Here is a 56,892-nt window from a genome sequence, read left to right as displayed (position 1 = left end):
CACGCTCCTTGTCGCCCCATATAGTGCGCTTCCCGTCCCGGGACTGCTCGACGGCCCGCTCGGCAGTCCCGGAAGTCTCCAACTCCTCGCCCTGTGCCTGCTCTACGGGGCCCTCGCCACCGGCTACGACCTCCTGCTCGGCCGTACCGGACTGCTCTCCTTCGGCCACGCGCTCTACTTCGCGACCGGCCTCTACGCCACCGACCTCGGCATGCTGGAGCTGCAGCTCCCCTTCGCCGCCGCCGCGGTGTTCGGGGTCGCGTGCACCGTGCTGCTCGCCCTGCTGCTGGGCTCGGTGAGCCTGCGCGTCACCGGCATCGGCTTCTCCATGGTCACCCTCGCCTTCGCCCAGGCCGGCTCGATCCTCGTCCAGCGCAACCCCGGTGGCATCACCGGGGGTGAGGAGGGCCGCTCCGCCCCGGCCGACCTGTTGCCCCCGGGCCTGCTCGGGATCGAGAACACCGCCAACCTCTACTGGATCGCCGTCGGCTACCTGGTGCTGACGGTCGCCGCGGTCTACTGGGCCGTCAACTCGCCGGCCGGGCGGGTCTGGGAGGGGATCAAGGAGAACGAGCGCCGGGTGGAGGTGCTCGGACTCCGGCCCTACGGCTACAAGTTGGTCGCCTTCGTGATGGCCGGCGGGCTCGCCGGGCTGGGCGGGGTGGTCTACCTGCTGCTGACCGGCGGCGCCACCCCGCAGGCTGCCAGCTCGGACGCCACGCTCGCGCTGCTGGTCATGGTGGTCCTCGGCGGCTCCGGCACTCGCTGGGGTCCGCTGCTCGGCGGTGTCCTCTACACCTGGGCGAGCCACCGGCTCGGGGACCTCGCGAACTCGACCGCCGTCGCGGACCTGCCCGCGGTGCTGCGCGTGCCGCTCTCCCAACCTCTTTTCCTGCTAGGGGCCTTGTTCGTCGCCGTGGTCTACCTGCTACCCGGCGGCCTGGCTAGACTGCCTGCCCGCATCCGCGCCGCCCGATCCGCCCGTTCGGTCCCAGCGCCGACCGGCGTCCGGACCGCCCGCCCCACCGGAGGTACTCCCGCGTGAGCCAGTCGCCCCTGAAGCCCGAGGAGTTGACCGTACCCGTGCTCGGCGGGGACCTGTCCGTCCTGCGCTGGCCCGCCGACCGGCCGGAGGCCCCGACGGTCGTGGCGGTGCACGGCATCACCGCCAACGGCCTCGCCTGGTACGAGGTCGCCCGCCGGCTCGCCGGACGGGTCACCCTGCTCGCGCCCGACCTGCGGGGCCGCGGCGCCAGTAGCTCGGTCGCCGGACCGTACGGGCTGGCCCGGCACGCCGACGACGTGGCCGCGCTGATATCCGCCCTCGGCGCGGGGCCCGTCACGGTCGTCGGCCATTCGATGGGGGCCTGGGTCACCGCCCTGGCCGCCGTCCGGCACCCCGAACTCGTCCGCCGGGCGCTGTTGGTGGACGGCGCGGTGAGCTTCCCGCTCCCGGAGGGCGTCCGCGAGGAGGACGCCCTGGCCGCAGTGCTCGGGCCCGCCCTGGCCAGGCTGTCGATGACCTTCCCGGACCGGGACGCCTACCGGGAGTTCTGGCGCCGGCACCCGGCCTTCGGCGACGACTGGTCGGAGGGGATCGACGCCTACACCCAGCGCGACCTCGTCGGCGTCGAGCCCGAACTGCGGTCCTCCTGCGTGCTGGAGGCCGTGCAGGCCGATGGGGCCCAGGCCCTGCTGGACCAGGAGGCGGCGGGCGCCGTGCACAGGCTGCCCTGCCCGGCCGAGCTGCTCTGGGCGGAACGCGGCCTGCTCAACGAGCCGCAGGGCCTGTACGACGATCAGCGGATCGGGCTGTCCGGGCTGGACCGGCAGAGGGTCCCGGCCTCGTTGGTGCCGGGCACCAACCACTACTCGATCCTCTGGGGAGAGGCCGGGGCCGACCGCATCGTCCGCAGCCTGCTCGCGGACGTCCCCGTCGCCGGGTAACCGATCCGACCCGGACGACCGCGGCCGGCGGGGTGCTCACACTCCGCCGGCCGTATCCGACGGTTGCGCCGTGGCGCGGAGCGTCAGCCCGCGGTGCCGAGGAAGCTCTCCCAGCCGTTGGCCGGTGCCTGGCCGACGTTGAGCGTGCGCAGCTTGCGCAGGGTGGACTGGTCCTGGACCTCCAGCCAGTCGACCAGCTGCCGGAAGGAGACCAGCCGGACCTCGGGCTTGCCCGCGATGGTCTTGAGCGCCTCCTCGACGGCGTCCATGTAGATGCCGCCGTTCCACTGCTCGAAGTGGTTGCCTATGAAGAACGGCGCGCGGTTGCTGTTGTAGGCCCGGTCGAAGCCGGCCAGGTAGGAGTTGGCGGCCTGGGTGCGCCAGTCGCCGTACTTGGACGGGTCGCCCTTGGTGCTGCCGGCGGACTGGTTGGCCAGGATGTTGTAGTCCATCGACAGGACCTGGAAGGTGTGCCCAGGGAACGGTATGGACTGCAGCGGGAAGTCCCAGACCTTGCCGTCCTGCACCTTCTGCGGCCATATCTGGAGGCCGCCCGAGGAGCTGGCGTCGTACTTCCAGCCCAGCTTGGCTATGGTCGGCAGCAGTGCCTTCTGCCCCTCCAGGCACGGGGTGCGGCCGCCTATGAGCTCCTTCTTGTAGTCGAAGGGGAGCGGGTCGACGTCGGTGAAGCCGGTGTTGGTCCGCCACTGGGTGACGAAGGATATCGCCTGGTCGATCTCGCTCTGCCAGTCGTCCGGGGTCCACATGTTGACCCCGTTCTTGTCCGGACGGCTGGAGCAGAAGTGCCCGTTGAAGTGGGTGCCGATCTCGTGTCCGGCCAGCCAGGCCTGGCTGACGAGCTTGAGCGTGCTCTTGACCGCGCCGTCCGACAGGTACGGGATGTCGGAGGCGCCGACCGAGTGCTTCGGCGGGTGGTACAGGTCGGCCTTGCTCTTGGGCAGGGCGTATATGCCGGAGAGGAAGAAGGTCATCGTGGCCTTGTACTGCTCCGCCAGCTTGAGGAAGCGGGGGAACTGGCCGTCGTCGGTGCCGCCCGCGCCGTCCCAGGAGAACACCACGAACTGCGGAGGCCGCTCGCCCGGCTTGAGCTTCTCGGGCTTGGGCTGGTTCGGCTGGGGACCGGTGTCCGCGTTGGAGCCGTCGCCGATCGGGGTGCCCTTGGGGATCACCGTCTGGGTCGGGTCCGCGGTGCCGCCCTGGGGGGTGGTCGCGTCGCCGGAGGAGGGGGAGGAGGAGTTCTGCCCCGAACCGGATCCGCCGCTGGAGCAGGCCGCGACCGCGCCGAGGGCTGCGGTCGCGGCGGTAGCACTGAGCACCGTCCTGCGCGAGATGCTGGTCATGGTCTCCCCTGGGTGCCGATACCGGTGGTGAGGGCGGCCCGAGGCCGCACCGGTCAAATCGGGCAATTGATGAATATTCCGCCGTTAGCATGTCATGTCGCCTTGGCGGCCACCAAGGTCGCCGGGCTCTGACGACAGTCAACACGTCAGGCGCGCCCGGCAGGGCTGCAAGGATTCGTCGTCTGTTGCGGTCTTGTGACGCTTTGCACCGTGCGCTGCCAGGGAAGTACGGTACCGCCGCCCTGCCCGGACCGGTCAGGGGTCGTCAGCGCCGGGTGCGGTTCGCCGCCCCATAAAGGGGAGAACTGTGCCTCTGGCGCGACCCGGTGACCGGAAGTCGCCCGCCGGGCGGCCAGAGTGGCTGGTGCGGCCCGAGCGGATGGAGGGGCGCGGGAGGACTAGAGCGAGGCCAACCGCCGGTTGCGGCGCACCACTCGCGCGATCGCGGTGCTGATGACGGTGGCCGCCGCGCAGGAGACCGCCAGGCTGAGCCAGGCCGTGTTGAACCAGTGGCTGTTCAGCCAGCCCAGCGTCACGATGTAGGCGGCCCAGACCAGTGCGGCCAGTGCCGACCAGTGCAGGAAGCGGTGCGGATGGGCGGGGGAGTGGCCTATGGCCAGGTCCAGGACGGTCCGCCCGGCCGGCACGAACCGCGCGATCACCACCATCGCGGCCGCCCCGCTGTGGGGGCGTTCCACCAGGGACTGCTGGACCCGGGTCACGCTGGCCGCCAGCTTCGGGCGCCGGGCGAGCCGGCGTTGCAGCAGCGGGGCGCCGCGCCGGGCGAGGTGGAGCAGTAGGAGGTCGCCCAGGAAGGAGGCCACCGCCACGCCCAGGCCCAGCAGCACCGGGGCGCCGTTGATCTGCGCGGTCTTGAGCACGGCCAGGATGACCAGCGTGCCGCTCGGTATGAAGGGGAGCAGGGCGTCGCCGAGTACGGCGAACAGGGCCAGGGCGCAGATCCATGAGGATCCGATCGTCGCCACGAAGTCCAAGGCCTTACTCCCTCCACGCCGCCCGGGGGAGCAGGAGGCTGCTGAGTCAACGCTAGCGCCTCGACTTTTCATGCCATGAAGCACCCCGGTATGCCGAGGATCACGGCAGGGGACCACAGATCACCGGGCTCGGCCACGGGCGGCGGCGAACCGGTGGGGACGGCGGTGGCGGGCGGCAGGTGACCGGCGGAGGGGCGCCGCACATGGAACGAGCCCCCGGGGCGGGGTGCCGCGCCGAGGGCTCGCGGGGATCGTCCGGTGCTGGTCCAGCCCGACGATCTTGCTTGCGGAGTGGGGTTCCCGTTGGGCGTCCCGCTCCTGATCGCCAGCCTGCCGGATGTCCGCCGTCGACCGCGAGGCCCGGGGCTGGCGACTTCCACCCCTGGCGTGAAGTCGCCATCCGTGTCCGTGTGCTGGCGCTCGGTCAACAGGTCAAGGGTTGGCCGTTCCGGGGCGAAGTGGTTGGAACGCTTCCGGCTCAAGGGAACAGCGGGTCCGGAGCCGTAGTTGATGCTGCTTGGCAGTAGCGATCGCAGGGCCGTCCGAGACCCGTGCGGTCGCTCACGACGGCAGGCCCAGAGGGCAGCCGGATCAAGGACAGCCAGGAGGAACACGGGATGACCACCGAGGACCAGCAGGGGCACGGAACCGAGCCGCGGATCGACCAGGCGATCCGGGGGACCGCCCGCGGTACGGCGCCCGCTCCGCTCTCGATCCTCGACCTGGCCAGCGTCGGCGTCGGGTACACGCCCGGTGAGGCCCTCGCGGCCACCACCGAGCTGGCCCGCCGGGCCGAGCAGTGGGGGTACCACCGCTTCTGGGTGGCCGAGCACCACGGCATGCCCGGGGTGGCCAGCTCGACCCCGGCCGTCCTCCTCGCCCACCTCGGGGCCAACACCACGACGCTGCGGCTCGGCTCGGGCGGGGTCATGCTCCCCAACCACGCCCCGCTGGCCATCGCCGAGCAGTTCGGCCTGCTGGAGGCCCTGCACCCCGGCCGGATCGACATCGGGCTCGGCCGCGCCCCCGGCACCGACCCGGCCACCGCCCGGGCGCTGCGCCGCGGCCTCGGCGAGGGTGCGGACGACTTCCCGCGGCAGCTCGCCGAGCTGACCCACTTCCTCGACGGGGACTTCCCCTCCGGCCACCCGTACGCGCGGCTGACCGCCGTCCCCCGGAGCGAGGGCCGCCCGCCGATCTGGCTGCTCGGCTCCTCCGGCTTCAGCGCCCAGCTGGCCGGGCGTCTGGGCCTCCCGTTCGCCTTCGCCCACCACTTCAGCAGCACCAACACCATCCCGGCGCTGGACCTCTACCGATCGTCCTTCCGCCCCTCCGCCGTGCTCAGCGAGCCCTACGCGCTGATCGGCGTGAGCGCCGTCGCCGCCGACGACGAGGCCTCCGCCCTCCGCCTCGCCCGCTCCGCCGCCCTCGGCATGCTCCGGCTCCGGAGCGGCCAGGTGGGCCCGATCCCCAGCCCGGAGCAGGCCGAGGAGTACCCGTACAGCCCGGCCGAGGCGGACTTCATGGACAGCCTGCTTGAGAACGTGGTGCTGGGTGAGCCGGGCCAGGTCGCGGACGGTCTGGAGGCCCTGCGCAAGCGGACCGGGGTGGACGAGCTGATGGTCACCTCGCACGTCCACGGCAACGAGGCCCGGATCCGCTCCTACGGTCTGATCGCCGAGGCCTACGGCCTGACGGCCAAGGCCTGACAGCCGCCGTCCGAGAGCCACCGTCGGACGGCCACGGCCACGGCCCGGCAGCGACGCCCCGGCGGCGTTGGCCCGACCGTGGCCGTCCTGCCGGAGCTCCTGCCCCGGCCCGGACGTTCCCGGCCTAGCGGCCGTCCGGGGCGGGGCGGCCCTCGCGGAGTATCGCGGCGACCAGTTCGGCCTCGCCCGGGCGGGCGAAGTACCAGCCCTGGGCGGTGTCGCAGCCGGTCAGCCGGAGCCGCTCGGCCTGGGCGGCGCTCTCGATGCCCTCGGCGGTGACGGTCAGGCCGAGGGTGTGGGCCAGCTGCACCATCGCGCCGACGATCTGCTCGTCGGCGTCGCTGCGGCGGGCGCGGAGCTCGGGGAGGCCCGGACGGTCCGTCGGGGCCGGGTCGCGGAAGCCCTCGATGAAGGTGCCGTCGAGCTTCAGGACGTGAACCGGCAGCCGGGAGAGGTAGGCCAGGTTGGAGTAGCCGGTGCCGAAGTCGTCGATGGCGATCCGCACGCCCATGTCGGCCAGCGCCTGCAGGGCCTGCAGCGGGCGCCCGCCCGGGCCGAGCAGGGCGCTCTCGGTGATCTCCAGTTGGAGCAGCCGGGCCGGCAGTCCGGTGAGTTCCAGGGCTCGGGCGACGTCGGCGACCACGTCGGAGTCCCAGATCTGGCGGGCCGCCAGGTTGACGCTCACGAAGGTCTCGGTGTCGGGGAACTCGGTGAGCCACTGCCTGGCCTGGCGACAGGACTCCTCCAGCACCCATTTGCCGAGCGGCACGATCGCGCCGGACTCCTCGGCGAGCGGGATGAAGCGGTCCGGGGAGAGCGTCCCGTAGCGGGGGTGGCGCCAGCGGACCAGGGCCTCGGCGCCGTGGACCGCCCCGTCGGCCAGGCCGACCAGCGGCTGGTACTCGATGGTGAACTCGCCGCGTTCCAGGGCAGGCCGCAGCGCGGTGGCGAGCAGCTGGCGGGTGAGCTGGTGGGCGCCGCGGTCCGGGTCGTAGAGGGTCCAGCGGGCGCGGCCGTCGGCCTTGGACCAGTAGAGCGTGGCGTCGGCGTCCTTCACCAGGTCGGCCGGGGTGGTCTCGTGCACCGACCGTTCGACGACGCCCACGCTGGCGGTGATCACCAATCGGTGCCCGGCGATGTCGAAGGGACGTTCCAGCACCTCCAGGATCCGCCCGGCCAGCGCGGTCAGCTGCTCGTTGCCCAGGCTGTCGGAGACCAGGACGGCGAACTCGTCGCCGCCCATCCGGGCGACCAGGTGGGCGTCGCGCTCGGAGAGCCCGTGCCGCAGTCGGGCGGCGACGGCGACCAGCAGCTGGTCGCCGATGTGGTGGCCGAGGGTCTCGTTGATCGCCGCGAAGCCGTCGAGGTCCAGATAGCAGACGCCGACCCGGCGCCCGTCCCCCTGAACCACGGGGACTGCCAAGTCCGCACCCGCGCCCACGCCCGCGCCCGCACCCACGTCCGCACCCGAGTCCGCATCAGCCCCGGGGCCCTCGGCCCCCGGCAGGCAGGCGGCGTCGAGCCGGTCGAAGAAGAAGGTCCGGTTGGGCAGCCGGGTCAGCGGGTCGTGCAGGGCCTGGAACTCCAGGCGGTCGCCGAGCAGACGCTGCTCGGTGATGTCCTCCACCAGCGCGAGGGTGTAGAGCGGCTGCCCGGTGGTGTCCCGGATCAGGGAGACGGTGACCTTGCTCCAGACCGTGTGGCCCTCGCGGTGCCTGAGCTGCTTCTCCACGCGGAACCGTTCCCGCCCACCGCGGACGAGTTCGGTGAAGAGCCGGTGCGGCAGGCCCTCCGGGTCGATGATCTCGTGCAGGTGGGTCTGGACCAGGTCGCCGACCCTGCGGCCGATGAGGCCGGCGAAGGCGGGGTTGACCTCGATGATCCGGTCCTCGGGGTCGATCAGGGCCATGCCGATGACCGCGTCGCAGAAGGCGGCCCGGAACCGGGACTCGCTGGCCCGCAGCGCCGCGGGCGGCCGGTCGGCGCCCCGGTGGCCGTCGGCGGTCAGTGGGGCCGAGCAGGTGGGGCAGAGCAGCACCCCGGGGTCCTCCAGCGTGCCGCAGGCCGTGGCCGTGGCCGGAGCGGCGGGGGCGGCGTCCGGGGTGAGGACCGGCGCGGCGAGGTGGCGGTGGTGTGACGATTCCTCTCGTCGCACGCCTGGGTGGTGTGCGTCGGCCCCCTCGTTCTGGCCCGGCACGGCATGCTCCCGTCCGCTGCTGACGCTTGACGATGGTCCGTCCGGCCCAGTCGGGATTCCGGTGGCCGGCTCCGCACTCTGTCGCGGTCCTCGGAGTCGGTCCGCTGCGGGGTGCCCACCGTGGGGCGATGTCGCGCGGGGACCCGGGTGGAGAACAGGGCGCTGCGGCCGATCATAGGCCGCGACGGCAACGCGCGGTGACCGCCGCCAGGGTGATTCGCCCCCTTTGTGATCATGCGTGGTGGAACGTTCGGACGCCCTTGGTGTACATCACATGAGGTGCGCGGGGAGCGTGTGAGCCGATGCCGCGCCCCCGGGCGCCGGTTGCGCGCCGGGGGCGGGGTCGGGAGCGGGGCCCGGGGGCACCCAGGAGGGCCTGGGAGGAGGGGTCAGGCCAGCTTGGCCGTGAGGGTGATGGTGGTGCCGGACAGGGCCTTGCTGACCGGGCAGTTGGCCTTGGCGTCCTCGGCGGCCTTGACGAAGCCGGCCTCGTCCAGGCCGGGCACCTCACCGGTGACGGTCAGGTGGATGCCGGTGATGCCGGTGCCGGGCTGGAAGGTGACATCGGCCTGGGTGTCCAGCGTGGTGGGCGGGGTGCCGGCGCCGGTCAGGCCGTGTGAGAGGGCCATCGAGAAGCAGGCGGAGTGGGCGGCCGCGATGAGCTCCTCCGGGCTGGTCTTGCCGTTGGGCTCCTCGGCGCGGGAGGGCCAGGAGACGGGGTACTCGCCGATCCCGGACGAGGCGAAGGTCACCTGCCCCTTGCCGTTGAGGAGGTTGCCCTCCCAGGCCGTGCGGGCGGTGCGGGTGGTTGCCACGATCGGTTCCTCCAACATGGGGGGCTGCTGAGTCGTCACTTCCGGTCATGCACGCACCAGCCTACGGGCAGCGCCGCCCCGGAGCCGGGTGGGTGGACGGCCCGGCGGGCTGTCCGGATGGTGGACGGATCCTTCGAAGGTGCGGGCCCGGTGCGGCGGCCCTGTTAGATTTGCCGGGGTCCGAGCCCGGCCGCCGTACGGTCGGGCGCCCCACCCAGACACCGGGAGCCGACCCGATGACGGACCAGCCCACGACCCCCGACGCCGGCCTGCCGGAGGGGATCGACGACGCGGTACGGGCTGAGCTGACCAGCCTGCGCGAGAGCATCGACAACATCGACGCCGCAGTGGTCCACATGCTGGCCGAGCGCTTCAAGGCGACCCAGCGGGTCGGCCGGCTCAAGGCCGAGCACAAGCTGCCCCCGGCCGACCCGACCCGGGAGCGGGACCAGATCAAGCGACTGCGGGAACTGGCCGCCGGGGCCAAGCTCGACCCGGTCTTCGCGGAGAAATTCCTGAACTTCATCATCGCCGAGGTCATCCGCCACCACGAGGCCATCGCCCGCGCCTGAACCGGGCCCCCTGACCGGGCCCCTTGACCGGGCCCCCTGACCGGGCCGGGCCCCTGAACCAGCTCCCGAACCGGCCCCGAACCAGTTCTGAACCGGCCCCGGGGCCGACCCGTGACCGGCCCCCGGCGGCAGCGCCGAGAGCCGGGCGGAGCGGGCGCTCCCCGCTCGGCGATGTCGGGGGCGGCTAAATGTCGGATTTCGTGCGGCTCCCCGGTTGGCGTAGCGTGCAGGTTTCCCCAGCCGGAGAGGTGGAGCAGCGACGATGGCGGTGAACCTGCCCGAAACGCCCAGCGGAGCCCCCAGCGATCCCGCCGTGCAGGACGCCGAGCACGCCGAGGACGCCACGCACGCCCGGGACGCGTACGCCCGGGACGCCCACGGCGGACCCGACGCACCCGGTGCACCCGGCGGCCGTGCCGAGGCACGCCGCCGCGCCTCCGGCTCGCGTGGCCGTCGGAACCGCCGGGCGGGGCGCAAGTCCCGGCCGTTGTGGATCGAGCTGCCCGCGATGGCGGCGGTCGGCCTGGTGATCGCGCTGCTGATCAAGACCTGCCTGTTCCAGGTGTTCTCCATCCCGTCCGGCTCGATGGAGAACACCCTGCGGATCGGCGACCGGGTCGGGGTGAACAAGCTCGCGCCGCTGACCGGCTGGAAGCCGGAGCCGGGGCAGCCGGTGGTCTTCAAGGACCCGGGAAACTGGCTGCCGCCGCAGCCGGTGGACTCGAACCCGTTCACCAACGCCGTCAGCTCGGCGCTGAGCTTCGTCGGGCTGGTGCCGCCGAAGGACGACAACTACCTGGTCAAGCGGGTCATAGCGACCGGTGGCCAGACCGTGCAGTGCAACGGCACCACGCTGACCGTCGACGGGAAGAAGGTCGACGAGCCGTACCTGCACCCCGGCGACGACTCCTGCGCGGGCCTGGACTTCGGCCCGGTGACGGTGCCCACGGGCTACGTCTGGGTGGAGGGCGACCACCGCAGCGACTCGGCCGACTCCCGCTACCACCAGCGCGGTCCGGGCGGCGGCGCCGTGCCGGTGGACGACGTGGTCGGTCCGGTGTCGGGCGTCGTGTGGCCGCTCAATCACCTCGACTGGTTCGGCTGGACCGGCCGCTGACCTCGCGCTCGGCGGCGGCCACCCGCTCCCGAGCCGCCTGAGCCTCCCGCGCCTCCCGAGCCTCCCGAGGCTCTCCGCCCCCCGAGGCCTCTGCCGCCCCCGGTACCGCCTCCACCGCCGCCGGCTTGCTCGACTGCGCCGCGAAGGCGCCCGCCAGCACCAGCAGGCCGCCCGTGATCTGCGGCAGCCCGAGGTGCTCGCCGAGCAGGACCCAGGCCAGCACGGTGGCGACGACGGCCTCCAGGTTGGCCACCACCCCGGCGACCGGCGGCGAGAGGTACCCGACGGAGACCACGCCGGTCAGGTAGGCGAGCACGGTGGCGATCAGCACCATCCAGGCGGCCGGGACGAGTGCGGGCAGGGTGTGCCCGTTCATCACCACCGAACCGCCGAGCTTGCCCCAGTCGGCCTGCCAGGGCCGGGTGAACGCGGTGAGCACGACGGCGCCGATGAGCAGCCCGTACGCGCTGACGGCCATCGGGTCGACCGGGCGCTCGCCGCGGCGGCCGGCGTCGGCGAGCACGAAGTAGCCGACCTGGCAGCAGGCTGCGCCGAGGCCGAACAGCACGCCCAGCGGGTCGAAGCTCAGGCCGTTCCAGACCTCCACCACGCAGGCCAGTCCGGCCACCGCCACGCCGGCGCCGATGGCCGCGCCCCGGGAGATCGGCTTGCGCTGCACGAACTTCACGTAGCCGATCAGCAGTGGCGGCCCGAGGTACTCGATGAGCAGGGCGACGCCGACCGGGATGCGGGAGATCGCCGCGAAGTAGCAGGCCTGGACGCCGGCCACGGCGAGCAGGCCGAAGCCGAGCAGCAGGCCGGGGCGGCGCAGGACGGCGTCCCGGTGCCGGTAGGCGATGGGAAGGAGGACGACGGCCGCGCCCGTGACCCGGAGCCACACCACGTGCAGTGGTGACAGCCCGGCCTCGATCAGCGGCTTGGCCGCGGTGCCGGAACCGCCGAAGGCGAACGCGGAGACCAGCGCGAGGCCGAGGCCGAGGGTTCTGCCCGGAGGGTGGGTGGGCGAGGCCGTTGATCGGTGCACGGCCGCATTCTGACAGTCGGAGCGGCGCTTGGGTAAGGCGCCATTCCGTCATTTGGTCCTGGTCGCAACTGTGCGCAACGGCGCAATCGCCCATCCAGGAACGCCGGCCCCAGGAACGCCGGCCCGGGAGCGCGGGATCCCGGGAACGCCGCCCCCAGGGATGCCGGCCCCGGGAACGCCGGCGCCCGGGAGCATCAGCCCCCGGGCGCGGTACCCACTCGGCGGAACGTCAGTTCCCGGAGCCGCTCCCGGCCCCGGCTCCCGCCCCCGCGAGCGAGTCCGACCCGCCGGTGGGCTGGGTGGTCGGCTGCGTGGTCGGGGGAGCGGTCGGCTGGGTGGGCGTGGTCGGCCGGTTGGTGGGCCGGGTCGGCCGGGTGGGCTGGGTGGTCGGCTGGGTGGTCGAGGGAGCGGTCGGCGCGGTGGTCGCCCCGCCGGAGCCGGAGCCGGAGCCGGAGCCAGACCCGGAACCGGACCCGGAACCGGACCCGGAGCCGGTGCCGCCCGACGGCGAGCTCGCGCCGGAGTTGTCGTTCGGCGGGGTGCCGGCGCCGGTGCTCGGCGTGGCGGAGCCGGTCGACGGGGTACTGCTCGGGCTGCTCGGGGCGCTCGGCACGTCGGCGGGACCGGAGGAGTCGCCGCCGTCCGCCGGGGTCGGGAAGTCGCTCACCGGCTGGCCCTTGAGCGCCGCCTTCATGTAGCTGGTCCAGATCTGCGCCGGGTACTGGCCGCCCGCCGCGCCGTCGATCCCGCCGACGCCGCTCAGGCTGACCTGGGAGCCGTTGCCCGGGTCCTGGCCGAACAGCGCGACCGAGGTGACCAGCTCGGGGGTGTAGCCGACGAACCAGACGGACTTCTGGTCGTCGGTGGTGCCGGTCTTGCCCGCCACCGGGCGGCCCAGCGCCTTCGCCCGCCAGCCGGTGCCGCCCTGGTCGCTCACCACGCCCTGGAGCATCGAGGTGACCTGGTTGGCGGTGTCCTCGCTGATCGCCTGGGTGGTCTTGTGCGCGGGCAGCGCGACGTTCTCGCCCTCGCGGTCCACCGACTGCACCAGCCACGGGGTGATCTGCTTGCCGCCGTTGTCCAGGGTGGCGTACACGCCGGCCATGTCGAGCACGCTCGGGGTGGCCGCGCCCAGCGGGATGGACGGCACCGGGTCCAGACCCGGGGTGTTGCCGGGTAGGCCCATCGCGACCGCGGTGTCCTTGACCTTCTGCAGCCCGGTGTCCTGCGCGAGCTGGGCGAAGGCCGAGTTGACCGACCAGTCGGTGGCCTGCTGGAGGGAGATCTGGCCGTAGCTCTTGTCGCCCTCGTTCGGCGGCGCGTACGGGGTGCCCTTGCCGCCGCGGACCTTGCGGCCGCTGGTGCCGTCGTAGACGGTGCGCGGGGTGATCGTCCGGCCGTCCTGGGTCTTGGCGTTGTTCTCGAAGGCGGCGGCCAGGGCGATCGCCTTGAAGGTCGAACCGGCCTGGTAGTCGCGCCGGGTCGCGTTGTCCACGTAGTGCTTCACGTAGTCGACGCCGCCGTACAGGGCGACGACCGCACCGGTCTTCGGGTCCACCGAGGCCGCGCCGGCCTGGGCGGCCGCGTCCTTCTTCCGCTTGTCCGGGTTCAGGGTGTCGTGCAGCTGCGCCTGGACGGAGTCCTGCAGGGCCTGCTGGCGGTTCGGGTCGATGGTCAGCTTGATCGTGTAGCCGCCCTTGGCCAGCTCGGTCTCGTTGATGATTCCGTTCGAGGTGAGGTACTGGGTGGCCGCGTTCACCAGGTAGCCGGACTGGCCGGACAGGCCCGGGTTGGGCTGCGGGTCCTTGACGTCGGGGAAGGTGGTCTTGGCGCGCTCGTCGGGGGAGAGCCAGCCCTCCTTGACCATGCCGTCGAGCACGTAGTTCCAGCGGTTGACGGCGTTCTGCTTGCCCGCCTCGGTCGCGGTGGCCACGTCGTAGGCGCTCGGGGCGTTCAGCAGGGTGGCCAGGTAGGCGCCCTGGGCGGCGTTGAGCGCGGAGGCGTCGATGCCGAAGTACGCCTGGGAGGCGGCCTGGATGCCGTACGCGCCGCGGCCGTAGTAGGAGGTGTTCAGGTAGCCGGAGAGGATGTCGTCCTTGCTCTCGGTGGCGTCCACCTTGATGGCGATGAAGAGTTCCTTCACCTTGCGGGTGATCGACTGCTTCTGGCTCAGGTACGTGTTCTTCACGTACTGCTGGGTGATCGTGGAGCCACCCTGGGTGGCCTCGCCCTTGGCGGTGTTGAGGGCGGCTCGCGCCAGGCCCTGCACGTTGACCGCGCCCTCGTTGTAGAAGTTGCGGTCCTCGGCGGCCAGCGCGGCGTGCTGGGCGGCGGGGGAGACCTTGTCCAGGCCGACGTTCTGCCGGTTGGTCTGGCCGGTGCGGGTGATCACCGAGCCGTCGGAGTAGAGCCAGGTGTTGCTCTGCGCGGTCGCGGCGGCGTGCGCGTCCGGGACCTTCACCAGCGCGATGCCCAGCGCGAACAGGCCTATGCCGAGCAGCAGCGCGGAGCCGAGTCCGACCAGGGTCATCCGCCAGGTGGGTATCAGCCGGCGCCAGCCGGTGCGCTTGGGGCGCCGCGGCTTCCTGCTCTTGCCGCCGGACGAGGAACCGGTCGTGCCGGGGGAGCGCTTGAGCCGTTTGACCGGCCGGAGGCTGATCGACGGCGTGCGGCGGCCGCCCTGGGCGTTTGTGGACAAAGCGCGGCCTTTCCTGCGGGCGGACCGGGCCAGCCTGCACGGACGGGGACAATGGCGGTTAGGGACCTTTGTCCCGATTCCGGTTTACTGCCCAGGACGCGCCGGACGGGCCTGATGGCTCCGTGGGAACGGCAATCGAGACCGACATCACACACAAAACGGACGTCGAGGGCCAAAAAATCGGGGAGCCCCTCGCTGTTGCGAGAGGCTCCCCAATGTCTGTGCGCCGCCAGGGACTCGAACCCCGGACCCGCTGATTAAGAGTCAGCTGCTCTAACCAACTGAGCTAGCGGCGCCTGCTGACCTGGAAAACAATACACGAGTCCGAGGTGTGCCCCGAACCACCTCCTCCCCGCCCGATGCTCCGGGCGCCCGTTTCCTCCCGGTTGGGGCGAAGTTCGCGGCCGGTTAGGGTGGAACGGTGCCCAGCCTCCAGCCCGGACACCCCCACCCCCGACGCCCCCGGCCGCGACGGCCCCGTGCGCGGACGGCGGTCGCGGCCCTGCTGCTGCTCAGCGCCGTGGCGTACACCGCCTGGGTGCTGGAGGTCGTGCTGAGCACCGGACTGGACCCGGTGCAGGCGTACATCAGCGAACTCGCCGCCGAGGACCAGCCGCTGGGCGGGCTCTTCCGGGCCACCGACCTGGCCGCCGGGCTCTGCGTGTTCGCCGCCGCCGTCGTGGCCCTGGCCACCGGACAGGCGAAGAGCCCCGGGAGCCCCGGCGGCAGGCGCTGGGCGCTGGTCGGCTGGTCCGCCCTGGCCCTGTTCGGCGCCGCGACCGCCGCCGACTCCCGGCTGCCGCTCAGCTGCACTCCCACCAGCGACGAGATGTGCGCCGCCCGTGAGACCGCCGGGCTCGTCCCGGCCACCCACACCGCGCACGCCGTCAGCAGCAGTCTCGCCATGCTCGGCGCGCTCACCGGGATGGCCGCGCTCACCGTGGCCGCCCGCCGTCACGGCTGGTGGCCGCCGGTGCGCCGGTTCGGGCCCTGGCTGCTCGGCGCCGAGCTGCTCGCCACCGCCTGGAGCCTCGCCGCGATCGCGGCCTTCCAGACCGGCCGCGGCACCTGGGCGCTCGGCGCGGGCCAGCGGCTCCAGGTGCTGCTGGTCGCGCTCTGGCTGGGCGTGCTGGCCCTCGGCGTCGCCCGCTCGGAGGCCGGTTCGGATGTCGGTTCAGGGACCGGTTCAGGAGCCGGTGCCGGGGGCGGTGCAGGGCCCCGCTCGAAGGCCCTCCCCGATGGACCGGACGATCCCGCCGGGGCGCCGTGGCGGGCCGGGCCGACCCTGGAACGGAGGCCGACATGACCGCCCCGAACCGACCGGGGACCCCGGACACCCCCGACGGACCCGAGGTCCGGGCGTGCTTCCTGCGGATCGACGGCGTGCCGCTGCACGTCCGCACCGAGGGCAGCGGGCCGGTCTGCCTCCTCACCGGAGGTCTGGGCAGCAGCTGGTTCGACTGGGACCTCGTGGTCCCGTTCCTCACCCCGTACCGCACCGTCGTCCGCTTCGACCGGCCCGGCTACGGGCTGAGCGCCGCCGAGCCCGCCACCGGGCGGCCCGCCCCGACGGTGGCCGGCGAGGCCGAGCGGATCCGGGCGGTACTGGACGGCCTCGGGCTGCGCGGGCCCTGCACCGTGGCCGGCCACTCGGTCGCGGGCTTCCACGTCGAGGGCTTCGCCCGGCTGCACCCCGAGCGGACCGCCGGGCTGGTCCTGGTCGACAGCAGCGTCGCACCGATGGCCCGCCCGTACCCGGCACCCGCCGTGCGCGACCTGGCGGCCCGGACGGTGGCGGGCGCCGCGAGGGCCCTCGCGGTGCCGTACCTGTTCGGCCCGACCGTGCGCCGGGTGACCGCCCGGCTGTCCACCGTCCGCCGGGAGGACCTCGCCCCGGCGCCGCTGGTCCGGCACTGCTACCGCACCGGGCGGGCGCTGCGCGCACTGCTCCGGGAGAACGGGCGCTTCCTCGACATGGCCGCCGAGCTGGACGAGCTGCGGCTCACCCGGCCGCTGCCCGAGGACCTGCCGGTCACCGTGCTGGCCGCCGACGACGGCTGCCGGACCGTTCGCACCGAGACCTGGCTGGCCGAGCAGCGGGAGCTCGCCGCGCTGCTCGGAGCCGACTACCGGACGACGGCCCCGGCCGGGCACCTGGTGATGTTCGACCGCCCGGACGCGGTCGCCTCCGCGATCCTCGACACCCGCTGAGGACCGGCCGGACCTGCTGGACCCGCCGGACCTGCTGAACACCCGCCGGACCCGCTGAGAACCCGCCGGACCCGCCGAGGCCTCCCGGCTCAGTTGCCGGACATCCGCTCGACGGCCTTCCGGACCGCCTGCGGAACGGGAAGCTCCCGGGCCAGACGGCCGGCGGCGCGTCTGATCGGTGCGCCGTCCCGGCCGGGGTAGAGGCGGCGTTCCAGTCCGGCCACGTCGATCAGTCCGGCCAGCTGCCGGTCCCGCTCGGCCGTCGGCCGTCCGGCCCCGCCGTCGCGGGCCAGCAGGGTGGCGGCCACCCGCGCGGCCGTCTGCCGCGCGAGGTCGGGCCGGGTCGGGAGGTGGCGCCGCACCGGCAGGCCGAGGAAGCGTTTCTCCTCGACGGTGTAGTACCCCTGTGCCACCAGCCGGTCGAGGTGGAACCGGTAGCCGGGCCGCTCAGGTATCCAGCGGACCGCCTCGAAGAGCCAGGGCCGGAAGCGGCTCTTGCCCTTCGACTCCAGCCGGGCCAGCACCCCGGCCGCGACCTCGTCCGTCGCGCCGAAGGGCTGGTAGCCGGTGATGCGCTGCTTCTCGACGGTGATCGCGCCGGTCAGGAGCAGTTCGGCGAGGACGGCGCCGGCGATCACCTGGTTGAGGTGGGAGGACGGGTTGAGGAACCGGCCGCGCGCCGGGTCGGCGCAGAGCAGCAGGAGTTCCTCGGGCAGGGGGCGGATGTCGGCGGAGGTCACGGGGAAGGTCTACCACCCCCGGAAACGCCTCAGGCCGCCCACCGGAGTGGACGGCCTGAGACCTTGCCATGTGCGCCGCCAGGGACTCGAACCCCGGACCCGCTGATTAAGAGTCAGCTGCTCTAACCAACTGAGCTAGCGGCGCTTGCTGACGTGGAAGACAGTACACGCCACCAGGCCGATCCACCGAATCGCATTCATGCCAGCACTCAATGTGATCAGTCCGACGAGTCCTCCGGATGGTGGCAGGCGGCCCGGTGGTCCGCGTCGGCCCGGTCGCCGTCGAGGGCCGGCCGCTCCTGCTCGCACCGCGCCCGGTCCGCCGCCTCCGTGAGCCGGGCGTACAGCGGGCAGCGGGTGCGGAAGGGACAGCCGGTGCGGCGCTCGGTGGGCGAGGGCGGGTCCCCGGCCAGCAGGATCCGGTCCCGGGCGCGCTCGGCGGCGGGGTCGGGCAGCGGGACGGCGGAGAGCAGCGCCCGGGTGTACGGGTGCCGGGGCCGGTCGAAGACCGCGGAGACCTCTCCCTGTTCGACCGTCCGACCCAGGTACATCACGCTGACCCGGTCGGCGAGGTGCCGGATCACCGAGAGGTCGTGCGAGACGAACAGGTACGAGAGCCCGAGCTCGGCCTTGAGCGACTGGAGCAGGTTGAGCACCCCGGCCTGGATGGAGACGTCCAGGGCGGAGACCGGTTCGTCCAGCACCAGGAGCTTCGGCCGGACGGCGAGCGCCCGGGCGATCGAGACCCGTTGGCGCTGCCCGCCGGAGAACTGGTGCGGGTAGCGGGCGGCGTGGTCCGGGTCCAGACCGACCTGGCGCAGCAGTTCGGGCACCCGGCGGGCGATCTCCTCGCGCGGTGCGCGCTGGGCGCGCAGGGGTTCGGCGATGATGTCGCCGATCGGCAGCCGGGGGTCGAGGCTGGCCATCGGGTCCTGGAAGACGATCTGGAGTTGGGCCCGGAGCCGCTGGGCCTCGGCCCGGGTGAGTCGGGCGGTGTCGTGGCCGAGCAGTTCGATCCGGCCGGTCTCGGGGGCGCCGAGCCTCAGCAGTTCGAACAGCGTGGTGGACTTGCCGGAGCCGGACTCCCCGACCAGGCCGAGGGTCTCGCCCTCCCTCAGGTCCAGGTCGACGCCGTCCACCGCGTAGACCTCGCCGACCCGGCGCTTGAACACTGTGCCCTTGAGCAGCGGAAACGTTTTGCCTAGTCCGCTCACCGCCAGCACCGGCGCCCGTGAGGAGTGGTCGGCCGGGCCGGCGGCCGGGGCGTCCGGCAGTTCCGGTACGGGGTACACCTCGCTCGGCGCGGGCCGTCGTTCGGCCAGCTCCGCCGACCGCACGCAGGCGGCCTGGTGCCCGCCGTCCCCGCCCAGCGCGGGTTCGGCCGTCGAGCAGCGCTCCTCCGCCAGCGGGCAGCGCGCGGCGAACGGGCAGCCGGGCGGCAGTTCGGCCATCGGCGCCGGGGTGCCGGGGATCGGTACGAGGGCGCCGCCGCGTCCGTCCAGCCGGGGCAGCGCGCCGATCAGTCCGAGCGTGTACGGGTGGCGCGGCGCCTCGAACAGGGCGTCCACCCCGGCGGTTTCGACCACCCGGCCCGCGTACATCACCGCGACCCGGTCGGCGGTGCCGGCGATCACCCCGAGGTCGTGGCTGACCAGGACCAGGGCCGCGCCGGTCTCCCGCTGCGCGGTGCGCAGCACGTCGAGCACCTGGGCCTGGATGGTGACGTCCAGCGCGGTGGTGGGCTCGTCGGCGAGCAGGATGTCGGGCTGGTTGGCGACCGCCATGGCGATCATCGCGCGCTGGCGCATGCCGCCGGAGAATTCGTGCGGGAAGCTGTCCAGGGCCCGGTCGGGTGCCGGGATGCCGACCAGGTCGAGGAGTTCGGCGGCCCGGCGGCGGGCGGTGGGCTTGTCGACCCGCTGGTGGACGCGGACCGCCTCGGCGATCTGGTCGCCGATCCGGTAGACCGGGGTGAAGGCGGAGAGCGGGTCCTGGAACACCATGGCGATCCGGCGGCCGCGGATCGCGGCGAGGTCCCGCCCGGGCAGTCCGACCAGCTCCCGGCCGTCGAGCCGCACCGAGCCGCTGACCCGGGCCGTCGCGGGCAGCAGTCCGAGCACGGACAGCGCGGTGACGGACTTCCCGGAGCCCGACTCGCCGACGATGCCGAGCGTCTCGCCGCGCCGCAGGGTGAGGTCCACCCCGCGTACGGCGGGCACCGGGCCGTGCGGTCCGGCGAAGTCCACCCGCAGATCCCGGACGGCGAGCAGCGGGGTCTCGACAGCGGTGGTGGTCACGGACGCCTCCTCTGCGGGCGGCTGGAACGACTGGAGTGGCTGGAACTAGAAGGAGTGGAGCGGCTGGAACGAGTGGCACTACCGGAGCGGCGGAAACGGCGGAAGCGCCGGGGAGCGCCCCCGGCGGTGGGGTCGAGGGCGTCGCGCAGCCCGTCCCCGATCAGGTTGACGGCGAGCACGAACAGCACCAGCAGCGCGGCGGCGAAGTAGAACATCCAGGGGAACACCGGGGCCTCGCTGGTCCCGGCGGCGAGCAGGGTGCCGAGCGAGACGTCCGGCGGCCGGACGCCGAAGCCGAAGTAGGAGAGCGCGGTCTCGCTCATCACCGCGCCGCCGACCGCGATGGTGGCGTCGACGATGAGGAAGGAGGCGACGTTCGGCAGGATGTGCCGGCTGATGATCCGCAGCGGCCGCACCCCCATGAACCGTGCGGCGCGCACGAATTCGCGCTCGCGCAGGGAGATGGTCATCGAGCGGACGACCCGGGCGGTGATCATCCAGTTGAACAGGGCGAGCAGCAGCACGAAGGCGATCCAGCCGCTGCTGCGCAGCCGGGGCGAGACCACGGTGATGATCAGGAAGCTGGGGAAGACCAGCATCAGGTCGACCAGGAACATCAGCGCCCGGTCGGCCCAGCCCCCGAAGTAGCCGGCGCAGGCGCCGACCAGCGAGGCCAGCACGGTGGAGAACAGTGCCACCAGCAGGCCGATGATCAGCGACTTCTGCAGCCCGCGGACGGTCTGCGCGAACACGTCCTGGCCGACTCCGTTGGTGCCGAACCAGTGCGCGGCGGAGGGGGGTTGGTGCAGGGCGGTGAAGTCGGGGGTGGCGTAGTCCCAGGGTGTGAGGTACGGGCCGCCGAAGGCGAGCGCGAACAGCAGCAGGATCAGGACGGCGCCGACGACGGCGCCGCGGGCGGCGAGCAGCCGGGCGAGGACGAGCCGGCCCCGGCCGGTGGCCCGGGGGCGCCCGGCGGGGGCGGGGGCCGGAGTGGTGGATCCGGCAGTGACGACGGTCATGTCAGGCCACCTCCGGTCAGGACCGCACGCGCGGGTCGAGGGCGGCGTGCAGGGTGTCGGCCAGGAAGCCGGAGGCGAGCACGACGACGGCGGTGAACAGGTTGATCGCCACCACCGAGTTGACGTCCTGTTCGTTGATCGACTGGATCAGCCACTCGCCCATGCCGTGCCAGCCGAAGATCGTCTCGGTGAAGATGGCACCGGTGAAGATGCCCAGGAAGCTGTAGGCGAACATGGTCGACATCGGGATCACGGCGGTGCGCAGCCCGTGCTTGAGCAGGGCCCGGCGGCGGGTGAGGCCCTTGGCCTCGGCGGTGCGCAGGTAGTCGGAGCCGAGCACGTCGAGCATGATGCCGCGCTGGTAGCGGCTGTAGGTGGCGAGGCCTCCGAGGGCGAGCGAGATGGTGGGCAGCAGCAGGTGCAGCGCCCAGTCGGCGAGGTGGGCGCCGATTCCGCCGGTGAGTCCGGGGGTCTCGTAGCCGGTGAACGGGATGACCTCGTGGCCGGCCGCGTCCTTGGCGGCGATCGCGCCGTTCTTGAGGAACAGCGCGACCAGGAAGACCGGGGTGGAGAGCAGGACGAAGGAGGCCACGGTGAGCAGCCGGTCGGAGAGCCGGTACTGGCGGACGGCGCTCCACGCCCCGGCGACGACGCCGAGGACGGTGCCGAGCAGGCTGCCGAGCAGCAGCAGCCGCAGCGAGACCCAGACCCGGCGGCCGAAGTCGTCGGTGACCGGGGTGTCGTGGATGGTCCGGCCGAGGTCGCCGTGCAGCAGACCGCCGGCCCAGTGGCCGAAGCGCTCGACGACCGGGGTGTGGTCGTTCAGGTTGAGCGCGGTGAGCTGCCGTTCGACCGATTCGGCGGACGGGCGGGGGAGCTTGGCGTCGAAGTAGGTGCGCGGCTGGAGGGCGCCCGCGGAGATCGCGTACGCCAGGAACACGGCGGCGATGAGCAGTGCCGCGTAGTAGCTCAGCCGTTTCGCCAGGTAGCGGAGCATCAGCGGCCGCCCGGGGTGAGGGTGGGGCCGACGCGTCTGGTGGGCATCGGATGGTGGCCTTCGGTCGGGCCCGGTCGGGGCGTCAGATGGCGGGAGCGGCAGATAAGTTGGGAAAACGCAGGTCAGAGTGAAGCACCGGGGTGCGGCGGTGGTGTTGCGGTGGCATTGCCGCGTGTGGCTTTTGGATCAGGTGTGCGTTCCTCCCCCTGGTGGCGAATCTGATCCGCTGTTACGTTCGGCTGGCTCGGTGCCGGATTGAGTGCCCACGCTCAAGCCGACTCATGCCTCTCGCGGCCCAACTCCCGTCACGATTCCCAGGGGGACCCTCATGGACGCTTCCACCACGGCCCGCCGTCTCGGCCGGGCGGCCGTGCTCGCCGCCGCCGTCGCACTGGCGGTCACCGCGTGCACCTCGGGCGGTGGCGGTTCGGCCGACAACGTGGCCAAGAGCGAGCCGCCGAGACAGGACTCCCAGGACATCAACGCCAAGCCGCTGGACCAGATCAAGGACGGCGGCGAGGTGCGCTTCCAGCTGGACCAGTGGATCACCCAGTGGAACCCGCTCCAGGTGGACGGCGGTACGTACACCGACACGGTGAACCTCATCCGCGCCCTGGAGCCGAGGCTGTTCGGCACGGACGCCTCCGGCACCTTCCAGCCGAACCCCGACTACCTGGTGGAGGCCAAGGTCACCTCGACCTCGCCGCAGGTCGTCACGTACAAGCTCAACCCCAAGGCCAAGTGGTCGGACGGCAAGCCGCTCAGCTACCTGGACTTCAAGGCGGACTGGCAGACCAGCAACGGCAAGGACCCCGTGTACAGCATCGCCGACCCGTCCGGCTACGAGCAGATCTCCGCCGTCGAACAGGGCGCCGACCCGACCGAGGTGAAGGTCACCTTCGCGCAGCCGTACGCGGACTGGCAGAACCTGTTCCGCCCGCTGATCCCGGCGGCCGCCATCTCCACCCCGGACGACTTCAACAAGGGCTGGGTGGAGAAGATCCCGATCACCGCGGGCCCGTTCAAGGTCGGTACGGCGGACAAGACCGCGCAGATCCTCACCCTGGTCCCGGACCCGGCCTGGTGGGGCACCCGGGCCAAGCTCGACAAGATCACCTTCCGGGTGATGGACAAGTCGGCGAGCGTCCAGGCGTACCTCAACAACGAGATCGACCTCGCCGCGGCCAGTACCGCCGCCGCGTACGGGCAGCTCAAGAACGCCAAGGACACCGTGATCCGGGCCGCCAGCCCGTGGGACGAGGTGCACATCTCCTTCGGCGGCACCGGCGCGCTGGCGGACCAGAAGGTCCGTCAGGCGCTCGGCAGGGCGCTCGACCGCTCGGCGCTGATCAAGATCGCCAACAACGGGGTGCCGGTGGAGTTCAAGCCGCTCGGCAACCACATCATCATGCCCAACCAGGCCGGCTACCAGGACAACTCCGGTGACTGGGCCAAGTTCGACCCGGCCGTGGCCAAGAAGCTGCTGGACGACGCGGGGTGGAAGGAGGCCGGCAGCGGGCAGCCGCGCACCAAGGACGGGAAGTCGCTGGAACTGCACTGGGTGCTCAGCGACGGCACCCCGCAGGCCCAGCTCGACCTCGCCACCGCGGCCGCGGCGATGTGGCAGGGGGTCGGGGTCAAGGTCGACCTGGACAAGGTGGCCGCCAACGACTTCTTCTCCAAGTACATCACCCCGGGCAAGTTCGACGTCGCGAGCTGGCGCAACACCGACTCCTTCCCGAACTCCAAGAGCCTGGCCAACTTCCGCCTGCCGGTGGGCGACAACTCCTTCCAGAACCCGTCGCGGCTGGGCAGCCAGGAGATCGACGACCTGCTGAAGAAGGCCTCCGGCACGGTCGACCCGGTGGAGGCCGCGAAGCTCTACAACCAGGCGGACGCCAGGATCTGGGAGCTCGGCCACACCGTCGAGCTCTACCAGCGGCCGGCCGTGGTGGCGACCCGCAAGGGGCTCGCCAACTACGGGGCCTTCGGCCTCGCGTCGGAGGACTACAGCAAGGTCGGCTGGGAGAAGTAGTAGCCCGGGCCGCCGAGGCGGCGGGGGTGGCCGCAGGGCGGGCGCTGGCGAGCAGCGCGGTGATCACGAGGCGGGTGGTGCGGACACGGGTTGGTCGGCTCGGCCGCCCCCGCTGTCCTGCCACCCGCCTTGACCTTCCGCGTTGCTCGCAGGCCGCCCGTGTCATGGGGCCCCGAAGGGCCCGCGCTCGCTTCCAACCGGGGACGAATCTAGCGGGGCGGTCCGGGAGGTCGCGGCAGAGCGCGCGGGGCACGCCCGGAAACCCGCCGTGCTGTCACCCACTTCGCGCACCGAAGCGTCAACTACGGCTGACGGTACGGAAAAAAAGAGGCACAAGTGGTCATCGAGACCCGGTCCGTACGGGTTCGTTCGGCTTCGTTCCGGTTCGTACGGGTTCGCCCGGCCCACCGGGGTTCAGACGCGCTCCAGCAGCACCGGTTCGTGCCGCGCCAGCCAGGCCAGGTAGGCCGGGTTGACCTTGGCCAGATCCAGGTAGGCGGCGCGCAGCTCGCCGTACAGCGCGTCCAGGGCGGGCGGGCTGAGCGCGCGGGGGCGCCAGGTGAACAGCAGCCGGACGGCCAACGGGTCCCCGTGCACCGGGCGGACCACCGTGCCGGGCCCGGGCAGCGAGGTCGGCTGGCAGGGGCGGACGGCCTCGCCGGAGGCGACCAGCTCGGCGGCGGTGGCGTTGTCCCGCACCTGCACCACCCGGGGGTTGAGCCCGGCCTCGCTGAACACCCGGCGCATCGCCGCGTACTCGTGGTCGGCGGTCGGATCGACCATCCAGGTGTCCTCGGCGAGGTCGGCCAGGTGTACGACCGGGCGGGCGGCGGCCGGGTGGCCGGCGGCGAGCGCGACGAACTGCGGCTCGCGGGCCATCAGCACCCGGTGCTCGGCGTCCGGCGGCACCCGTAACGGGAAGCCCTCGCTCTCGTACACGAAGGCCACGTCCAACTGATCGGCGGCGACCATGCGCAGCAGGGCGCTGGCGGAGATGTCGACGTGGATGGTGGTGTCGGTGTCCGGCAGCCGCTCGTGCACCCGGCGCAGCCAGGCCGCGACCGCCCGGCTGCCGACGCTGCCGATGCGCAGCCGCCGCTGCCGCCCGGGGCCGGCCGAATCGCGGGCCTCCTGGCGGGCGGCGGCGACCAGCGCGGCCATCTCGCTGATCACCGGCCGGGCCCGGGACAGCACCGAGTGGCCGAGCGCGGTGGGCCGACTCCCGGTCTGCTCGCGGGTGAACAGGGTGCCGCCGATGGCCCGTTCGATGCGGTGCAACTGGGTGGTGAGCGAGGGCTGGGTCATGCCGAGCTGGAGCGCGGCCTTGCGGAGGCTGCCGGTGTCGGCGATCGCGCACAGCACCCGGAGGTGTCTCACGTCGAGCTCCACGACGGGAGCATAGACGCCGCCGAGGCGCATCGCCAAGGACATGACATGAGATCAAGGGCAGGCCGACGGAACACTCGGCGGATCCCCACCGGTATGCGCCCGGGCTATTGCCGGTTGACATCATCCGTGACCGGCCCGGACGGGTCGAAGCTCAGGGGCGACACACCGCCCCCGATCCCGGTCGGGGCGGCCCCCACCGCGCGCCGGCCACCGCCGTGCCCGGCCCCCACCGGCCGGCGGGGAGGCGCACCGCGAACTCGGAGCCCCCACATGAAGCGATCAGTGCTGTCCGCGACCCTGGGCCTGGCCCTCGCCGCCGGCCTCGCGACCCTGCCCGCCACCGCCACCGCCGTCGCCGCGCCCGCCGCGCCCGCCGTTCAGACCCACGCCGTCCAGGGTCGAGTCGTCGCGGCGTACGCGGGTTCGGCCGCCGAGGCGGCGAACAACCAGGCGTTCTTCCAGGCCGTGATGGCCTCCGCGAAAGCGAAGCAGGCCGCCAGCCCGTGGCTGCAGACCGTCACCGTCACCTACGACACCACCAACGCGCCCTCCTTCACCAGCCAGATCGCCGGCGCCGCGCAGATCTGGAACGGGGCGGTGCACAACGTCCAGCTCCAGGAGACCAGCGGCACCGGCGACTTCTCGTACACCGAGGGCAGTGGCAGCGGTTCCTACGCCAGCACCGACGGGCACGGGCACGGCTACATCTTCCTCGACTACCAGCAGACCCAGCAGTACGACCCGCTGCGGATCACCGCCCACGAGACCGGGCACGTGCTCGGCCTGCCCGACGACTACTCCGGCCCGTGCAGCGAGCTGATGTCGGGCCACGGCCCCGGCCCGTCCTGCACCAACCCGTACCCCGACAGCAACGAGCGGGCGCAGGTCGACGTGCTCTGGGCGAACGGGCTGGCGTCCGCGAACTGACCCTTCCAGCAGGGGGATCGAGGCCGCGACGGGCCGCCCGGCCGGAAACGGGCGGCCCGCCGCATGGGTACTTCCCCGCCTCGGAGCCTAGCCCCAGGGGGAACGGAATGCCAGGGGCATGGACGAGTCAAGACGAGTAAAAGACGGCTCAAATCCGTGGGGTGGCAGGGGTATTGGGTCGACCTATCGCAGGTTGACATCATCCGCCCGCCCGTCGGGCTGCCTGAAGCTCTGGGGACACCACCCGGTCACCGGGCGTTCCCCCACGCCGGCCCCAACCCGGCTGCGGCGCCCGCGAGCCGGAGTCCCCAGAAGTCCTCAGGAGCCCCCACATGAAGCGATCCGTGCTGTCCGCCACCCTCGGCCTGGCCCTCGCGGCCGGCCTCGCCGTGCTGCCCACCACCGCGGCCGCCGCCGCGCCGGCCGCCCCGGCCGTGCAGGGCTACACCGCCTCGACGTACGCGGGTTCGGCCGCCGAGACGGCGGACAACCAGGCGTTCTTCCAGGCCGTGATGGCCTCCGCGAAGTCCAAGCAGGCCGCCAACCCCCTCCTGGCGACCGTCGTGGTCACCTATGACGCCAGCTCGGCCCCGTCCTTCCGCAACCAGATAGCCAGCGCCGCGCAGATCTGGAACAGCTCGGTCGGCAACGTCCAGCTGCGGGCGGGTTCGAACGCCGACTTCCGCTACTACGAGGGCAACGACAGCCGCGGCTCCTACGCCAGCACCGACGGGCACGGGAGCGGCTACATCTTCCTCGACTACCAGCAGAACCAGCAGTACAACTCGGTCCGGGTGACGGCCCACGAGACCGGGCACGTGCTCGGCCTGCCGGACCACTACTCCGGCCCGTGCAGCGAGCTGATGTCGGGCGGCGGCCCCGGCCCGTCCTGCACCAACCCGTACCCGAACAGCAACGAGCGCAGCCGGGTCAACTCGCTCTGGCTCTTCGGCTGACCCGTACCACCTGATCGACCCGTACCACCTGATCGTCCCGTACCACCCGGCCGACCCGGCCCCGGACCGACCGCGCCCCGCGGCCGGTCCGGGGCGCCGTCGTCCCCAGGTGTCGTCGTCCCAGGTGTCGTCGTCCGGGGCTTTGTCGGTGGTGCGTGCGAGCATGCGGATGAGGCCCGCCCGTCCCCGACCGTGAGGTTCCACCGCCATGTCGCGCTCCGTCCCCGACCAGCTCGCCGACCTCCCGTACGCCGACCTGCTGAGCCCCCACACCGGGCCGCTGCGCAGCGACGCCAGGTACGACACCACGCACTTCGACGGCGGCGAGCACACCGACGAGTCGGGCGCCGGGGCAGCCTTCCTGGAGTGCGCCTTCACCTCGGTCGCGCTCAGCGGGGTCAAGCTGCGCCAGGCCCGGTTCAACGAGGTCTGGGTGCAGGCCGGCCGCTGGGTGGCCTGCGACCTGAGCGACACCGAGTGGCAGGACAGCGCCTTCGTCGGCGGCGTGCTGGCCGGGGTCGCCGGGTACGGCTCGGCGCTGCGCCGGGTGGTGTTCCGCGGCTGCAAGCTGGAGGCGGTCAACCTGCGGTCGGCCGTGCTGCGGGACGTCGTGTTCGAGGACTGCCTGCTGCGCGACGTGGACTTCGGCGAGGCCAAGCTGACCGGGGTGTCCTTCCCCGGCTCCACGCTGGAGGAGGTGCGGCTGCGCGGGGCCGTGCTGAGCAGGACCGATCTGCGCGGGGCGAGCCGGCTCGGCCTGGTGGACGGCCACCAGGGGCTGCGCGGGGCCGTCATCAGTTCCACCCAACTGCTGGAGCTGGCGCCGCAGTTCGCCCACGCGCTGGGCATCGAGGTGAAGGACCGCTGACTTTCGGATCCCGTTCCGGTTCCTTCCCGGCGGATCCGTCGGACGTTCAGCCCGGCGTCGCTCGGTGACGCCCGGACGAACAGTCCGCCAACCCTCCCGTGCGCATCTGGTGGCCCGGTTCGCGAGCGGTGGAGACTGCTGCGCGATCGATGAGCCCCGACTTGTGTACACAACATCGCCAGCGAAGGGACGGACCGGGCTGATGGCCGAGTTGAGTCGTAGGAAGTTCGTCACGCTGTCCGGTGCCGCCGCGGCCGGTCTCGCCGTGGCCGGCACCGGCGCCGCGGGGGCCGCCCCGGGCGCCACGGGCGCCGCCACCGCGAGCACCACCGCGCTCTCCACGACCGGCACCGTCACGGACGTGCAGCACGTGGTGATCCTGATGCAGGAGAACCGCAGCTTCGACCACTACTTCGGCACGCTGAGCGGCGTGCGCGGCTTCGCCGACCGCAGCGCCATCCAGATCGCCGGCGGCTACAGCGTCTTCAACCAGCCCAACGGCCTGTTCGGCCGCCAGTACCCCTGGCAGTTCAGCCAGACCAAGCCGGCCGGCGGCGCCGACCCCGAGCGCCTGGCCCAGTGCAACGGGGATCTTTCCCACGGCTGGAGCGACCAGCACAGCGCGTGGAACGGCGGCAAGATGGACAACTGGGTCTCCGCCAAGGGCAACGTCCGCACGCTCGGCTTCCTGACCCGCCAGGACATCCCGTTCCACTACGCGCTCGCCGAGAACTGGACCATCTGCGACGCCTACCACTGCTCGGTGCTCAGCGCGACCGGCCCCAACCGCACCTACCACTGGTCCGGCCAGATCGACCCGGCCGGGACGGCGGGCGGCCCGGCCTACGACGGCGGTGACGAGAAGGGCCTGCGGTGGCAGACCTACGCCGAGGCGCTGGAAGGCGCCGGGGTGAGCTGGAAGGTCTACCAGAACGCCGCCGACAACTACGGCGACAACGCGTTGGCGTACTTCTCGCAGTTCGCCAACGCCCCGGCCGGCAGTGCCCTCGCGACCAAGGGGATGGGCTCGGTGCCCAAGGTCACCGGGAAGACCCCGGACGACATCGTCGCCGCGATCAAGGCCGACGTGCTGGCCGGCACCCTCCCGCAGGTCTCCTGGATCGTTCCCGACCAGGCCTCCTCCGAGCACCCGTACGCCACCCCGGCCGACGGCGCGCACTTCGTCCACAACGTGATCGACGCGCTGAACGCGGACCCGAACGTCTTCAACTCGTCCGTCCTGTTCATCAACTACGACGAGAACGACGGCTTCTTCGACCACGTCCCGCCACCGGTCGCCCCGGCCGGAACCCCGGGCGAGTTCGTCAACGGCACCAACATCGGCCTCGGCTTCCGCGTCCCGCTGATCGCCGTCTCGCCGTGGACCCGCGGCGGCTGGGTCAACTCCGAGACCTTCGACCACACTTCGGTGCTGCGCTTCCTGGAGGTCTGGACGGCCGCCCTCGGCACCCCCGCGCAGTGCGTGAACATCAGCGACTGGCGCCGCCGCGTCTGCGGCGACCTCACCAGCGTCTTCGACTTCGCCAACCCGGTCTACGGCCTCCCCGCGCTGCCCGACACCTCGCAGACCATCGGCCTGTCGGCGTGCGGCCCGCTGCCCAACCCGGCCCCGGTGAACAACCAGCTCCCGGTGCAGGAGACGGGTACCCGCCCCGCGCGTGCGCTGCCGTACCAACCGAACGCCAACCTGGACCACCTGGAGTTCGGCTCGGGCGGGGTGATGAAGGTCTGGATCAGCATGGCCAACGGGGCTTCCAAGTCCTCGCACTTCGCCGCCTACGCCAACGCCTACCGCAGCGGCGGTCCCTGGCAGTACACGGTGGACCCGGGCGGCAGCACCAGCGACTTCTTCAACTGCGGCACCAACTTCGGCGGCGGCCCGTACGACCTGTCGGTGGTCGGCCCCAACCGCTTCCTGCGCCGCTTCAAGGGCGACGCCACCAAGGCGGGCAAGAACGCCGCCGTCACCGCCTCGTACGCGGTCGAGCCGGGCACCGGCAAGCTGGCCGTCTACTTCAAGCTGGCCAACTCCGGCAGCACGCCGATCACCTTCACCATCGCCTCCAACAACTACCGCACGGACGGCCCCTGGACGTACCAGGTGCCGGCGGGCGGCAGCGTGAGCGACTTCTTCAACGCGGTGGCCTACACCAACGGCTGGTACGACTTCACCGTCACGGTGGACGTCGACGGCAGCTGGTCGCAGCGGTTCACCGGGCACCTGGAGACGGGCGCGCCCAGCGTCAGCGGCTGAGAACGAGGGCCCCGGCCCGTTGCGCCGCTCTCCTCGGCCAGGGCCTACACGAACGGGCCCCGGGGGAACCACGGATCGTGGACCTCCCGGGGCCCGTGCGGCGTCAGCAGGGTGAGGGTGACCGGGGAGGCCGCGTACTCGGCCAGCTGCACCGAGCCGTACCGGGTCTCCAGCTCGGCCTGCACCGGCACCGGCAGCTTGCTCAGCGCCCGCCGCAGCTGCAGCGCGTCCCGCCGGCTGACCGGGTGCGGGGCGCGCAGCACCAGCCGCAGCGGGCTGAGCGGCCCGGCCACCGGGACGCCGGTGCCCAGCTCGTAGCCGACCGCGCCGATCGGTCCCCAGGACAGCCGGTGGTCCGCCACCAGCCGGCCGACCTCCGGCAGCAGGGCCAGGGCCGGGATCCCGGCGACCCGCTCGGGGGCCAGCCGGCCCTGCCGGTCGGCCAGCTGTTCGGGCCGCAGCGTCCGGGCCACCGCGGCCCAGGGCGCCAGCGCGTCCAGCCGCTGCCCGGGGCGCGGGCCGCGCACGGTCACCGGGAGCCAGTGTTCGGGGGCCGCCTCCGGGTCCCGGGTGCAGCGCTGCGGGTTCGGCACGTCCACCGGGGTGCCGACCACCGAGGGCGCCCGGCCGACCACCACCCACGGATGGGCGCGCAGCACCGCCCGCGCCCAGTCCGGCAGCTCGCCGCCCGCCAGCGGGCGCAGCGAACTGGGGCACTGCATCAGCAGCAGGTCGTGGGTGCCGGGCAGCCGCCCGTCCAGCGCGGCCAGCGAACCGACCCGCCGACGCGGTCCGTCGTGCGACTCCTCGGCGGTGCGCCGGGCTTGGCGTGCGGAAGGTGCGACGGTCACAGCGGGCTCCAGACGGTGGCGTCGATTCGGCCTACGGCTCCACCCTCCACCCGCCGGCCGCCCCCGGCTACGGCCCTTGGGCGCGTCCACCAGGGACCAAAGGCTCAACGTGCGTCCCCGTGCCCCCGGTGTGAGAGTGGGGGCAGCCCGGCATTCCGTCGTTCCCCCCGGAGGAGGAGCCATGGGCATCTTCGACAGGTTGTTCCACCGCCCGCCGCACGAGCACGCCGGTCAGGAGGCCGCGGAGCGGGCCGCCCTCGCCCACGACGAGACCGTCGACGCGTACAGCAACGACGTCGAGCGCAAGCGCGAGACGGCGGAGCAGCGCGCCCAGGAGGAGGCGGACCGGCGCGCCGCCGAGGACATGACCGCCGAGGGCGACCCCTGGGGCTGAGCCCGGGGATCACCCCGTCCGCGGCGGCAGCGGCGGGCGCCGCAGGTCCGGCCGGGGCGTGGACTCCGGCGGGGGCGCCGCCGCGGGGGCGTCCTCCAGCAGCTCCAGGGCCAGCTGGACGGCGGCGACCAGCTCGGGGTGCCTGCCGCGGGCCCAGTCCCGCGGGGTGCGCAGCACGTGCACGTCCGGCTCGACGCCCCGGTTCTCCACCGACCAGCCGAGCCCGCCGCTGAACCAGGAGGCGTTCTTCGGCACCGAGATCTGGGTGCCGTCGCCGAGGGTGTGCCGGCCGGTCATCCCGACCACCCCGCCCCAGGTGCGGTTGCCGATCACCGGGCCGAGGCCGAGCAGCTTGATCGCCGCGATGATCACGTCGCCGTCCGAGCTGGTCGCCTCGTCGGCGAGCGCCACCAGCGGGCCGCGCAGCGCGTGCCGGGGCCAGCGGACCGGCTGGCGGCCCCGGCTGAAGTCCCAGGCGAGGACGTGCTGGGTGAGCTTCTCCAGCACCAGTTCGGAGACGTTGCCGCCGGCGTTGCCGCGTACGTCCAGCACCAGCGCGGGCTTGTCCAGCTCGCGCCGCAGGTCCCGGTTGAACTGCGCCCAGCCGGAGCCGCCGAGGTCCGGGATGTGCAGGTAGCCGCACCGGCCGTCGCTGAACTCCCGTACCAGGGCACGGCGTTTGGCCACCCAGTCCTGGTAGCGGATGGGCCGTTCGTCGGTCAGCGGGGTGACGACGATCCTCCGCACCGGGCCGTCCGGGTCGCTGCGCAGGGCCAGTTCCACGGTGGTGCCGCCGGTGCCGGCCAGCAGCGGCAGCGGTCCGCGGACCGGGTCCACCGGGCGGCCGGCGACCTCCAGCAGTTCGTCGCCGTCCCGTACGCCCTGGGCGGCCAGCGGGGCGCGGGCGCGCGGGTCGGAGGACTCGCCGGGCAGCAGCCGGTGGAACAGCCACCGGCCGTCGGGGGAGCGGTGGACGCTGGCGCCGAGCAGGCCGAGCGGCAGCTGGGCGAGTGTGGGGCCCTCGGCGCGGCGGGACGGGGTGACGTAGGCGTGCGAGGTGCCGAGCTCGCCGAGGAGTTCGCGCAGCAGGTCGGCGAAGTCGTCGGGTGAGCAGACGCGCTCCAGCAGCGGTTCGTACTGGGCGACCAGCGCGGGCCAGTCCAGTCCGGACATCCGCTCGTCCCAGAACTGGTCCCGGACGATCCGCGCCGCCTCGTGGTACGCCTGGCGCCACTCGGCGGCCGGGTGCACGGTGTGGGTGATCCGGCGCAGGTCGACGACGGCCCCGGCGGAGGGGGCGGCGACCGGGACGATCCGCAGGGTGCCGGCCGAGTAGACCGCGATCGAGCCGCCGTCCCCGGAGACGGCGTAGCCGTCCAGCTTGTCGACCAGTGTGGTGCGGGTGCCCCGGACCAGGTCGAAGTGCTCCAGCGAGGGGCGCCCGGAGATGTCCTCGGGGCTGGCGAAGGTCTGGCCGAGGGTGCCGGAGATCGGCCAGCGCAGCCAGAGCAGGCCGCCGCGCACCGCGTCGGTCGCCGAGTACTTGGAGGCGATCACCGGGAACTGGAGCAGCCGCTCGCCGATGCCCTCCGGGTCGATCCGTACGGTGCCGTCGCCGCCGCCGTCGCCGTGCGGGGCGCCGTCCTCGACGGCCGCGGCGAAGGGGGAGGGCGTGTCGGCGGTGAGCGGGACGAGGTACGGGCGGCAGCCGAGCGGGAAGGAGAGGTCGCCGGTGTGCACGTCGTGGACCGGGTCGAAGCCGCGCCAGGACAGGAAGGCCAGGTAGCGGCCGTCCCGGGTGAACACCGGCTGCTCGTCCTCGAAGCGGCCGTCGGTCACGTCGGTGGTCGGCGCGGGCGCGTCGGCGCGGGTGAGCCGGATCCGGCGCAGCGAGCGCCCGGCGGCCGGCTGGGACCAGGCGATCCAGTGCGAGTCGGGGGAGAACCGGGCGCTGGAGACCGGCCCGTAGCCGGAGGCGGCGACCTCGCGCACCTCGCCGTCGGCGGCGGAGACCAGCAGCAGCCGTCCGTCCGAGGCGGCGACGGCCAGTCGGCTGCCGTCGGGGGAGGCGGTCAGCTCCAGGACCCGTCCGAGCCTGCCCGCGGCGAGGATCCGGTGGTGGTGCTGCCCGGACCCCTCGTGCCCGGGCAGCGGCATCACCTCGATCGCGTCGGCGCCCTGGGCGTCGGTGACCCAGGCGGCCTCGCCGGTGTGCCCGAGCACCACCGGCAGCCGGGTCCGCACGCCCGGGGTGTCGGCGAGCGCGCGGGCCGGGCCGTCCCGGTGGGTGAGCCAGTACTGGCTGCCGCGCACGGTGATCACCCCGGCCCGGCCGGTCTGGTCGCAGGCGAGGTCCTTGACCTGGGCGGCGGCGCCGACCTGGTACGGGCGGCGGCCGGCCCGGGCGCCGCCGAGCGGGACGTGCAGCCGGCGCGGGGCGGGGGCGTCCAGGCCGTCCAGCAGCCAGAGGTCGCCGGCGTGCTGGTAGACGATCCGGGTGCCGTCGGTGGCGGCCTCGCGGGCGTAGTAGGAGGCGTGGTCGGTGTGCCGGCGCAGGTCGCTGCCGTCGGGGCGGCAGGAGTAGACGTTGCCGATGCCCTCGTGGTCCGAGAGGAAGGCGATCCGGCCGCCGACCGGCATGGGGGAGGCGAGGTGGCCGGTGTGCTCGGGCAGGATCGGTTCGCCGTCGGCCCAGAGCCGGCCGATGGCGCCGCCGCGGTAGCGCTTCCAGGAGGCGGGTTCGTGCGGGGCCGCGCCGGTGAGCAGCACGGTCCGCTCCCGGCTCATCTGGGCGTCGCCGACCGGGCCCCAGGGCATCCGGCGGCCGGGGGAGCCGTCCAGGGGGAGGGCGTGCGCCCAGGTGTAGTGGCCGAAGGGCTCGTGGAAGGAGGTGACGGCCAGTACCTCGCCGTCCGGCAGCCAGCCGCGCACCCGGGTGTCCTGGCTGCCCCAGAAGCTGAGCCGCCGGGCCTCGCCGCCCTCGACGGGGGCGGTCCACACCTCCGGGGCCGGGCTGAGCCAGCTGGTCCAGGCGAGGGTGGTGCCGTCGGGGGAGAAGCGGGGGTGGCTGACCCGGGCGCGGTCGCAGCTGACCCGCCAGGCCCGGCCGGTGCCGGCGCCGTCGTCGTCGAGCGGGGCGATCCAGATGTCGTCCTCGGCGGTGAAGGTGAGCAGGCCGCCGTGCAGGTGGGGGAAGCGGAGGTAGCCGGGCGGGGTCACCCCTCCATCCTTCGACGGGGTGTCACCCCCGGCAACCGGGGCGGTCCGCCGGGGCGGTCGGGAGGCCTCCCAACCGGTCTGGACCATTGACAGCGCACTGCCGGATCCACTTCAGTGGTCTAGTCCAACTAGGGTGCCAGGCCGGGCCGTTCCCCCCACTGGCGCGTGCTCCGGCGTGCCCTCGGACGTCCCCCACGACCGCGCCATCGCAGGAGCACCCGCATGCGCAGAACCCCCTTCCGCAGGCCCCCCGTCAAGGGGCGCCGGGCCGTGCTCGCCGCCGGCACCGCCTCCGCCGTCGCCGCGGCCACCCTGGTCGGCGTCACCCTGGGCCTGGCGCCCAGCGCCTCGGCCGGCGAGTTCCTGGTCAACGGCGGTTTCGAGTCCGGTTCGCTCGGCCCCTGGAGCTGCACCGGCAACACCGGCAGCGTCGTCACCAGCCCGGTGCACAGCGGCGGCTACGCGCTCGCCGCCGCGGCCACCGCCTCCGACACCGCCCAGTGCGGCCAGACCGTCGCCGTCGCGCCCAACACCACCTACACGCTCAGCGCCTACGTCAACGGCGCGTACGTCTACCTGGGCGTCGACGGCGGCGGCCCCAGCACCTGGACGCCCAGCACCGGCGGCGCCTACCAGAAGCTCAGCCTCAGCTTCACCACCGGCGCCAACCAGACCAGCGCCACCGTCTACACCCACGGCTGGTACGGCCAGGGCACCTACTACGCGGACGACATCTCGCTGGACGGGCCGGGCGCCCCCAGCCCGACGCCCACGCCCACCGGTACGCCCACGCCCACCGGCTCGCCGACCGCGACGCCGACCGGCACGCCCACGGGTACCCCGACCGGCACGCCCACGGGCACCCCGACCGGAACCCCCACCGGCACACCCACGGGCACCCCGACCACCCCGCCGCCCGCCGGCAGCCACGCCCTGGTCGGCTACCTGCACGCCAGCTTCGCCAACGGCGCCGGTTACACCCGGATGGCCGACGTCCCCAACTCCTGGGACTACATCGACCTCTCCTTCGGCGAGCCCACCTCCGTCACCTCCGGCGACATCCGCTTCAACCGCTGCTCGCCCACCGACTGCCCGACCGTCGAGTCCGACGCGGACTTCAAGGCCGCCATCGCGGCCAAGCGCGCCCAGGGCAAGAAGGTGCTGATCTCGATCGGCGGCCAGAACGGCCAGGTCCAGCTGACCACCACCGCCGCCCGGGACACCTTCGTCAGCTCGGTCTCGGCGATCATCGACAAGTGGGGCCTGGACGGGCTCGACATCGACTTCGAGGGCCACTCGCTCTCCCTCAACACCGGCGACACCGACTTCAAGAACCCGACCAGCCCGGTCATCGTCAACCTGATCTCGGCGCTGAAGACCCTCAAGGCCAAGTACGGCCCGGGCTTCGTGCTGACCATGGCGCCGGAGACCTTCTTCGTCCAACTCGGCTACCAGTACTACGGATCCGGCCCCTGGGGCGGCCAGGACCCGCGCGCCGGGGCGTACCTGCCGGTCATCTACGCGCTGCGCGACGACCTCACCCTGCTGCACGTCCAGGACTACAACTCCGGCTCCATCATGGGCCTGGACAACCAGTACCACTCGATGGGCGGCGCCGACTTCCACGTCGCGATGACCGACCTGCTGCTCACGGGCTTCCCGGTGGCGGGCAACACCAACAACATGTTCCCGCCGCTGCCCGCCTCCAAGATCGCCATCGGCATGCCGGCCACCACCAACGCGGGCAACGGCTACATCGCCCCGTCGGAGGTGAACAAGGCGCTGGACTGCCTCACCAAGCTGACCAACTGCGGGACGTACGTGCCGCGTTCGGGCGCCCAGCCGAACCTGCGCGGGCTGATGACCTGGTCCGTCAACTGGGACCAGTTCGGCGGCCGGGAGTTCTCCAAGAACTTCGACGGGTACTTCGGTCGCTGACGGCCCGGTGAGCCGGTGAGCCGGTGACCGGCTGACCTCCTGCCGATCCGCGGGGGCCGTGCTCGGACCCGACACCCGTGTGGGGTGTCCGAGCACGGCTCCCGCCCCGCTCGTCCGGCGGGAGCCGCCGGGCGGGCCTCAGCCCAGCAGCAGCCGGTTCGAGCGCAGCTCGGCGACCAGCTCGGGCGAGGCGGTCGCGATCGAGCCCGCCGAGTAGGGCGGCTGCGGGTCGTACTCGATCACCAGCTGGATCGCCTCCGCGGTCGCGTCCCCGGCCAGCCGGCCGGTCAGCGACAGCGCGAGGTCGATCCCGGCCGAGACCCCGGCCGCGGTCGCGTACTTGCCGTCGAGCACGACCCGCTCCGTCCCGGTCGGCTCCGCGCCGAACCGGGGCAGCTGGTCCAGGCAGGCCCAGTGCGAGGTGGCCCGGCGGCCCTTGAGCAGCCCGGCCGCGCCCAGCAGCAGCGAGCCGGAGCAGACCGAGGTGGTCCAGGTGGTGGTCGCGTCGACCGCGCGCACCCACTCCAGCACGGCCGGGTCGCCCAGCTGGGCCTCCGTGCCCGGCCCGCCGGGGACGAGCAGCACGTCGGCCGAGTCCACCTCGTCCAGGGCGGCGTCGGCGGTGAGCGCCAGACTGCTCATGTCGGTGCGGACCGGGCCGCGCCGGGCGGCGGTGAACACCACCTCGGCGCCCGGGATCCGGGACAGCACCTCGTACGGGCCGACGGCGTCCAGGGCGGTGAACTCGGGGTAGAGCAGAACAGCGATGCGCATCAGTGACCTCCGATTGGTTCGGGACGGAAGCGGCGCCGGTACTCGGCGGGCGGGGCGGCCAGGGTCCGGACGAAGGCGCGCCGCATCGCCTCCGGGGTGCCGTAGCCGCAGGAGCGCGCGATCTCCTCGATGCCGTCGTCGGTGTCCTCCAGCCGCCGCCGGGCGGCCTCCAGCCGGACCCCGTCCACGTACCGGCCCGGGGTGACCCCCACCTCGGCGGCGAAGGCCCGGGCGAAGTGCCGCGGCGACAGCGCCGAGCGGCGGGCCAGCTCCTCGACCGACAGGTCGGCCTCCGGATGCTCGGCGATCCACCGCTGGACCTCGCGCAGCGGCTGCCGGGCCGCCACCTGGGCGGCCAGCTGGGTGCTGAACTGCGCCTGGTTGCCCGGCCGGCGCAGGAAGACCACCAGATGGCGGGCGATCAGCAGCGCGGCGTCCCGCCCGAGGTCCTCCTCGACCAGGGCGAGCGCCAGGTCGATCCCGGCGGTGACCCCGGCCGAGGTGGCGAGGTGCCCGTCCCGGACGTAGATCGGGTCCGGGACCACCTCGACGTCCGGGAAGCGCCGGGCCAGCTCCTCGCAGAAGGCCCAGTGGGTGGTGGCCCGGTGCCCGGCCAGCAGCCCGGCCTCGGCGAGCAGGAAGGCCCCGGTGCACACCGACACCACCCGCCCGGCCCGGCCGGCCAGCTCCCGGATCCGCGCCACCAGGGCGCCGTCCGGGTGCCCGGTGCCCTGCCCGCCGGGGACCAGCAGGGTGTCCACCGGTCCGACCTCGGCGAGGTCCGCGTCCGGCAGCAGCCGCAGGCCGCTGTGGCTGCGCACCGGTCCGCCTCCGGGGGAGGCGGTGGTCACCCGGTACGCCCCCGGCCGCCCGGCGGCGGCGCCCGCTCCCGCGAACACCTCCAGGGGGCCGGTCACGTCGAGGCTCTGCACGCCCTCGTGGAGGACGACGACCACGCTGTGCGCTCTCATGCGGCCAGCCTGTCAGCGGGCCGTGATGGCAGCAATGACCTGTTTCCCACCTTTCCTGCCACGGCCGGGAGGGTCGGAGGCAGGGGAAAACGCCGGAAGGCCCTTCGCTCTCGCGAAGGGCCTTCCGGCTGTCTGTGCGCCGCCAGGGACTCGAACCCCGGACCCGCTGATTAAGAGTCAGCTGCTCTAACCAACTGAGCTAGCGGCGCTTGCTGACGTGGAGAACATTACCTGGTCAGCGGCCGAAACACACAATCGGCCCGGACGCCCGCCCGGCCCGGCTCAGGCGGTCAGCGCCACCTTGCCCCGGACGTGTCCGGTGCCCACCAGCCGGTGGGCCTGCGCGGCCTTCTCCAAGGGCAGCGCCTCGGCGACCTCCAGCCGCAGAGCGCCGGCCTCCCACAGCCGCACCAGCTCGGCCAGCCGCTCGGCGGTGCGGGGCGCCCGCAGCCCCCGGACGCCCAGTCGCTCGGCGCCCGGGTAGTCGACCACGGTGCCGATCCGGTCCCGGTCGGCGACCAGCTCGACCGAGGCCTCCAGCGCGCCCCGCCCGGCCGCGTCGAAGGCCGCGTCCACCCCCTGCGGCGCCACCGCCCGGACCCGCTCGACCAGCCCCTCGCCGTACGCGACCGGGATCGCGCCCAGCTCGCGCAGGTAGTCGTGGTTGCGCTCGCTCGCGGTGCCGACCACGGTGGCGCCCCAGGCCCGGGCGAGCTGGACGGCGACCGTGCCGACCCCGCCGGAGGCGCCGTGCACCAGCACGGTGTCGCCGGGGCCGACCCCGAGCAGGGTCAGCGCCACGTGCGCGGTCTGGCCGGAGGCGGAGAGCGAGCCGGCCTGCTCCCAGGGCATCCCGGCGGGCTTGGCCACCAGCTGGGCGGCGTCCACCGTGACCAGCTCGGCCTGGCAGTTCAGCAGCCGGAAGCCCAGCACCTCGTCGCCGACCCGCCGGCCCCCGGTGCCCGGACCCAGCCGGTCCACCACCCCGGCGAACTCGTTGCCGAGGACGACCGGCGGCTCGACCGTCACCCCGGGCGGGCTCCACCCGTCCCGGATCGCGAGGTCCGCCGGCTGCACCGCGGCGGCGAAGACCCGGACCCGGACCTCGCCGGGCCCGGGCTCCGGATCGGGCACCTGGGTGACCCGCAGGACCTCCGGACCGCCGAACCTCGGCACGGTGACCGCCTTCATGGGGGGCTCCTGTTCGTTCGACCACAGCCCGGCCGGGTGGCGTCCCGGCCGTTCGAATGCTCTTGATCCTCGGACTTGAAGTCGGCTTGAGGTCAAGCCCCTGTTCGGCGCGTCTTCACCTATGGGCCCATTGTCAGATTTATCCTGGACGGCGCTCAGCCGTCCGTCGTCGAGAGGAACGTACCCGTGGGCCAGCTGCCCCTGTTCTTCCTGGTGCTGCTCGCCTCCGTGGTGACCATGCCCCTCGCCCGCAAGACGGGAGTGCCACAGCCGGTCCTGATGACCGTGCTCGGCATCGTCATGGCACTCATCCCACAGATCCCGGACATCCAGCTCGAACCCGAACTGATCCTCCCGCTGGTCCTGCCACCGCTGATCTTCGCGGTCGCCCGGCGCTCCTCGGTCCGCTACTTCAAGGCCAACGCCCGCTCGATCCTGCTGCTGGCCATCGCCCTGGTGGTGGTCACCACGGTCGCGGTGGCCGGGGCGGTGCACTGGCTGCTGCCCGCCCTGCCGATCGCCGCCGCGATCGCGGTCGGCGCGCTGGTCTCCCCGCCCGACCCGGTGGCCGCCGTCGCGGTGGCCGGCAGCGTCGGCCTGCCCCGGCGCCTGGTGGCGATCCTGGAGAGCGAGGGCCTGTTCAACGACGTCACCGCGATCGTCATCTACTCGCTGGCCATCGAGGCCGTGGTCAGCGGCGACTTCTCGATCGGCCACGCGGCGCTGCGCTTCGTCCTCTCCGCGGTGCTCGCCGTGGTCGTCGGCGTCGCCCTCGGCTGGGTCAACACCAAGCTCGCCGAGCGCCTGGACGACCCGACCCAGCAGGTCGCGCTCAACCTGCTGGTGCCCTTCGCCGCCTACGCCCTCGCCGAGGAGATCCACGGCTCCGGCGTCCTCGCCGTCGTGGTCTGCGCGCTCTACCTCGCCGAGCGGGCCGCCGACGCGGACGCCGTCTCCTACCGGCTGGTCGGCAACGCCTTCTGGGAGGTGGTCGAGATCCTGATCACCGGCGTCGCCTTCGGCCTGATCGGCCTGGAGCTGGCCACCGTGCTCAAGGAGGCCGGCAGTGGCTGGACCGGCTTCATCGGCGACGCCGCCGTGGTGATCGGGGTCGTGGTGCTGGTCCGGCTGCTCTGGCTGCTGCCGGCCGGCTGGCTGTCCCGGCGGCTGCGCAGCGGCGAGGACGAGGACACGCCGTTCAGCTGGAAGGAGAGCGTGATCCTCTGGTGGTCCGGCATGCGCGGGGTGGCCACCGTCGCACTGGCCCTCGCCATCCCGCTCACCCTGCACTCCGGCGCGGACTTCCCCGAGCGCGGCCGGCTGGTCTTCATCGCCTTCAGCGTGGTGCTGTTCACCCTTCTGGTCCAGGGCCTCACCCTGCCCTGGCTGGCCAAGCGGCTCGAACTGGACATCGACCAGGACAAGCACGAGCAGGCCGTGCGCCAGCTCTGGTGGCGGGCCGCCAAGGCCGGGCTCAAGCGGCTCGGCGAGCTGGAGGAGCAGGACCGGCTGCCCACCGAGGTCGCCGACCGGCTGCGGGACCGTCAGCACGACCGGCTGGCCCGGCTCTGCCCGGAGAACTACGCCGAGGAGGAGGCCGCCGAGGCCAGGCTGCGGATCTCCCAGTGGCGGGCCGCCGCGGAGGTCGAGCAGGAGATGATCGCCGCCTCCCGGCGCGAGATGCTCGTCGCCCGCAGCGAACTCGGGGCCGACCCGGAGCTGGTGGACCAGGTGCTGCGCGGGCTGGACCTGCGCTCCGAACGGAAGTGACGGGCCGTCCGGCCACCTGGCGGCGTGGTTCCCGTCCGGTGGCCGGAATGCGCACGACCCGCCCCGGGGTTGCATAGGCTGAACCCGGGCAGGCCGTCAACGGAGTCGGCGCCACCAGTACCCGCACGACCTCGCACAGGCCCTCACCGCTTGGGCCCACCGCCTGGCCCTGCCGGTTTCTGCACCCAGATGAATCGAGGAACCACCGATGTCGGAGACCCGCGCCGACGCCCGCACCCCGCTCGACCGCACCCCGCAGTGGGCCGCCCTGGCCAAGCACCGGACCGAGCTGGGCGAGACCCACCTGCGCGAGCTGTTCGCCGCCGACCCGGAACGCGGCCGCCGCTACACCCTGCAGGTCGGCGACCTGCACGTGGACTACGCCAAGCACCTGGTCACCGACGAGACGCTGGAGCTGCTGCGCGAGCTGGCCGCCGCCACCGGCGTCGCCGAGCTGCGGGACGCCATGTTCCGCGGCGAGAAGATCAACAACACCGAGCACCGGGCCGTCCTGCACACCGCGCTGCGCGCCCCGCGCGACGCGGTGATCGAGGTCGACGGCGAGAACGTGGTGCCCGCCGTGCACGCCGTCCTGGACAAGATGGCCGGCTTCGCCGACCGGGTCCGCAGCGGCGAGTGGACGGGCCACACCGGCAAGCGCATCCGCACCGTGGTCAACATCGGCATCGGCGGCTCCGACCTCGGCCCCGCGATGGCCTACGAGGTGCTCCGCTCGTACGCCCGGCGCGACCTGGACGTCCGCTTCGTCTCCAACGTGGACGGCGCCGACCTGCACGAGGCGGTGCGCGACCTCGACCCGGCCGAGACGCTGTTCATCGTCGCCTCGAAGACCTTCACCACCATCGAGACCATCACCAACGCGGTCTCCGCCCGCGGCTGGCTGCTCGACGGCCTCGGCGCCGGCACCGAGGCGGTGGCCAAGCACTTCGTCGCGCTGTCCACCAACGCCCAGGGCGTGCAGGACTTCGGCATCGACACCGCCAACATGTTCGAGTTCTGGGACTGGGTCGGCGGCCGCTACTCCTACGACTCGGCGATCGGCCTCTCGCTGATGATCGCCATCGGCCCGGACGCCTTCCGCGAGATGCTGGACGGCTTCCACCTGGTCGACGAGCACTTCCGCACCGCGCCGCCGGAGAGCAACGTCCCGCTGCTGCTCGGCCTGCTGGGCGTCTGGTACGGCGCGTTCTTCGACGCCCAGGCGCACGCGGTGCTGCCGTACTCGCACTACCTGTCCAAGTTCACCGCCTACCTCCAGCAGCTGGACATGGAGTCCAACGGCAAGTCGGTGACCCGCGACGGCACCCCGGTCGACTGGCAGACCGGCCCGGTGGTCTGGGGCACCCCCGGCACCAACGGCCAGCACGCCTACTACCAGCTGCTGCACCAGGGCACCAAGGTGATCCCGGCCGACTTCATCGGCTTCGCCAAGCCCGTCGCCGACCTGCTGCCGGGCCTGGTCGCCCAGCACGACCTGCTGCTGGCCAACTTCTTCGCCCAGACCCAGGCGCTGGCCTTCGGCAAGACCCCGGAGGAGGTCGCGGCCGAGGGCGTGCCCGCCGAGCTCGTCCCGCACAAGACCTTCAAGGGCAACCACCCGACCACCACCGTCCTGGCCGGCGAGCTGACCCCCTCGGTGCTCGGCCAGCTGGTCGCGCTGTACGAGCACAAGGTGTTCGTCCAGGGCGCGATCTGGAACATCGACTCCTTCGACCAGTGGGGCGTCGAGCTGGGCAAGGTGCTCGCCAAGCGGATCGAGCCGGTGCTGCTCACCGGTGAGGGCACCGAGCAGCTGGACAGCTCCACCGCCGAGCTGGTCGCCCGCTACCGCTCGCTGCGCGGCCGCTGAGCCCCGGCCGGGCCGTCCGCCGCGGCGGACGGCCCGGCCGACCAGCCCCGTACGAGGGAAAACGCCGGAAGGCCCTTCGCTTTCGCGAAGGGCCTTCCGGCTGTCTGTGCGCCGCCAGGGACTCGAACCCCGGACCCGCTGATTAAGAGTCAGCTGCTCTAACCAACTGAGCTAGCGGCGCCTGCTGACAGAGAAGACTCTAGCAGCGCCCCGCGTCCGGGCCAAAATCGAATACCGGTCGCCCCGCGTTCACCCGCCGGTCACGACGGCCGGCCCGGCGGGGGCCGCGGCGCCCGGCTCGCGCGCCGCCCGTACGCAGGCCCACAGCACCGTCGAGGCGCCGGGCAGCCAGGGCTCCCGGTCCTCCGGGGCGACGATCCACCGGCCGGAGCCGTGGCCGGGGGAGTCCGGGCCGTGCACCATCCGCTGCAGGGGCGGCACGGTCACCGCGTCGCCCTGGCCGTGGCACAGCAGCGGCGGGACGTCCCGGGCCCACTCCTCCCAGGCCAGCAGCCGGCGCAGCCGGGGCCCCGCGCCGGGCCGGACGAACAGCAGGACGCGCCCCCGGTAGCTCGCGACCGGGCCGCAGCCGGGGCCGGAGGCCCACAGCTCGTCCAGCACCCGGCGGCCGAACAGGGACGGCATGCTGATCACGTCGAAGGCCCGCCCGCAGGGCAGCACCGAGGGTGCCCACGGCCGGGCCTCCCACAGGGCGCGCATGCTGCCCGGGTACTCGCTGGCGGAGGCGAGCCAGGCCTCTCCGGCCGCGGTGACGTACTCCACCGACTGGTGCATCGAGATGTCCACGCCCAGCAGCCTCGGGGGTGCGGACCCCCGGTGTGGCGGAAAGCGTCGTTCGCCGGACAGGGCGGCGGGGCATCGCGTACCCTCCGCCGCTGGCATATGCCAGAGGCCCGGACTCAGTCCTCGTGGCGGCGCGGCTGGAGCAGGCCGCGGCCGTACTCGATCATCTTGGCGGCGTAGTCCGGGGTCCAGTCCGCCCGTTCGGCGATCTCGGCGTTCGACAGCGCGTCGAACCGGCGCGGGTCGGCGAGCTGCGCGGCGGCGACCGCCTGGAAGTCGGTGGCCCGCTCGGCGGCGGCCCGGAAGGCCAGGGCCAGTTCGGTCGAGCGGCGCAGCAGCTCCGCGGGGTCGTCGATCGACTCCAGGTCGAAGAATCGTTCCGGCTCCGGCTCGGCGGACTGCGGCTCGAACAGCAGCTGCGCGGGACGCCGGCGCCGGGTGGGATCGGGCGCCTCGGCAGGGGAGTCGGGCATGGACGGACACCTCCGGGGTCTCGGTGGGGCGGGCGGGGCTGCTCCGGGCCGCGCCGCCCGGTTGTGGCCGTCGTCCATTGTCTCGCGAGGGCGGCCGGTAGCGGAACGGTGCGTGCGCGGGCGCTATTCCCCAGCGCGCGCCGGGGGCGTGCCCCGGGCGCCGGACATCCGGATCGCATGCGAACCGGTTGTCCTGGCGTAACGGTCACCCCGGAACCCACCCCCCCGAACCAAGGAGCACGCCCGTGTCCGTATGGAAGATCCTCTCCGCCGGCGTCCTGCTGGCCGCCGCAGTCCTGGCCGCGGCCCTCCTCGCCCCGACCGCCGCGCCGCGACCGGCCCTCGCCGCCGAGACGGCCCAGGTGGTCACCGGCCCGCCGAGCGGCCCGGGCGGTGTCTCGACGGCGACCTGCCCGTCCGGCACCCACCTGACCGGCGGCGGGTACCGGCTCCAGCCCGACGCCGCCGGACCGGTGCGCGCCACCGGCCCGACGGCCGACGCGACCGGGTGGAGCGCCCAGGCCGCGCACGGGTCCGTGGTGGCCTCCGCGATCTGCGAGACCGAGGACTGACAGCGCCTACCGCAGGCGGACCCGGTGACCGCTCAGGTGCGCGAGCACCTGGTGGTTGGCCTCCCAGCCGTCCGGGAAGGCCACCGGGACGCCCAACTGGACCGGCTCGGTGGACGGGTGCTCGTCCAGCAGCTCGGCGATCCCGGCCCGGGCCACCACGATGCAGGCGTGCCGGTGCCGGGAGGCGAGCACGCAGAGCCGGCCGGTCTCCAGGTGGAAGGCGGTCGCGTCCGGGCGCCCGGACAGCGGGTGCAGCACCACGGTGACGTCGTACTCGCGGCCCTGAAGCCGGTTGGCGGTGTCCACCGTGACGGCCGGACCGACCGTGCCGTCCACCGGCACGCCCGCCTTGAGCAGGGCCGCCCGGACGGCCGCCGCCTGGTCCCGGTGCGCGGTGCCGACGGCGATCCGGTCCGCGGTGAGCGGGGCCTCGCCCTGCTCGGAGTGCGCCGTCAGCCCGCGGTCCAGCAGCCGCCGGACGGTGGCCGCCACGGCCGCCACCGCCTGCGGGTCGGTCCGCACGGTGTGCCGGGCGGGCAGCTCCAGCAGCGCCCAGCCGTGCTCGGCGGCCCGGTCGATCACGGCGTCCAGCGCCGAGCCGTCCGGGCGGACGGCGGCCGTCAGCAGACGGTCCCCCGGGCCGGTGCCGGAGCGGAACGGCGTGTACGGGTAGAACGCCCGCGAGATCAGCGGCGCCGCACTGGCGGGCAGCCGCCAGGAGACCGGCAGCCGGTGCGGCTCGATCTGCGGGTTGTGCGCCAGCATGGTCACCACGGCGCTGCCGGACGGGTCGTACGACAGCCCGGCCCACTGCTCGGTGCCGACCACGGTGAACGGGTCCAGCTGGCCCGGGTCGCCGACGAACAGCGCCCGTTCGAACAGCCGGGCCACCGCGAGCAGGGCGTCCGAGCGCATCTGGTACGCCTCGTCGACGATCGCGTGCCGCCACGGCGCTTCGGCCCGCACCCACTGCCACTTGGCGGAGGTGGAGATCACCACGTCGTGCTCGACCAGGTCGGCGACCTTGTCGGAGGGCGTGACGTTGGCGTGCTTCAGCACCTCCGGGCCGGGCCGGGAGTCCGCGGCGTGCAGCCGGCCGATCGTCAGTTCCGGCGCCTTCTCGGCCAGTCGGCCGACCAGGTCGTCCACCTGGCCGTTGGTCTGGGCGACGATCATCAACCGCTCACCGGCCCCGACCAGCTCCCGGGCGGCCCGCACCACCAGGGTGGACTTCCCGGCGCCGGGCGGGGAGTCCACCACGACACCGCGCGGGGCGCCGGCCGGCGGGTGCACGGTGGCGGCCAGGATCCGGGCCACGGCGGCGTCGGCGGCCGCGCCCGGGGAGTGCTCGGGGCCGCTCCCGGCTCCGGGGTTCAGCTGGGCCATCACTCCCACTCCTCGGAGGCGGGCGCGGCGGGTACGGACGCGGCACCGGGCGGGCCGCCGTGGGTCCACGGGGTGTCGTCCGGCTCGGGCAGCGGCGCCGACTGGCGGACCGTCAACTCGAACAGGGTGAAGGTGACCGGCTCGCCCGGCTCGGGCAGGCTGCCCGGCTCCGGCTCCTTCTTGCGGCCCATGCCCGACAGCACCCGGACGGTGATGGTGCCCTCGGCCGGGTCCACGGCCACGATCTCGGCCTTCTGTGTCGACGGGCCGTGCACCCGGTGCACCTCCCGGCCCAGGTCGGCGTGCGGGCGGTCCGCGGTGTGCAGCGTGACCAGCGGGCGGGGCTTGGGGGAGCGGCCGGTGGTGTCGTACTCCAGGACCACGTCGGCCACCACACCCGCGAACGCCTCGCCGGCCAGCCGGTGCTCGGCCATCGCCAGCGGGTCGTCCAGCGCCTCCTGGACGTCCAGCCTGGTCTGCTCGCGCTCGCGCTGGGCGAGCTTGCGGGCGGCGGTGACGGCGTCGTCCTGCCGGGGCTGCGGGGGCTCGCCGGCCGCCAGCCGGTCCCGGTGGCCGGTGTAGGACCAGCGGTCGCCGGTCCAGCGCTCCTCCAGGTGGCCGGCCGACGGCAGGGCCCGCAGCAGCTCCAGGCCCCGCCACACGTCGCGCCAGGTCGGCAGCAGGACGGCGGTCAGCACCTGCTCCAGCTGGTCGACCGCCGCCCGGACGGCCGCCCGGGCGCGCTCGGCGGCGGTCCCGTCCCGCTGCTCCGCGGCGTGCTGCAGGGCGGTGACGGCGGCGTCGTAGCGGGAGATCGCCGGGCCCAGCACGAACTCGTCGAAGCGCGGATCGGTGGCCGGACCGGCCGGCGGGTGCAGCAGCTGCCCGTGCTCGTCGCGCCCGGTCTCGACCAGCTCGGCCGCCCGGGCGCCTCCCAGGCCCTCCGGCGGGTCGTGCCAGGCGAGCCGGGCGGCCAGGTGCTGGTCCTCCAGGTGACTCTGGCCGGTGGCCCAGTGCCGGGAGAGCAGGCCGGTCATCGGCAGCAGCAGGCTGGAGCCGGGCACCTGGGCGCGGTCGGTGAGGTGGGTCAGCCAGCGGCCGAGCAGCGGCACCCGCAGCGGCGCCGGGTACGGGCCCGGCTCGGCGTCCTCGGCGGTGCGGCGGAAGCGGGTCGAGCGGCCGATCAGGGCGAGGTGGTGCACCCCGGCGCCGTTCGGCACGATCAGCTGCGGCGCGTCGGCGCACAGCTCGCGGAACACCTGGGTCTTCTCGCCGGTCTCCGGATCCTTCTCGGAACCCTCGATCTGCTCGACGTCCTCGGCGAAGGACTCCAGGTACGGCAGCAGATCGGCGGCCAGCTCGGCCAGGAAGTCGAACCGCAGGGTGCGGTTGAGCGGCTGCGGCACCAGGTGCAGCCGGGGCGCGTCCCGGTCGGTGCCCAGCATCACGGCCAGGGGCGCGCCGGACTCGCCGGCGGTGGTCAGCGGGACGAGGACCATCGGGCGCTCCGACAGGTGCCGGTGCCGGACGGTGGCCAGCGGCTCGGCCCGTCCGCTGCGGACGGCCTCCAGCCGGGCGAGGGTGGTGAGCAGACTCATGCGCCGGCACCCAGCGCTTCCGCGCGCAGGGCGGCGGCGTAGGCCAGACGCTCGGCGGCGTCGTCCGTACCGACGCCGTCCGGGTCGCCGTCGTCCGTGCCACTGCTGGTGGTGCCGCCGTTCGTGCCGGAGGCGGCGGCCAGTGCCCCGGCGACCGTACGGATGCTGCCCAGTTCGCCGCGCACGCCCCGGCCGAGCTGTTCGACCCGGCCGTCGCAGCGGGCCTGGGCGCGGCAGTGAAAGCCGAGCTCGCAGGTGGAGAGGCAGTCCGGGCTGTACGTGGCGGGAACCGCCTCGACCGCGGCGGTCAGCTGCTCGGTGGTGCGCGCCGGGGTGCCCTCCTCGTCGGCGGCCAGGTCGAAGTCGGTGCCCGGTGGCAGCGCCTCCAGCAGCCGCCCGATGCCGGTCATCCGGCTCAGCTGGCGGCGGGTGGTGGCCAGCTCGCGGCGGACGTCGACGGCGACCGCCGTCGGCCGGTTGCCGAAGTCCTTCGGGCAGACCAGCAGCACGCTGGTGCGGGGGCTGCCCGGCAGCCGCTGCTCGGTGTACGGGTCGTCGGCGAGAGGCTGCCCGGCGGCCGCGGCGGCGGCGCGCTGGAGTGCCAGCACGTACACCGCGGCCTGGCGGGCGGCGGCGCCGACCTTGGCCGGGTCCGCGCTGCCGTCCAGCACCGGGAAGGACTTGATCTCGATCACCGTGCAGCGACCGCCGTGCACCACCAGGGCGTCCGGCTCCAGGTAGGCGGTGCCGCCGGCCACGTCCAGGCGCAGCATCGGGTGGTCCAGCAGCGTCCAGGCCTCCGGCTCGGCGGCGGCCCGGGCCAGCGCCTCGGCCGTCCGGTCGGCGCGGACGGCCGGGCCGGAGCGGTGCAGCAGGTCCGGCACCAGCAGCGGGGCACGGTCGTCCGCCGGGACGCCGAGGTGGGCGCGGAGCGGCTCCAGCAGCGCGCCGTAGTCGTCCGCCTTCAGCCGGGACTCGAAGATCACGCCGCGGGAGATCGCGAACGGGGACTGGCCGAAGGGGGCGGGGCGGCCGAGCCGGGCGGCCAGCGCCGTCTTGTCCACCCCGGCCGCGTCCAGCACGGCACGGCGGTGGCAGCCGGGATTGGCGGCGAGCGCGGCGAGGGAGCGGGCGTTCAGACTGCGCTGCGGGGCCGGTCCGCGCAGCTCGGCGAGCCGCTGGGCGAGCGGCTCAGCGGGCCCGCTGGGCGGGACGTTCGTCGAGACGTTCATGGTGCGGCCCAGTGTCGCATCCGGGTCGGACAACGCGGTGACGACGGTGACGACGGGACGGTGAGGACGACGGTGAGGGTGACGGTGGCGAGGGGACGGTGAGGGTGGCGTCGACGGCGGCGACGCGGTGCGGACCGGCCGGAACCGAGTGCCGCCGGGCCCGGGATCGTGGCCGCGCCCCGGGTGGGGGATCATGGAGCCCGGTGCTCAAGGGTGAGACCGACCGTTGACCGCCCCGCTGCGAGGAGCCTCCCATGCCCGCCCGAATCGTGCTGGTCCGCCACGGCGAGACCGAGTGGTCGGCCACCGGCCGCCACACCGGCCGCACCGACATCCCGCTGACCGAGGAAGGCCGGGCGATGGCCCGGGCGCTCGGCACCCGGCTCGCCAAGGCACCCTGGAACGGGCTCCCGGACGCGCTCGTCTACACCAGCCCGCTCGGCCGCGCCAAGGAGACCTGCGAACTGGCCGGCTTCGGCGACCGCGCGGTGGAGCGCCCGGAACTGATGGAGTGGGACTACGGCCGCTACGAGGGCCGCACCGGCGCGGACATCCGCGCCACCGACCACCCCGGCTGGCTGATCTGGCGCGACGGCGTGCCCGGCGGCGAGAAGATCTCCGAGGTGGCCGCCCGGGTGGACTCCTTCCTCGCCGGCCTCAACGAGGAGCACGGCGTCCCCGACCCGGACACCACCGTCATGCACTGCGCCGACCGGGACGTCATCCTGTTCGCGCACGGCCACCTGCTGCGCATCCTGACCGCCCGCTGGCTGGGCCTGCCGCCCGAGTTCGCCCAGCGGTTCAAGCTCGGTACGGCGGCGCTGTGCGTGCTGTCCTGGGAGTACGGCGCCCCGGCGGTGGAGGTCTGGAACGACCTCTCCCACCTGGACGGTCTGAACTCCGGCCACTGAGCCGATCGATGGTGGTCCGTCAGGCCGCTGCGGCCTGGTCGTAGTCGACCAGGAAGCGGCGGACCTCGGGCACCGCGGCGTGCCGGCGCAGCCGCCCCGCGGTGTCCGCCAGCATGCTGCGGATCCGGGCCGAGCGCACCTCGCCGAACAGCGCGACGGCGGCCGAGCCGTGGTGCGCCGCGCCCGCCAAGTCCCCCCGGCCGAGTCGGTCGTGGGCCAGTTCGGCGGTGTACAGCACCCGGTTGCGCACGAAGTGCGGCTCCTGCAGGGCTATCGCCAGCGCGGCCTGCTCGCTGGCGCGGTCCCAGTCGCCGAGCGCGGACCAGCACTGCGACTGGAGGCCGGAGATCTCCGCGTCACCGAAGAAGGACATCCACTCCGGATCGTCCTCGGAGGGGCCCCGGTCGAAGAGCGTGTAGGCCCGGCTGATCGCCCGTTCACAGGCGGCGCGGTCCCGCAGGAGGGCCCAGGCGCCGGCCTCGCGCATGGCCAGCAGGGCGAGCAGCCGGTCGGAGCCCAGCTGCCGGGCGGCGGCCTGCCCGGCCTGCGCGGCGCGCAGCGCCTCGCGCGGGCGTCCGGTGTCCCGGGCCAGGAAGGCGCTGTTGCAGAAGACGTGCGCCTCCAGCGCGGAGTCCCCGGCCATCCGGGCGGTGGCCAGCGCCTCGGCGTAGAACGAGCGGGCGTCCGCGAGCCGGTTCGAGTCGTGGGCCAACCAGCCGACGGAGATGGCCAGTTCGCCGGCCCCGGACTGGAGTCGGCGCTCCGTCTCGGCGCTGTAGTCGCCCTCGTTGAGCAGCAGGTAGGCGGTGCGCAGCGACTGCCCGGCGAGTTCGTACAGGGCGTCGGCGCCGTGTGCGTCGTCGGCCAGTCTGATCTCCCGGACGGCCTGTTCGACGCCGAGCACCTCGGCGGCGCCGACCTTGCGCGCTGGTGGCACCGGCCCGGGCCGACCGGGCACCACCGGGTCGAAGCCGAGCAGCGGTGGTGCGGCGAACTCCGCACCGGGGGCGGCACCTCGGCCGGTGGCCGGGCCGAAATCGGCACCGGCGGCGGGATCGGCGGCGGCCGACCGGTCGATGCCGATCACGGCGGCCAGCGCGGTCGAGCCGCCGGCCAGGAACGTACGGCGACGCACGTCGTCGTTCTCCTCGTCGAGATAGGGCGATCCATCGGGCCCCCTGGGCACCGCGCCGACCACCGGCCACGGGGGCCCTTCCGGAGCGGCTGGATCCGCGTACGGCGAGGCAGCGTACGGGAGTTGAGTGGAGAGCGGTGAGCGCGGGGCGGGCGGGGGCGGGAACGGCGGGTGGAGCGGTGGGGCCCCGGCGGCCCCGCGCCCGCCGTCCGCCGGGCGGCAGCGGACGGCGGTGCGGGGGGTGAAGCCGAGGTCGGCGAGCGTGCGGTCCGGCCACATGTGCCGGAAGACCCGCTCGTAGGCGTAGTTGGGACAGCGGATCTCACCGGATTCGACCCGCCCGACGTAGCGGGCGTCGCAGGACACGTGCTCGCCGATCTCCCGGGCGGCCCGGCGGACGGCCATGGCGAACTCGCCGGGTGAGCGGTTGCCGCGCAGGGCGCGCATCACGGCGTTGGGGGACGGTCGGTTCGGCTCGGCCGGTGGGGTGGCTGCCATGGCGCCGAGAGTACTCGGAGTCACCGAGTGACCACAGTCGGTTTGTGGGAGATATGGGGTCAATCCGGCACAAAGAGGGCGTTGTTGCGGGATATCCGCCATGAAATGCCATGCCTTGCTGTAAGGCGCCCCGTGGCCTCACACGTCACCGCCGCGTTGTCCTGGTACGTGGAAGCCCAGGCCGCGTCCCGGCCCGTCCCCGCCCCCGGTGGCCCCACCCCCGGGGGTCGTGCTTCCGACCCGACGAGGCAACAGAGGTAACAGGAGGGCCCATGATGGCCACCGGACTGCCGCAGCGCCGACCCGTCCCCGGGGGCGTGCTCGCCGGCGCCGCCCCCGCCCTGCTCCCGGATCCGGCCGACGACCGGTTCCCGGGCCGGGGTCCGGTCGAGGGCGGTCGTGGCTCCTGCGGCGGTCTGCACCGCGAACACTCCGGCCCGGAGGGCGGCACCCTGCTCACCACCTGCGACACCGTGACGGTCGCGCTGCGGCACGGCCTGGAGGCCGTCGACATCCTGCGGCTGCGCCGCGCCTGCGGGGCCGTGCTGCAGAGCCGCAACGGCAGCACCGTCTCCTTCCTCGTTCCGGCCGGCACCTGGGAGACCTGGCACCTGCCCGGCAGCTCCTGTTCGGCGGGCGCCATGCTGCCCAGCGCCACCGACCCGCGGTGGGTGATCCCACCGTCCGGATCGGGCTGCATCGCCCGGCCCACCGACGCCTGGGTACTCCGCTCCGCCCTCTGCGAGGCCGCCTGCACGCTCACCGCAGGCGGCCTCGGTCCGTTCTAGCGGGCGTGCCGCGCGGATCCCGCCGGGCCGTCGAACCTCCGGCCGGATCCCCCCGGCACGCCCGTCCCCGGGTTCCGACCTGCGGAGTCGTTCCGCGCGGCGGCGATAATGGCCGGCATGGGACGAAGCAGCAGAACCGCCCGCGGCAGCGAGACGGAGACCACCACCGGGCCGGGCGGCCGCACCCACGCCCAGGGTCCGCTCATCCGTCCCGTCGGCTCCGGTCTGGCCGAACTGCGGCCCGACCGCGACCGCCCCGCCGCCTGGACGCTGCTGATCGACGGCGCCCCGCAGTCCCTGGTCGACCTCGCCGACCCGACCCACCTGGGCTTCGAGTACCAGCGCCGACTCGGCCACCTGATCGACCTGGCCGCCCCGCCCGGCCGCCCGCTCACCGTCCTGCACCTCGGTGGCGGCGCCCTCACCCTGGCCCGCTACGTCGCCGCCACCCGGCCGCGCTCCCGCCAGCAGGTCGCCGAGATCGACACCGAGCTCACCGAACTGGTCCGCGCCGAACTCCCCCTGGAGCGCGGCTGGCAGATCAAGGTGCGCGGCGCGGACGCCCGCAGCGTGCTGGAGCGCACCCCCGAGGGCAGCGTCGACCTGGTCATCACCGACGTCTTCTCCGGCGCCCGGACCCCGGCCCACTGCACCAGCGTCGAGTTCGCCGCCCTCGCCGCCCGCGCCCTCGCCCCCGGCGGCTGGTACACCGCCAACATCGCCGACGGCGCCGCCCTGCCATTCGCCCGCTCCCAGGTCGCCACCCTCGCCGAGGTCTTCCCCGAACTCTGCCTGACCGCCGACCCGGCCGTGCTGCGCGGCAAGCGCTTCGGCAACCTCATCCTGGCCGCCGCCCACACCCCCCTCCCGATCGCCGAGCTCAGCCGCCGGGTGGCCTCCGACGCGGCCCACGGGCGCGTGGAGCACGGCCGCTCCCTCGCCGACTTCACCGCCGGTGCCACCCCGGCCACCGACGCCACCGCGGCCCCGTCGCCGGTGCCGCCCCCGGGCGTCTTCCGCTGAGGGGGCCTTCCGCCGGGGGGCCTTCTTCCGGCGTCGTGGCGTAGGACGGCGCGGCGCAGGAGGTCGTGGGGTAGGACGGCGCGGGGCAATCGGTCGCGGGGTAAGAGGTCGCGGCGTAAAACCGTTGGCAGGCGACCGAGTTGCGGCGGACAATGGCGTCGCCGTCCGACCGTCGATCCGAGGGGGAGCTCATGCGCATCCGACCCGCCCGTCCGGACGAGGCCGAGCTGCTTACCGGCATCGCGCTGCGGGCCAAGGCGTACTGGGGCTACGACGAGGCGTTCATGGCCGCCTGCCGGGAGGAGCTGACCCTCGACGCCGCCGCGATCGAGCGGGCGTCGACGGCGGTGGCCGAGGACGACGGCCGGGTGCTGGGCTTCGCGGCGCTCACCGGCGCTCCGCCGTCCGGCGCGCTGGCCATGCTGTTCGTCGAGCCCGAGCTGATCGGCCGCGGCATCGGCCGGGCGCTGTTCGAGCACGTCCGTGGTCAGGCCCGGGCGCTCGGCCTGCGCAGCCTCACCATCGACTCCGACCCGAACGCCGAGCCCTTCTACCTGGCGATGGGTGCCACCCGTGTCGGCAGCACTCCGTCCGGCTCGATCCCCGGGCGTGAACTCCCGCTGATGGAGCTGGTCCTGGCTCCCTGACGAGCGCCCTGCGGCGGGTCACGCGGCAAGGCCGGTGCGGCCCGGGCCGGTTCAGTGGCCGCGGGGCAGTCCGCGGTGCTTGCACATGGCCGCGCCGGTGAGCAGCAGTCCGGCCACGATGGGGGCGATGACGGCGGTCGCGGTGGCGGAGCCGTCGTTCACGGCCGTCACGGTCGCCGTGTCGGCGAGGGCGAGCGTCTCGGGCGTCCCGTCGCCCGTCGGTGTGGCAGGGGCTGCGGCCGTCTCCACAGCCCCTGCAGCGTCGGCGGTTTCCGGTGTGCTCCGCCCGTCGAGGGCCGTCGCCTCCTGGACCGGCGGATCCTCGGCCTCCTCGGGGCGGGCGGTGGTGGCGGAGGAGGGATCGGGGCCGGGGTCGAGGGAGCGGAGGCGGGGCCGGGGGGCGGCGGGGAGTCCGGTGGGCGCGTCCTCCCGGGAGTCGTGGGTCTCGGCGCGATCCTGGGCGGGGGCGGTGTCGAGCAGGCCGGAGGCGATCGCGAAGGCGTCGGGGACGGCCGCCCGCTGGCCGGGGAGGGGGAGACCGCCGGCCCGGATCCGCTGCCGGAGGTCGCCGTCGACCGGGCCGCCGCCGGTCGGTTCCCCGACCGGCCCGGGGGAGCGGGTGGGCTCCCCGTCCGCCGGATTCCCCGGTTCGGCGGGCCGGACGGCTGACCGCCCGTCGAGCGCGGTGACGCCGGGCGAGGTGCGGCGGACGACGGGCCTGGCCTGCTGCGCGGGGGGATCGGCGGTGGCCGCGTACGCGACCGGTGCGCCCGCGCCCCAGAGCTGTGCGAGCAGCGCGCCGCCGACGGCGACGGCGCGCGGGTGGGGCAGCCACCGGGCGAGCGCCCGCCGTGCTCCGGCGACGCCGCGGGGGGCGGGTTCCTGGGGCCTGGTCGCGTGATTGGCTCGCACGTGAATTGAGAACGAGCGGGCCGGTGGTGAGGTCACGCCCGCCGTCACGGACAGTCATCGCGGGGGCGGCCCCGGAGCGGTGGGCCCGGGGCCACCGGCCGCGCGGCGGTCAGGAGTTGGGACGCAGGGTCCAGGTGACCGTCATCACACCGGTGACGGCACCGTCGGCCCGGGTGATCTCGACGGTGACCGGGAACTCGGGGCGGCCGCCGGCGTCCAGCTCGGCGACGACCTCGGCGGCCGGGCGGCCGAGCACGGCGGTGGCGGTGACGTCGCCCATGGCGAGCTTCTTGTAGGCGATCTCGGCGTTCACGGCGAGCGGCACGGCCCGGGAGAGCTGGTCCCCGAAGGCGGCGAGCACGATGCAGCCGCTGGCGGACTCGGCGAGCGTGAACATCGCGCCGGCGTGCGGGCCGCCGACGTGGTTGTGGTACGCGGGCTGGTCGGGCAGCCGGAGCACGGCGCGCTCAGGGGTGGTCTCCAGGTACTCCAGCTTGAGGGTGTGCGCCATCGGCACGGTGGAGTCGAGCAGCTGGCCGATCGAAGGTGTGGTCATGGCGACGATGTTACTAGCCGGTAGCTTCTCGCGGCAGGGGTCGGCCGGAAAAGCCGGACCACCGTGCACAACTGAGACCGTGCAGATTGAGGGGACGCGAAAACGCCTGAGGGGCCGATCTCTTGAAGAGATCGGCCCCTCAGGCTCTGGGGTGAGTGACGGGACTCGAACCCGCGGCCACCTGGACCACAACCAGGTGCTCTACCAACTGAGCTACACCCACCATCTGTCCGGTCCGTTCCCGCTCTCGCGTTCCCGTTCCGACAGGAAGAACTCTACAGGATCCGAGAGGGTGCTCGCGCCAGGGTTTCGCACCGGCGGACACGGGCACCCTCCCCGACCCCGCGGCGGGCGTCCTCGCGGACCCCGCCGGCCGGGTCAGTCGGCCGTGCCCTGGTACTTCGCGGCGATGGCGCGCGCGGTGTCGGCGTCCGGGCCGGGCTGCGGGACGAACACCGCCTCGCGGTAGTACCGCAGTTCGTCGATGCTCTCGCGGATGTCGGCGAGCGCCCGGTGGTTCCCGCCCTTCTGCGGGCTGTTGTAGTACGCCCTCGGGTACCAGCGGCGGGCCAGCTCCTTGATCGAGGAGACGTCCACGATCCGGTAGTGCAGGTGCTTCTCCAGCGTGGGCATGTCCCGGGCCAGGAAGCCGCGGTCGGTCGCCACCGAGTTGCCGCACAGCGGCGTCCGGCCGGCCTCCGGCACGTGCTCGCGCACGTACGTCAGGACCAGCTCCTCGGCCTCGGCCAGGGTCACGCCCTGCTCCAGCTCCTCCAGCAGGCCGGAGGAGGTGTGCATCTCGCGCACCACCTCGGGCATGTTCGCCAGCGCCTCCGCCGGCGGGCGGATGATGACGTCGACACCCTCGCCGAGGATGTTCAGCTCGGAGTCCGTCACCAGCACCGCGACCTCGACCAGGGCGTCCCGGTCGAGGTCGAGGCCGGTCATTTCACAGTCGATCCATACCAAACGGTCATTCACGCAACTCACCCTACGGCGCGATCACGCGCCGCGGGGACCGGTGGAGCCGAGCGCGGTGCCGGAGCGCAGGCCTCGGCCTGGTGCTCCTCCACCACGTCGTGCTCGCCGTGGCCGTCCGGGAGCTCTCCCTCCCGGCCGGTGCGCACCGCGTGACCGTCCCGTCCGGGCCGGACCTCGCGGGCCGCCCGGGCGCCGTCCACCGAGGCGGCCCGGCCGCCCGGGGCGCGG

At 73.6% G+C, this 56,892-nt stretch carries 47 protein-coding genes and 5 tRNA genes (1 of these 52 cut by a window edge); 21 read left to right on the top strand and 31 right to left on the bottom strand.

Annotation, left to right across the window (positions count from 1 at the left end):
• Positions 1-1,045, top strand: partial view of a branched-chain amino acid ABC transporter permease gene (locus RZ50_RS14725; protein ID WP_374199947.1) — the 3' portion only. 83 nt of this gene lie to the left of the window's left edge; 1,045 of the gene's 1,128 nt are visible here — the last part of the coding sequence; its start codon lies beyond the left edge, outside the window; the stop codon is at positions 1,043-1,045.
• On the top strand, positions 1,042-1,947 hold the full coding sequence (locus RZ50_RS14720; RefSeq protein WP_196950102.1) for an alpha/beta fold hydrolase: 906 nt from the start codon (positions 1,042-1,044) through the stop codon (positions 1,945-1,947). The genes RZ50_RS14725 and RZ50_RS14720 overlap by 4 nt, the downstream gene beginning before the upstream one ends.
• Before the next feature lie 83 nt (positions 1,948-2,030).
• Here RZ50_RS14720 and RZ50_RS14715 read toward each other — a convergent pair whose 3' ends face one another.
• Positions 2,031-3,308 (bottom strand): hypothetical protein, encoded by a 1,278-nt coding sequence (locus RZ50_RS14715; protein ID WP_196950103.1) that lies wholly within the window; start codon positions 3,306-3,308, stop codon positions 2,031-2,033.
• 398 nt (positions 3,309-3,706) lie between these two features.
• Positions 3,707-4,294, bottom strand: coding sequence for a DedA family protein (locus tag RZ50_RS14710; RefSeq protein ID WP_217680541.1), 588 nt, complete (start codon positions 4,292-4,294; stop codon positions 3,707-3,709).
• Positions 4,295-4,920: 626 nt separating this feature from the next.
• Between RZ50_RS14710 and RZ50_RS14705 the strand changes: the two genes are divergently transcribed.
• Positions 4,921-6,012, top strand: a complete 1,092-nt coding sequence (locus RZ50_RS14705; protein ID WP_196950105.1) for an LLM class flavin-dependent oxidoreductase — start codon at positions 4,921-4,923, stop codon at positions 6,010-6,012.
• A gap of 124 nt (positions 6,013-6,136) precedes the next feature.
• Here RZ50_RS14705 and RZ50_RS14700 read toward each other — a convergent pair whose 3' ends face one another.
• Complete coding sequence (locus tag RZ50_RS14700) at positions 6,137-8,167, bottom strand: bifunctional diguanylate cyclase/phosphodiesterase (protein WP_196950106.1); 2,031 nt, start codon at positions 8,165-8,167, stop codon at positions 6,137-6,139.
• Between the two features lie 431 nt (positions 8,168-8,598).
• Positions 8,599-9,024 carry an OsmC family protein gene (locus tag RZ50_RS14695; RefSeq protein ID WP_196950107.1) on the bottom strand — a complete coding sequence of 142 codons (426 nt, stop codon included), beginning with the start codon at positions 9,022-9,024 and terminating at the stop codon, positions 8,599-8,601.
• Between the two features lie 236 nt (positions 9,025-9,260).
• Here RZ50_RS14695 and RZ50_RS14690 point away from each other — a divergent pair, with 236 nt between their 5' ends.
• Positions 9,261-9,596, top strand: a complete 336-nt coding sequence (locus tag RZ50_RS14690) for a chorismate mutase (protein ID WP_196950108.1) — start codon at positions 9,261-9,263, stop codon at positions 9,594-9,596.
• 262 nt (positions 9,597-9,858) lie between these two features.
• Positions 9,859-10,713 carry a signal peptidase I gene (gene lepB / locus RZ50_RS14685; protein ID WP_196950109.1) on the top strand — a complete coding sequence of 285 codons (855 nt, stop codon included), beginning with the start codon at positions 9,859-9,861 and terminating at the stop codon, positions 10,711-10,713.
• Here lepB and RZ50_RS14680 read toward each other — a convergent pair.
• From RZ50_RS14680 to RZ50_RS14670, 3 genes are all read right to left on the bottom strand, one after another.
• The gene (locus RZ50_RS14680; RefSeq protein ID WP_196950110.1) at positions 10,676-11,758 is read right to left on the bottom strand and encodes a DMT family transporter; all 1,083 of its coding nucleotides are present in this window, start codon (positions 11,756-11,758) and stop codon (positions 10,676-10,678) included. The genes lepB and RZ50_RS14680 overlap by 38 nt on opposite strands.
• 229 nt (positions 11,759-11,987) lie before the next feature.
• A complete protein-coding gene (locus RZ50_RS14675) occupies positions 11,988-14,456 on the bottom strand; it encodes a transglycosylase domain-containing protein (RefSeq protein ID WP_196950111.1) in 2,469 nt (822 codons plus the stop codon).
• 222 nt (positions 14,457-14,678) lie between these two features.
• A tRNA-Lys gene (locus RZ50_RS14670) sits at positions 14,679-14,752 on the bottom strand.
• Between the two features lie 125 nt (positions 14,753-14,877).
• Here RZ50_RS14670 and RZ50_RS14665 point away from each other — a divergent pair.
• Together RZ50_RS14665 and RZ50_RS14660 are read left to right on the top strand one after the other, a co-directional pair.
• The gene (locus tag RZ50_RS14665) at positions 14,878-15,762 is read left to right on the top strand and encodes a DUF998 domain-containing protein (RefSeq protein WP_196950112.1); all 885 of its coding nucleotides are present in this window, start codon (positions 14,878-14,880) and stop codon (positions 15,760-15,762) included.
• Positions 15,759-16,667 (top strand): alpha/beta fold hydrolase, encoded by a 909-nt coding sequence (locus tag RZ50_RS14660; protein WP_196950113.1) that lies wholly within the window; start codon positions 15,759-15,761, stop codon positions 16,665-16,667. Before RZ50_RS14665 ends, RZ50_RS14660 begins: the two co-directional genes overlap by 4 nt.
• Before the next feature lie 89 nt (positions 16,668-16,756).
• Here RZ50_RS14660 and RZ50_RS14655 read toward each other — a convergent pair whose 3' ends face one another.
• The 5 genes from RZ50_RS14655 to RZ50_RS14635 form a co-directional block, all read right to left on the bottom strand.
• Positions 16,757-17,407: a GPP34 family phosphoprotein gene (locus RZ50_RS14655; protein WP_196950114.1), complete on the bottom strand. Its 651-nt coding sequence runs from the start codon at positions 17,405-17,407 to the stop codon at positions 16,757-16,759.
• Positions 17,408-17,478: 71 nt separating this feature from the next.
• Positions 17,479-17,552: transfer RNA gene (locus tag RZ50_RS14650), tRNA-Lys, on the bottom strand.
• A 73-nt stretch (positions 17,553-17,625) separates the two neighbouring features.
• Positions 17,626-19,704, bottom strand: coding sequence for an ABC transporter ATP-binding protein (locus tag RZ50_RS14645; RefSeq protein WP_196950115.1), 2,079 nt, complete (start codon positions 19,702-19,704; stop codon positions 17,626-17,628).
• Positions 19,701-20,723, bottom strand: a complete 1,023-nt coding sequence (locus tag RZ50_RS14640) for an ABC transporter permease (RefSeq protein ID WP_196950116.1) — start codon at positions 20,721-20,723, stop codon at positions 19,701-19,703. The genes RZ50_RS14645 and RZ50_RS14640 overlap by 4 nt, the downstream gene beginning before the upstream one ends.
• Positions 20,724-20,739: 16 nt before the next feature.
• Entirely contained in the window at positions 20,740-21,720 is a 981-nt protein-coding gene (locus RZ50_RS14635; protein WP_196950117.1) for an ABC transporter permease, read from the bottom strand.
• Between the two features lie 328 nt (positions 21,721-22,048).
• Here RZ50_RS14635 and RZ50_RS14630 point away from each other — a divergent pair, with 328 nt between their 5' ends.
• Positions 22,049-23,755, top strand: coding sequence for an ABC transporter family substrate-binding protein (locus tag RZ50_RS14630; protein WP_196950118.1), 1,707 nt, complete (start codon positions 22,049-22,051; stop codon positions 23,753-23,755).
• 414 nt (positions 23,756-24,169) lie between these two features.
• Here the strand turns inward: RZ50_RS14630 and RZ50_RS14625 are convergent, their stop codons facing one another.
• Positions 24,170-25,144, bottom strand: coding sequence for a LysR family transcriptional regulator (locus RZ50_RS14625; RefSeq protein WP_308271633.1), 975 nt, complete (start codon positions 25,142-25,144; stop codon positions 24,170-24,172).
• 270 nt (positions 25,145-25,414) lie between these two features.
• On the opposite strand from RZ50_RS14625, the gene snpA (RZ50_RS14620) reads away from it, so the two are divergent.
• The 4 genes from snpA (RZ50_RS14620) to RZ50_RS14605 all read left to right on the top strand — a co-directional run bounded on the left by snpA (RZ50_RS14620) (position 25,415) and on the right by RZ50_RS14605 (position 30,170).
• Positions 25,415-26,071 carry a snapalysin gene (gene snpA, locus RZ50_RS14620; RefSeq protein ID WP_196950119.1) on the top strand — a complete coding sequence of 219 codons (657 nt, stop codon included), beginning with the start codon at positions 25,415-25,417 and terminating at the stop codon, positions 26,069-26,071.
• Between the two features lie 332 nt (positions 26,072-26,403).
• Positions 26,404-27,027 (top strand): snapalysin, encoded by a 624-nt coding sequence (gene snpA / locus RZ50_RS14615; protein WP_196950120.1) that lies wholly within the window; start codon positions 26,404-26,406, stop codon positions 27,025-27,027.
• A 208-nt stretch (positions 27,028-27,235) separates the two neighbouring features.
• On the top strand, positions 27,236-27,895 hold the full coding sequence (locus RZ50_RS14610) for a pentapeptide repeat-containing protein (protein WP_196950121.1): 660 nt from the start codon (positions 27,236-27,238) through the stop codon (positions 27,893-27,895).
• Between the two features lie 202 nt (positions 27,896-28,097).
• Positions 28,098-30,170, top strand: coding sequence for a phosphocholine-specific phospholipase C (locus RZ50_RS14605; RefSeq protein ID WP_196950122.1), 2,073 nt, complete (start codon positions 28,098-28,100; stop codon positions 30,168-30,170).
• Between the two features lie 44 nt (positions 30,171-30,214).
• Here RZ50_RS14605 and RZ50_RS14600 read toward each other — a convergent pair whose 3' ends face one another.
• A complete protein-coding gene (locus tag RZ50_RS14600) occupies positions 30,215-31,021 on the bottom strand; it encodes a phosphoribosyl-dephospho-CoA transferase MdcG domain-containing protein (RefSeq protein WP_196950123.1) in 807 nt (268 codons plus the stop codon).
• Between the two features lie 181 nt (positions 31,022-31,202).
• On the opposite strand from RZ50_RS14600, the gene RZ50_RS14595 reads away from it, so the two are divergent.
• A complete protein-coding gene (locus RZ50_RS14595) occupies positions 31,203-31,415 on the top strand; it encodes a hypothetical protein (protein ID WP_196950124.1) in 213 nt (70 codons plus the stop codon).
• A gap of 9 nt (positions 31,416-31,424) precedes the next feature.
• Here the strand turns inward: RZ50_RS14595 and RZ50_RS14590 are convergent, their stop codons facing one another.
• Positions 31,425-34,721: a S41 family peptidase gene (locus RZ50_RS14590; RefSeq protein ID WP_196950125.1), complete on the bottom strand. Its 3,297-nt coding sequence runs from the start codon at positions 34,719-34,721 to the stop codon at positions 31,425-31,427.
• Between the two features lie 135 nt (positions 34,722-34,856).
• Here RZ50_RS14590 and RZ50_RS14585 point away from each other — a divergent pair, with 135 nt between their 5' ends.
• Entirely contained in the window at positions 34,857-36,572 is a 1,716-nt protein-coding gene (locus tag RZ50_RS14585) for a chitinase (protein ID WP_196950126.1), read from the top strand.
• A 138-nt stretch (positions 36,573-36,710) separates the two neighbouring features.
• On the opposite strand, the gene RZ50_RS14580 is transcribed toward RZ50_RS14585, so the two are convergent.
• From RZ50_RS14580 to RZ50_RS14565, 4 genes are all read right to left on the bottom strand, one after another.
• Positions 36,711-37,346, bottom strand: coding sequence for a DJ-1/PfpI family protein (locus tag RZ50_RS14580; protein WP_196950127.1), 636 nt, complete (start codon positions 37,344-37,346; stop codon positions 36,711-36,713).
• Positions 37,346-38,317, bottom strand: coding sequence for a GlxA family transcriptional regulator (locus RZ50_RS14575; RefSeq protein WP_196950128.1), 972 nt, complete (start codon positions 38,315-38,317; stop codon positions 37,346-37,348). The genes RZ50_RS14580 and RZ50_RS14575 overlap by 1 nt, the downstream gene beginning before the upstream one ends.
• 135 nt (positions 38,318-38,452) lie before the next feature.
• Positions 38,453-38,526, bottom strand: a tRNA-Lys gene (locus RZ50_RS14570).
• A gap of 73 nt (positions 38,527-38,599) precedes the next feature.
• Entirely contained in the window at positions 38,600-39,508 is a 909-nt protein-coding gene (locus tag RZ50_RS14565; RefSeq protein ID WP_196950129.1) for an NADP-dependent oxidoreductase, read from the bottom strand.
• A 186-nt stretch (positions 39,509-39,694) separates the two neighbouring features.
• Between RZ50_RS14565 and RZ50_RS14560 the strand changes: the two genes are divergently transcribed.
• Positions 39,695-41,278, top strand: coding sequence for a Na+/H+ antiporter (locus tag RZ50_RS14560; protein ID WP_196950130.1), 1,584 nt, complete (start codon positions 39,695-39,697; stop codon positions 41,276-41,278).
• Positions 41,279-41,486: 208 nt separating this feature from the next.
• On the top strand, positions 41,487-43,148 hold the full coding sequence (pgi, locus tag RZ50_RS14555) for a glucose-6-phosphate isomerase (RefSeq protein ID WP_196950131.1): 1,662 nt from the start codon (positions 41,487-41,489) through the stop codon (positions 43,146-43,148).
• 107 nt (positions 43,149-43,255) lie between these two features.
• On the opposite strand, the gene RZ50_RS14550 is transcribed toward pgi, so the two are convergent.
• The 3 genes from RZ50_RS14550 to RZ50_RS14540 all read right to left on the bottom strand — a co-directional run bounded on the left by RZ50_RS14550 (position 43,256) and on the right by RZ50_RS14540 (position 44,425).
• A tRNA-Lys gene (locus tag RZ50_RS14550) sits at positions 43,256-43,329 on the bottom strand.
• A 68-nt stretch (positions 43,330-43,397) separates the two neighbouring features.
• On the bottom strand, positions 43,398-43,955 hold the full coding sequence (locus tag RZ50_RS14545; RefSeq protein ID WP_308271631.1) for a bifunctional DNA primase/polymerase: 558 nt from the start codon (positions 43,953-43,955) through the stop codon (positions 43,398-43,400).
• Positions 43,956-44,068: 113 nt separating this feature from the next.
• Entirely contained in the window at positions 44,069-44,425 is a 357-nt protein-coding gene (locus tag RZ50_RS14540; RefSeq protein WP_196950133.1) for a hypothetical protein, read from the bottom strand.
• Between the two features lie 245 nt (positions 44,426-44,670).
• Here RZ50_RS14540 and RZ50_RS14535 point away from each other — a divergent pair, with 245 nt between their 5' ends.
• Positions 44,671-44,997: a hypothetical protein gene (locus RZ50_RS14535; protein ID WP_196950134.1), complete on the top strand. Its 327-nt coding sequence runs from the start codon at positions 44,671-44,673 to the stop codon at positions 44,995-44,997.
• Between the two features lie 6 nt (positions 44,998-45,003).
• Here RZ50_RS14535 and RZ50_RS14530 read toward each other — a convergent pair whose 3' ends face one another.
• From RZ50_RS14530 to RZ50_RS14520, 3 genes are read right to left on the bottom strand one after another with little or no spacing between them, the layout of a single operon-like run.
• Positions 45,004-46,383, bottom strand: a complete 1,380-nt coding sequence (locus RZ50_RS14530) for an AAA domain-containing protein (RefSeq protein WP_217680540.1) — start codon at positions 46,381-46,383, stop codon at positions 45,004-45,006.
• Positions 46,383-47,981 (bottom strand): hypothetical protein, encoded by a 1,599-nt coding sequence (locus RZ50_RS14525; protein WP_196948992.1) that lies wholly within the window; start codon positions 47,979-47,981, stop codon positions 46,383-46,385. The genes RZ50_RS14530 and RZ50_RS14525 overlap by 1 nt, the downstream gene beginning before the upstream one ends.
• Positions 47,978-49,213 carry a hypothetical protein gene (locus RZ50_RS14520; RefSeq protein ID WP_196948993.1) on the bottom strand — a complete coding sequence of 412 codons (1,236 nt, stop codon included), beginning with the start codon at positions 49,211-49,213 and terminating at the stop codon, positions 47,978-47,980. Before RZ50_RS14520 ends, RZ50_RS14525 begins: the two co-directional genes overlap by 4 nt.
• A gap of 254 nt (positions 49,214-49,467) precedes the next feature.
• Between RZ50_RS14520 and RZ50_RS14515 the strand changes: the two genes are divergently transcribed.
• Complete coding sequence (locus tag RZ50_RS14515) at positions 49,468-50,124, top strand: histidine phosphatase family protein (protein WP_196948994.1); 657 nt, start codon at positions 49,468-49,470, stop codon at positions 50,122-50,124.
• Between the two features lie 19 nt (positions 50,125-50,143).
• Here RZ50_RS14515 and RZ50_RS14510 read toward each other — a convergent pair whose 3' ends face one another.
• Entirely contained in the window at positions 50,144-51,757 is a 1,614-nt protein-coding gene (locus tag RZ50_RS14510; RefSeq protein ID WP_196948995.1) for a tetratricopeptide repeat protein, read from the bottom strand.
• Positions 51,758-52,029: 272 nt separating this feature from the next.
• Here RZ50_RS14510 and RZ50_RS14505 point away from each other — a divergent pair, with 272 nt between their 5' ends.
• The 3 genes from RZ50_RS14505 (at position 52,030) to RZ50_RS14495 (ending at position 54,215) form a co-directional block, all read left to right on the top strand.
• Positions 52,030-52,545 carry a hypothetical protein gene (locus RZ50_RS14505; RefSeq protein ID WP_254802492.1) on the top strand — a complete coding sequence of 172 codons (516 nt, stop codon included), beginning with the start codon at positions 52,030-52,032 and terminating at the stop codon, positions 52,543-52,545.
• Between the two features lie 117 nt (positions 52,546-52,662).
• A complete protein-coding gene (locus RZ50_RS14500; RefSeq protein ID WP_196948996.1) occupies positions 52,663-53,568 on the top strand; it encodes a spermidine synthase in 906 nt (301 codons plus the stop codon).
• Between the two features lie 191 nt (positions 53,569-53,759).
• Entirely contained in the window at positions 53,760-54,215 is a 456-nt protein-coding gene (locus RZ50_RS14495) for a GNAT family N-acetyltransferase (protein WP_196948997.1), read from the top strand.
• 51 nt (positions 54,216-54,266) lie between these two features.
• On the opposite strand, the gene RZ50_RS14490 is transcribed toward RZ50_RS14495, so the two are convergent.
• The 5 genes from RZ50_RS14490 to RZ50_RS14470 all read right to left on the bottom strand — a co-directional run.
• Entirely contained in the window at positions 54,267-55,127 is an 861-nt protein-coding gene (locus RZ50_RS14490; RefSeq protein WP_196948998.1) for a hypothetical protein, read from the bottom strand.
• A gap of 109 nt (positions 55,128-55,236) precedes the next feature.
• Positions 55,237-55,683 (bottom strand): DUF4442 domain-containing protein, encoded by a 447-nt coding sequence (locus RZ50_RS14485; RefSeq protein ID WP_196948999.1) that lies wholly within the window; start codon positions 55,681-55,683, stop codon positions 55,237-55,239.
• 147 nt (positions 55,684-55,830) lie between these two features.
• Positions 55,831-55,906: transfer RNA gene (locus RZ50_RS14480), tRNA-His, on the bottom strand.
• Positions 55,907-56,061: 155 nt separating this feature from the next.
• The gene (gene orn / locus RZ50_RS14475) at positions 56,062-56,664 is read right to left on the bottom strand and encodes an oligoribonuclease (protein ID WP_196949000.1); all 603 of its coding nucleotides are present in this window, start codon (positions 56,662-56,664) and stop codon (positions 56,062-56,064) included.
• 5 nt (positions 56,665-56,669) lie between these two features.
• Positions 56,670-56,892, bottom strand: a 223-nt coding sequence (locus tag RZ50_RS14470) for a hypothetical protein (protein ID WP_217680538.1), incomplete at its 5' end; no start/stop codon positions are given.

Origin of the sequence: Kitasatospora sp. SUK 42 (assembly GCF_015776785.2) — a bacterium.
Lineage (GTDB): Bacteria > Actinomycetota > Actinomycetes > Streptomycetales > Streptomycetaceae > Kitasatospora.
Note: the sequence above shows the minus strand (reverse complement) of the source record. Positions and strands in the feature narration are given on the sequence as shown.

Coding starts and splice junctions, on each gene's coding strand:
- RZ50_RS14715 (WP_196950103.1), bottom strand. CDS start 3,308: ATGACCAGCATCTCGCGCAGGACGGTGCTCAGTGCTACCGCCGCGACC.
- RZ50_RS14705 (WP_196950105.1), top strand. CDS start 4,921: ATGACCACCGAGGACCAGCAGGGGCACGGAACCGAGCCGCGGATCGAC.
- RZ50_RS14690 (WP_196950108.1), top strand. CDS start 9,261: ATGACGGACCAGCCCACGACCCCCGACGCCGGCCTGCCGGAGGGGATC.
- lepB (WP_196950109.1), top strand. CDS start 9,859: ATGGCGGTGAACCTGCCCGAAACGCCCAGCGGAGCCCCCAGCGATCCC.
- RZ50_RS14660 (WP_196950113.1), top strand. CDS start 15,759: ATGACCGCCCCGAACCGACCGGGGACCCCGGACACCCCCGACGGACCC.
- RZ50_RS14640 (WP_196950116.1), bottom strand. CDS start 20,723: ATGACCGTCGTCACTGCCGGATCCACCACTCCGGCCCCCGCCCCCGCC.
- RZ50_RS14635 (WP_196950117.1), bottom strand. CDS start 21,720: ATGCTCCGCTACCTGGCGAAACGGCTGAGCTACTACGCGGCACTGCTC.
- RZ50_RS14630 (WP_196950118.1), top strand. CDS start 22,049: ATGGACGCTTCCACCACGGCCCGCCGTCTCGGCCGGGCGGCCGTGCTC.
- snpA (WP_196950119.1), top strand. CDS start 25,415: ATGAAGCGATCAGTGCTGTCCGCGACCCTGGGCCTGGCCCTCGCCGCC.
- snpA (WP_196950120.1), top strand. CDS start 26,404: ATGAAGCGATCCGTGCTGTCCGCCACCCTCGGCCTGGCCCTCGCGGCC.
- RZ50_RS14610 (WP_196950121.1), top strand. CDS start 27,236: ATGTCGCGCTCCGTCCCCGACCAGCTCGCCGACCTCCCGTACGCCGAC.
- RZ50_RS14605 (WP_196950122.1), top strand. CDS start 28,098: ATGGCCGAGTTGAGTCGTAGGAAGTTCGTCACGCTGTCCGGTGCCGCC.
- RZ50_RS14595 (WP_196950124.1), top strand. CDS start 31,203: ATGGGCATCTTCGACAGGTTGTTCCACCGCCCGCCGCACGAGCACGCC.
- RZ50_RS14590 (WP_196950125.1), bottom strand. CDS start 34,721: ATGGTCCAGACCGGTTGGGAGGCCTCCCGACCGCCCCGGCGGACCGCC.
- RZ50_RS14585 (WP_196950126.1), top strand. CDS start 34,857: ATGCGCAGAACCCCCTTCCGCAGGCCCCCCGTCAAGGGGCGCCGGGCC.
- RZ50_RS14580 (WP_196950127.1), bottom strand. CDS start 37,346: ATGCGCATCGCTGTTCTGCTCTACCCCGAGTTCACCGCCCTGGACGCC.
- RZ50_RS14575 (WP_196950128.1), bottom strand. CDS start 38,317: ATGAGAGCGCACAGCGTGGTCGTCGTCCTCCACGAGGGCGTGCAGAGC.
- RZ50_RS14565 (WP_196950129.1), bottom strand. CDS start 39,508: ATGAAGGCGGTCACCGTGCCGAGGTTCGGCGGTCCGGAGGTCCTGCGG.
- pgi (WP_196950131.1), top strand. CDS start 41,487: ATGTCGGAGACCCGCGCCGACGCCCGCACCCCGCTCGACCGCACCCCG.
- RZ50_RS14540 (WP_196950133.1), bottom strand. CDS start 44,425: ATGCCCGACTCCCCTGCCGAGGCGCCCGATCCCACCCGGCGCCGGCGT.
- RZ50_RS14530 (WP_217680540.1), bottom strand. CDS start 46,383: ATGGCCCAGCTGAACCCCGGAGCCGGGAGCGGCCCCGAGCACTCCCCG.
- RZ50_RS14525 (WP_196948992.1), bottom strand. CDS start 47,981: ATGAGTCTGCTCACCACCCTCGCCCGGCTGGAGGCCGTCCGCAGCGGA.
- RZ50_RS14520 (WP_196948993.1), bottom strand. CDS start 49,213: ATGAACGTCTCGACGAACGTCCCGCCCAGCGGGCCCGCTGAGCCGCTC.
- RZ50_RS14515 (WP_196948994.1), top strand. CDS start 49,468: ATGCCCGCCCGAATCGTGCTGGTCCGCCACGGCGAGACCGAGTGGTCG.
- RZ50_RS14510 (WP_196948995.1), bottom strand. CDS start 51,757: ATGGCAGCCACCCCACCGGCCGAGCCGAACCGACCGTCCCCCAACGCC.
- RZ50_RS14505 (WP_254802492.1), top strand. CDS start 52,030: ATGATGGCCACCGGACTGCCGCAGCGCCGACCCGTCCCCGGGGGCGTG.
- RZ50_RS14500 (WP_196948996.1), top strand. CDS start 52,663: ATGGGACGAAGCAGCAGAACCGCCCGCGGCAGCGAGACGGAGACCACC.
- RZ50_RS14495 (WP_196948997.1), top strand. CDS start 53,760: ATGCGCATCCGACCCGCCCGTCCGGACGAGGCCGAGCTGCTTACCGGC.
- RZ50_RS14485 (WP_196948999.1), bottom strand. CDS start 55,683: ATGACCACACCTTCGATCGGCCAGCTGCTCGACTCCACCGTGCCGATG.